Annotated in this window: 41 protein-coding genes and 1 tRNA gene (2 of these 42 only partly in view); 29 read left to right on the top strand and 13 right to left on the bottom strand. The window is 65.5% G+C overall.

Annotated elements, in window-relative coordinates; translation table 11 throughout:
- From rpoB to BRX37_RS02300, 8 genes are all read left to right on the top strand, one after another.
- Nucleotides 1-1,249, top strand: the final stretch of a protein-coding gene (gene rpoB / locus BRX37_RS02335) for a DNA-directed RNA polymerase subunit beta (protein ID WP_037508426.1). Its footprint begins 2,909 nt before the window's first position; 1,249 of the gene's 4,158 nt are visible here — the last part of the coding sequence; the start codon falls outside the window, past its left edge; the stop codon is at nt 1,247-1,249.
- 79 nt (nt 1,250-1,328) lie between these two features.
- Nucleotides 1,329-5,585 carry a DNA-directed RNA polymerase subunit beta' gene (gene rpoC / locus BRX37_RS02330; RefSeq protein ID WP_004208472.1) on the top strand — a complete coding sequence of 1,419 codons (4,257 nt, stop codon included), beginning with the start codon at nt 1,329-1,331 and terminating at the stop codon, nt 5,583-5,585.
- A gap of 243 nt (nt 5,586-5,828) precedes the next feature.
- Nucleotides 5,829-5,902, top strand: a tRNA-Gln gene (locus tag BRX37_RS02325).
- An 88-nt stretch (nt 5,903-5,990) separates the two neighbouring features.
- Entirely contained in the window at nt 5,991-6,602 is a 612-nt protein-coding gene (locus BRX37_RS02320; protein ID WP_125985421.1) for a TetR/AcrR family transcriptional regulator, read from the top strand.
- Nucleotides 6,603-6,990: 388 nt separating this feature from the next.
- Nucleotides 6,991-7,404 (top strand): hypothetical protein, encoded by a 414-nt coding sequence (locus tag BRX37_RS02315; RefSeq protein WP_125985360.1) that lies wholly within the window; start codon nt 6,991-6,993, stop codon nt 7,402-7,404.
- Nucleotides 7,405-7,407: 3 nt separating this feature from the next.
- On the top strand, nt 7,408-8,670 hold the full coding sequence (locus BRX37_RS02310) for an efflux RND transporter periplasmic adaptor subunit (protein WP_125985359.1): 1,263 nt from the start codon (nt 7,408-7,410) through the stop codon (nt 8,668-8,670).
- A 114-nt stretch (nt 8,671-8,784) separates the two neighbouring features.
- Nucleotides 8,785-11,973, top strand: coding sequence for an efflux RND transporter permease subunit (locus BRX37_RS02305; RefSeq protein ID WP_125985358.1), 3,189 nt, complete (start codon nt 8,785-8,787; stop codon nt 11,971-11,973).
- Nucleotides 11,974-11,984: 11 nt separating this feature from the next.
- The gene (locus BRX37_RS02300; protein WP_125985357.1) at nt 11,985-13,391 is read left to right on the top strand and encodes an efflux transporter outer membrane subunit; all 1,407 of its coding nucleotides are present in this window, start codon (nt 11,985-11,987) and stop codon (nt 13,389-13,391) included.
- Between the two features lie 40 nt (nt 13,392-13,431).
- Here the strand turns inward: BRX37_RS02300 and BRX37_RS02295 are convergent, their stop codons facing one another.
- Together BRX37_RS02295 and BRX37_RS26575 are read right to left on the bottom strand one after the other, a co-directional pair.
- On the bottom strand, nt 13,432-14,025 hold the full coding sequence (locus BRX37_RS02295; RefSeq protein ID WP_125985356.1) for a nitroreductase family protein: 594 nt from the start codon (nt 14,023-14,025) through the stop codon (nt 13,432-13,434).
- 123 nt (nt 14,026-14,148) lie between these two features.
- The gene (locus BRX37_RS26575) at nt 14,149-14,316 is read right to left on the bottom strand and encodes a hypothetical protein (protein WP_164522384.1); all 168 of its coding nucleotides are present in this window, start codon (nt 14,314-14,316) and stop codon (nt 14,149-14,151) included.
- A gap of 340 nt (nt 14,317-14,656) precedes the next feature.
- Between BRX37_RS26575 and kdpF the strand changes: the two genes are divergently transcribed.
- The 6 genes from kdpF to BRX37_RS02265 are packed head-to-tail and all read left to right on the top strand — an operon-like array spanning nt 14,657 to nt 22,477.
- Complete coding sequence (gene kdpF, locus BRX37_RS02290) at nt 14,657-14,746, top strand: K(+)-transporting ATPase subunit F (protein WP_004208480.1); 90 nt, start codon at nt 14,657-14,659, stop codon at nt 14,744-14,746.
- Nucleotides 14,747-14,758: 12 nt separating this feature from the next.
- The gene (gene kdpA, locus BRX37_RS02285; RefSeq protein WP_125985355.1) at nt 14,759-16,462 is read left to right on the top strand and encodes a potassium-transporting ATPase subunit KdpA; all 1,704 of its coding nucleotides are present in this window, start codon (nt 14,759-14,761) and stop codon (nt 16,460-16,462) included.
- A 12-nt stretch (nt 16,463-16,474) separates the two neighbouring features.
- On the top strand, nt 16,475-18,523 hold the full coding sequence (gene kdpB, locus BRX37_RS02280; protein WP_125985354.1) for a potassium-transporting ATPase subunit KdpB: 2,049 nt from the start codon (nt 16,475-16,477) through the stop codon (nt 18,521-18,523).
- Between the two features lie 14 nt (nt 18,524-18,537).
- The gene (gene kdpC, locus BRX37_RS02275; protein ID WP_125985353.1) at nt 18,538-19,128 is read left to right on the top strand and encodes a potassium-transporting ATPase subunit KdpC; all 591 of its coding nucleotides are present in this window, start codon (nt 18,538-18,540) and stop codon (nt 19,126-19,128) included.
- Entirely contained in the window at nt 19,125-21,785 is a 2,661-nt protein-coding gene (locus BRX37_RS02270; protein ID WP_125985352.1) for a sensor histidine kinase, read from the top strand. Before kdpC ends, BRX37_RS02270 begins: the two co-directional genes overlap by 4 nt.
- On the top strand, nt 21,782-22,477 hold the full coding sequence (locus BRX37_RS02265) for a response regulator (protein WP_004208485.1): 696 nt from the start codon (nt 21,782-21,784) through the stop codon (nt 22,475-22,477). Before BRX37_RS02270 ends, BRX37_RS02265 begins: the two co-directional genes overlap by 4 nt.
- Before the next feature lie 113 nt (nt 22,478-22,590).
- On the opposite strand, the gene BRX37_RS02260 is transcribed toward BRX37_RS02265, so the two are convergent.
- A complete protein-coding gene (locus tag BRX37_RS02260) occupies nt 22,591-24,489 on the bottom strand; it encodes a potassium transporter Kup (protein ID WP_125985351.1) in 1,899 nt (632 codons plus the stop codon).
- Nucleotides 24,490-24,716: 227 nt separating this feature from the next.
- On the opposite strand from BRX37_RS02260, the gene BRX37_RS02255 reads away from it, so the two are divergent.
- The 5 genes from BRX37_RS02255 (at nt 24,717) to BRX37_RS02235 (ending at nt 30,963) form a co-directional block, all read left to right on the top strand.
- The gene (locus tag BRX37_RS02255; RefSeq protein WP_010338096.1) at nt 24,717-24,968 is read left to right on the top strand and encodes a hypothetical protein; all 252 of its coding nucleotides are present in this window, start codon (nt 24,717-24,719) and stop codon (nt 24,966-24,968) included.
- A gap of 104 nt (nt 24,969-25,072) precedes the next feature.
- Nucleotides 25,073-28,402, top strand: coding sequence for a trifunctional glycoside hydrolase family 18/polysaccharide deacetylase/glycosyltransferase family 2 protein (locus BRX37_RS02250; RefSeq protein WP_125985350.1), 3,330 nt, complete (start codon nt 25,073-25,075; stop codon nt 28,400-28,402).
- A gap of 52 nt (nt 28,403-28,454) precedes the next feature.
- The gene (locus BRX37_RS02245; protein ID WP_318276564.1) at nt 28,455-28,871 is read left to right on the top strand and encodes a PDZ domain-containing protein; all 417 of its coding nucleotides are present in this window, start codon (nt 28,455-28,457) and stop codon (nt 28,869-28,871) included.
- Nucleotides 28,872-28,883: 12 nt separating this feature from the next.
- The gene (locus BRX37_RS02240; RefSeq protein ID WP_037508266.1) at nt 28,884-29,570 is read left to right on the top strand and encodes a winged helix-turn-helix domain-containing protein; all 687 of its coding nucleotides are present in this window, start codon (nt 28,884-28,886) and stop codon (nt 29,568-29,570) included.
- Nucleotides 29,563-30,963, top strand: coding sequence for a sensor histidine kinase (locus tag BRX37_RS02235; protein ID WP_125985349.1), 1,401 nt, complete (start codon nt 29,563-29,565; stop codon nt 30,961-30,963). The genes BRX37_RS02240 and BRX37_RS02235 overlap by 8 nt, the downstream gene beginning before the upstream one ends.
- 252 nt (nt 30,964-31,215) lie before the next feature.
- Here BRX37_RS02235 and BRX37_RS02230 read toward each other — a convergent pair whose 3' ends face one another.
- Nucleotides 31,216-32,076, bottom strand: coding sequence for an SMP-30/gluconolactonase/LRE family protein (locus tag BRX37_RS02230; protein WP_125985348.1), 861 nt, complete (start codon nt 32,074-32,076; stop codon nt 31,216-31,218).
- A gap of 1 nt (nt 32,077) precedes the next feature.
- Nucleotides 32,078-33,226 (bottom strand): aldose epimerase family protein, encoded by a 1,149-nt coding sequence (locus BRX37_RS02225; RefSeq protein WP_099232317.1) that lies wholly within the window; start codon nt 33,224-33,226, stop codon nt 32,078-32,080.
- A 125-nt stretch (nt 33,227-33,351) separates the two neighbouring features.
- Here BRX37_RS02225 and BRX37_RS02220 point away from each other — a divergent pair, with 125 nt between their 5' ends.
- A complete protein-coding gene (locus tag BRX37_RS02220) occupies nt 33,352-34,656 on the top strand; it encodes a sugar MFS transporter (protein WP_125985347.1) in 1,305 nt (434 codons plus the stop codon).
- Between the two features lie 204 nt (nt 34,657-34,860).
- Here the strand turns inward: BRX37_RS02220 and BRX37_RS02215 are convergent, their stop codons facing one another.
- Nucleotides 34,861-35,628, bottom strand: a complete 768-nt coding sequence (locus tag BRX37_RS02215; protein WP_010338088.1) for a FadR/GntR family transcriptional regulator — start codon at nt 35,626-35,628, stop codon at nt 34,861-34,863.
- Between the two features lie 231 nt (nt 35,629-35,859).
- Between BRX37_RS02215 and araD1 the strand changes: the two genes are divergently transcribed.
- The 8 genes from araD1 (at nt 35,860) to BRX37_RS02175 (ending at nt 49,346) form a co-directional block, all read left to right on the top strand.
- Nucleotides 35,860-36,852 carry an AraD1 family protein gene (gene araD1 / locus BRX37_RS02210; protein ID WP_097385737.1) on the top strand — a complete coding sequence of 331 codons (993 nt, stop codon included), beginning with the start codon at nt 35,860-35,862 and terminating at the stop codon, nt 36,850-36,852.
- A gap of 4 nt (nt 36,853-36,856) precedes the next feature.
- The gene (locus BRX37_RS02205; protein WP_004208497.1) at nt 36,857-37,783 is read left to right on the top strand and encodes a Gfo/Idh/MocA family protein; all 927 of its coding nucleotides are present in this window, start codon (nt 36,857-36,859) and stop codon (nt 37,781-37,783) included.
- Nucleotides 37,784-37,802: 19 nt separating this feature from the next.
- Nucleotides 37,803-39,368 (top strand): alpha-N-arabinofuranosidase, encoded by a 1,566-nt coding sequence (locus tag BRX37_RS02200; RefSeq protein ID WP_125985346.1) that lies wholly within the window; start codon nt 37,803-37,805, stop codon nt 39,366-39,368.
- An 82-nt stretch (nt 39,369-39,450) separates the two neighbouring features.
- Nucleotides 39,451-40,479 (top strand): arabinan endo-1,5-alpha-L-arabinosidase, encoded by a 1,029-nt coding sequence (locus BRX37_RS02195; RefSeq protein WP_125985345.1) that lies wholly within the window; start codon nt 39,451-39,453, stop codon nt 40,477-40,479.
- 52 nt (nt 40,480-40,531) lie between these two features.
- Nucleotides 40,532-41,965, top strand: a complete 1,434-nt coding sequence (locus BRX37_RS02190; protein ID WP_010338083.1) for a glycoside hydrolase family 43 protein — start codon at nt 40,532-40,534, stop codon at nt 41,963-41,965.
- Nucleotides 41,966-42,224: 259 nt separating this feature from the next.
- On the top strand, nt 42,225-45,053 hold the full coding sequence (locus BRX37_RS02185) for a TonB-dependent receptor (protein WP_125985344.1): 2,829 nt from the start codon (nt 42,225-42,227) through the stop codon (nt 45,051-45,053).
- Between the two features lie 129 nt (nt 45,054-45,182).
- On the top strand, nt 45,183-47,204 hold the full coding sequence (locus BRX37_RS02180; RefSeq protein ID WP_318276563.1) for an MGH1-like glycoside hydrolase domain-containing protein: 2,022 nt from the start codon (nt 45,183-45,185) through the stop codon (nt 47,202-47,204).
- A 117-nt stretch (nt 47,205-47,321) separates the two neighbouring features.
- Nucleotides 47,322-49,346, top strand: a complete 2,025-nt coding sequence (locus BRX37_RS02175) for a trifolitoxin synthesis, TfuA (RefSeq protein ID WP_125985342.1) — start codon at nt 47,322-47,324, stop codon at nt 49,344-49,346.
- Here BRX37_RS02175 and BRX37_RS02170 read toward each other — a convergent pair.
- The 7 genes from BRX37_RS02170 to BRX37_RS02140 all read right to left on the bottom strand — a co-directional run bounded on the left by BRX37_RS02170 (nt 49,333) and on the right by BRX37_RS02140 (nt 56,855).
- Nucleotides 49,333-50,025: a TfuA-like protein gene (locus tag BRX37_RS02170; RefSeq protein WP_125985341.1), complete on the bottom strand. Its 693-nt coding sequence runs from the start codon at nt 50,023-50,025 to the stop codon at nt 49,333-49,335. The two genes, BRX37_RS02175 and BRX37_RS02170, sit on opposite strands and share 14 nt — an antisense overlap.
- Nucleotides 50,022-51,200 carry a YcaO-like family protein gene (locus BRX37_RS02165; RefSeq protein WP_125985340.1) on the bottom strand — a complete coding sequence of 393 codons (1,179 nt, stop codon included), beginning with the start codon at nt 51,198-51,200 and terminating at the stop codon, nt 50,022-50,024. Before BRX37_RS02165 ends, BRX37_RS02170 begins: the two co-directional genes overlap by 4 nt.
- 14 nt (nt 51,201-51,214) lie before the next feature.
- The gene (locus tag BRX37_RS02160; protein ID WP_004208506.1) at nt 51,215-51,484 is read right to left on the bottom strand and encodes a hypothetical protein; all 270 of its coding nucleotides are present in this window, start codon (nt 51,482-51,484) and stop codon (nt 51,215-51,217) included.
- Between the two features lie 106 nt (nt 51,485-51,590).
- On the bottom strand, nt 51,591-51,905 hold the full coding sequence (locus tag BRX37_RS02155; protein ID WP_004208507.1) for a hypothetical protein: 315 nt from the start codon (nt 51,903-51,905) through the stop codon (nt 51,591-51,593).
- Nucleotides 51,906-51,966: 61 nt separating this feature from the next.
- Nucleotides 51,967-54,159 (bottom strand): hypothetical protein, encoded by a 2,193-nt coding sequence (locus BRX37_RS02150; RefSeq protein ID WP_318276562.1) that lies wholly within the window; start codon nt 54,157-54,159, stop codon nt 51,967-51,969.
- Between the two features lie 96 nt (nt 54,160-54,255).
- Nucleotides 54,256-55,581, bottom strand: coding sequence for a peptide MFS transporter (locus tag BRX37_RS02145; RefSeq protein WP_125985339.1), 1,326 nt, complete (start codon nt 55,579-55,581; stop codon nt 54,256-54,258).
- On the bottom strand, nt 55,578-56,855 hold the full coding sequence (locus BRX37_RS02140) for a metal-dependent hydrolase family protein (RefSeq protein ID WP_125985338.1): 1,278 nt from the start codon (nt 56,853-56,855) through the stop codon (nt 55,578-55,580). Before BRX37_RS02140 ends, BRX37_RS02145 begins: the two co-directional genes overlap by 4 nt.
- A 66-nt stretch (nt 56,856-56,921) precedes the next feature.
- Here BRX37_RS02140 and BRX37_RS02135 point away from each other — a divergent pair, with 66 nt between their 5' ends.
- Nucleotides 56,922-57,671: the beginning of a penicillin acylase family protein gene (locus tag BRX37_RS02135; protein WP_125985337.1), read on the top strand. It continues 1,413 nt past the right edge of the window; only the first 750 of its 2,163 coding nucleotides appear in the window; the start codon lies at nt 56,922-56,924; its stop codon lies beyond the right edge, outside the window.

Raw genomic sequence — 57,671 nt, 5'->3', positions numbered from 1 at the left:
CCGTGAAGACGAACGCGGCATCCTCAACCGTGCGACCTTCAACCGTCTGCAGGAAATGCTGATCGGCCAGACCGCCACTGCCGCCCCCAAGGGCGTCAAGAAGGGCGTTGTGATCGACGAGGCTCTGCTGGGCGAAGTCGAGCGTCACGAATGGTGGAAGTTCGCGGTCGAGGACGATGTCCGCCAGACCGGCATCGAAGCCGTCAAGGCGCAGTATGACGAAGCGGTGAAGCTGATCGTCGAGAAGTTCGAGGATCGCGTCGACAAGCTGCAGCGCGGCGACGAGCTGCCGCCGGGCGTGCTGAAGATGGTCAAGGTGTTCGTCGCGGTGAAGCGCAAGCTGCAGCCGGGCGACAAGATGGCCGGCCGTCACGGTAACAAGGGTATCATCAGCCGCATCCTGCCGGCCGAAGACATGCCCTTCCTGGAAGACGGCACCCCCGTCGACTTCGTGCTGAACCCGCTGGGTGTGCCGTCGCGCATGAACGTCGGTCAGATCTTCGAAACCCATCTGGGCTGGGCCGCACGCGGCCTGGGCGCCCAGATCGGCCAAGCTCTGGACGCATGGCGTGACGCCAATCCGAACCCCGAGGCGGGCCAGCCCCCCGAGGCGGTGAAGGAACTGCTCAAGACGATCTATGGCGACAATTATGTCGCCGAAATCGAGGCGCGCAGCCCCGAGCAGATCGTCGAGCTGGCGCAGAATGTCCGTGCAGGCGTGCCGATGGCGACGCCGGTGTTCGACGGTGCCGTCGAATCCGACGTGTCGGCGATGCTGAAGCTGGCGGGCCTGGACGAATCCGGCCAGGTTTCGCTGTTCGACGGCCGTACCGGTGACGTGTTCGACCGCAAGGTGACCGTTGGCTACAAGTATGTCCTGAAGCTGCACCACCTTGTCGACGACAAGATCCACGCACGTTCCATCGGCCCCTACTCGCTCGTCACCCAGCAGCCGCTGGGCGGTAAGGCGCAGTTCGGTGGCCAGCGCTTCGGTGAAATGGAAGTGTGGGCGCTCCAGGCTTATGGCGCCGCCTACACGCTGCAGGAAATGCTGACGGTGAAGTCGGACGACGTGGTCGGCCGCACCAAGGTCTATGAGGCGATCGTCAAGGGCGACGACACGTTCGAGGCCGGCATTCCCGAAAGCTTCAACGTGCTGGTCAAGGAAATGCGTTCGCTGGGCCTCAACGTCGAACTCGCCGCGATGGACGAGATTGACGACGACGGCATGGCGGCTGCGGCGGAATAAGGGATGCGCGGGCGCTGCTCCGGCAGCGCCCCCTCCCCTGCTTCGCCCGAAAATTACACCCTCTAGAGGGACTTGAGATATGAACGAACTGACGAACTTCGCCAATCCGATCCAGAAGCCGGAAACCTTCGACCAGATCCAGATTGGCCTCGCCTCCCCGGAGCGCATCCGCAGCTGGTCCTTCGGCGAAATCAAGAAGCCGGAAACCATCAACTATCGCACGTTCAAGCCCGAGCGTGACGGCCTGTTCTGCGCCCGCATCTTTGGTCCGATCAAGGACTATGAGTGCCTGTGCGGCAAGTACAAGCGCATGAAGTACAAGGGCATCGTCTGCGAAAAATGCGGCGTGGAAGTGACCGTGTCGAAGGTCCGCCGCGAGCGCATGGGCCATATCGAACTGGCCGCGCCGGTTGCCCACATCTGGTTCCTGAAGTCGCTGCCCTCGCGCATCGGCCTGCTGCTCGACATGCAGCTCAAGCAGCTTGAGCGCGTCCTCTATTTCGAAAGCTATATCGTCACCGAGCCGGGCCTGACCCCGCTGGAGAAATATCAGCTGCTGACCGAGGACGAACTGCTCGACGCGCAGGACGAATATGGCGAGGACGCCTTCTCGGCCGGCATCGGCGCCGAAGCCGTCAAGCAGATGCTGATGGATCTCGACCTGGAAGGCGAGAAGCAGGCGCTGCTGGACGAACTGGCCGTCACCAAGTCGGAACTGAAGCCCAAGAAGATCATCAAGCGGCTGAAGGTCGTCGAGAGCTTCCTGGAATCGGGCAACCGCCCCGAATGGATGATCCTCGACGTCGTGCCGGTCATCCCGCCGGAACTGCGCCCGCTGGTGCCGCTGGACGGTGGCCGCTTCGCGACCTCGGATCTCAACGATCTGTATCGCCGCGTCATCAACCGCAACAACCGCCTGAAGCGCCTGATGGAGCTGCGTGCGCCGGACATCATCGTCCGCAACGAAAAGCGCATGCTGCAGGAAGCCGTCGACGCCCTGTTCGATAACGGCCGTCGCGGTCGTGTCATCACCGGTGCCAACAAGCGTCCGCTCAAGTCGCTGTCCGACATGCTCAAGGGCAAGCAGGGCCGCTTCCGTCAGAACCTGCTCGGCAAGCGCGTCGACTATTCGGGTCGTTCGGTCATCGTGACCGGTCCGGAACTCAAGCTGCATCAGTGCGGCCTGCCCAAGAAGATGGCGCTCGAACTGTTCAAGCCCTTCATCTACGCCCGCCTCGACGCCAAGGGTCTGTCCATGACCCTGAAGCAGGCCAAGAAGTGGGTCGAGAAGGAGCGCAAGGAAGTCTGGGACATCCTCGACGAAGTCATTCGCGAGCACCCGGTCATGCTGAACCGCGCGCCGACGCTCCACCGCCTGGGCATCCAGGCGTTCGAGCCGGTCCTGATCGAAGGCAAGGCGATCCAGCTGCATCCGCTCGTCTGCTCGGCCTTCAACGCCGACTTCGACGGTGACCAGATGGCCGTCCACGTTCCGCTCTCGCTGGAAGCCCAGCTGGAAGCGCGCGTGCTGATGATGTCGACCAACAACATCCTGTCGCCCGCCAACGGCAAGCCGATCATCGTTCCCTCGCAGGACATGGTCCTGGGTATCTATTACCTGTCGATGGAACGCGAAGGCGAGCCGGGCGAAGGCATGCTGCTGTCCGACATGCAGGAGGTCCATCAGGCCCTCTATGCCAAGGCGGTCACCCTGCACTCGAAGATCATCAGCCGCGTGCCGCAGACCGACGAAAATGGTCAGCAGTATATGAAGCGCTTCGAGACCACGCCGGGTCGCATGCTGCTGGGCGAATGCCTGCCCAAGTCGCACAAGGTGCCCTTCGACGTCGTCAACCGCCTTCTGACCAAGAAGGAAATCGGTGACGTCATCGACCAGGTCTATCGTCACACCGGCCAGAAGGACACGGTGCTGTTCGCCGACGCCATCATGTCGCTGGGCTTCCGCCACGCGTTCCAGGCCGGCATCAGCTTCGGCAAGGACGACATGGTCATCCCCGACAGCAAGGTGACGATGGTCGACGAGACCAAGGCACTGGTGGCGGATTATGAGCAGCAGTATCAGGACGGTCTGATCACGCAGCAGGAAAAGTACAACAAGGTGATCGACGCCTGGAGCCGTTGCGGCGACCAGGTCGCGAACGCCATGATGGACGAGATCCGTGCCCAGCCCAAGGATCCCAAGACCGGCCGTCTGGCGCCGATCAACTCGATCTACATGATGGCGCACTCGGGTGCCCGTGGTTCGCAGGCCCAGATGAAGCAGCTGGCCGGTATGCGCGGCCTGATGGCCAAGCCGTCGGGCGAGATCATCGAAACGCCGATCATCTCGAACTTCAAGGAAGGTCTGACCGTCCTTGAATATTTCAACTCGACCCACGGTGCCCGTAAGGGTCTGGCCGACACCGCGCTCAAGACGGCGAACTCGGGTTACCTGACCCGCCGTCTGGTCGACGTGTCGCAGGACTGCACCATCGTCGAGGACGATTGCGGCACCGAAAAGGCGCTGGAGATGAAGGCCATCGTACAGGGTGGTTCGGTCATCGCCTCGCTGGGCGAACGCATTCTGGGCCGTACCACGGCGCAGGATATCGTCGACAGCAAGGATGGCACCGTCATCATCCCGATCGGCACCCTGCTGGACGAAGCCATGATCACCCAGATCGAGGCGATCGGCACGCAGGCCGTGAAGATCCGCAGCCCGCTGATCTGCGAAAGCCGGATGGGCGTTTGCGGCAAGTGCTACGGCCGTGACCTCGCCCGTGGTACGCCGGTGAACATCGGTGAAGCCGTCGGCGTCATCGCGGCGCAGTCCATCGGTGAACCGGGCACGCAGCTGACCATGCGTACCTTCCACATCGGCGGCGCGGCGAACTTCAACGAAACGTCGAACCTGGAAGCCCTGTCGGACGGCACGATCGAGCTGCGCGACATGCCGACCATCACCGACAAGAATGGTCGCCGCCTGTCGCTGGCCCGTAACGGCGAAGTCGCGATCATCGACAGCGAAGGCCGCGAACGCGAAACGCACCGCCTGCCTTATGGTGCCACCATCCTGTTCGCAGATGGCGATGCCGTGAAGAAGGGCGATCGCTTCGCCGAGTGGGATCCGTTCACCATGCCGGTGATCACGGAAAAGCCGGGTATCGTTAAGTATGTCGACCTGATCGACAACAAGACGCTGACTGAACAGACCGACGAAGCCACCGGCATCGCACAGCGCGTCGTCATCGAACATCGTGGTGCCGCCCGGACGAAGGAAGATCTGCGTCCGCGCCTGACCCTGATGGACGACAATAGCGGTGAAGCCGCCCGCTACATGCTGGCGGTCGGTGCGACCCTGTCGGTCGACGATGGTGCGGAGGTTCAGGCCGGTGACGTGCTGGCGCGTGTCAGCCGTGAAGCGGCCAAGACCCGCGACATCACCGGTGGTCTGCCGCGCGTTGCCGAGCTGTTCGAAGCCCGCAAGCCCAAGGACAATGCGATCATTGCCAAGGTCTCGGGCCGCGTGCAGTTCCTCAAGGATTACAAGGCGAAGCGCAAGATCGCCATCAATCCCGAGGATGGCGGCGAGCCGGTCGAATATCTGATCCCCAAGAGCAAGGTGATCGACGTTCAGGAAGGCGACTACGTGAAGCGTGGCGACAACCTGATCGGTGGTTCGCCCGATCCGCACGACATTCTGGAAGTGCTCGGCATCGAGCCGCTGGCCGAATATCTGGTCGCCGAAATCCAGGAAGTCTATCGCTTGCAGGGCGTGAAGATCAACGACAAGCACATCGAGACGATCGTTCGTCAGATGCTGCAGAAGGTCGAGATCATCGAGTCCGGCGACACCACCCTGCTGGTGGGCGAGCAGGTCGACCGCGAGGAAATGGACGAGATCAACAGCAAGCTGCAGCCGGGCTTCGCCCCTGCTGCCGGCAAGCCGGTGCTGCTCGGCATCACCAAGGCCTCGCTGCAGACCCGTTCGTTCATCTCGGCGGCGTCCTTCCAGGAAACCACCCGCGTCCTCACGGAAGCGGCGGTCCAGGGCAAGAAGGACACGCTGGTTGGCTTGAAGGAAAACGTCATCGTCGGCCGCCTCATCCCGGCGGGCACCGGTGCCGGCATGAACCGCCTGCGCGTTGCCGCCTCGTCGCGTGACGCGGCGATGCGGGCCGCGCTGCGCGCTTCGGCCCAGGTCGACCTGATCGCGCCGAAGAGCGCGGCCGAGGAACATGCGGCCGAACTGGCCCAGGGTCCGGAAGCCGCGATCGGCGACGATCCGCTGGGTGCCGTGCAGGGTGATGATTTCACCACGCAGGACATGGACTGACTTTGAAAAGGCGGGAGCCGCTTCCTACATCAGAAGCGGCTCCCAGCCCGGTTTTGAGAGAGACCGACATATTGCCCGCCGGATCAGCGATGATCCGGCGGGCTTTTCTTTGTCCGGTAAAGGCAGCCGGTCGGCGATCGAGAGGATCGACAAAAAACTAGGAGGAGGCTGCACAAAGCGCTTGACCGACTCTGAATCGCCGCCTATCTGCGGCCTCCCAAGCGGGGCACACCCTGCTGATGATGCCCGATCCTCTAATGGTAAGAGAGCGGACTCTGACTCCGTCAATCAAGGTTCGAATCCTTGTCGGGCATCCAATTCTTCCCCATCAGATAAAAACTGACCAGCAATGATGTCGCGCGCCCTATGGACGTAGGCGGCCATCACCCCTATATACCGGTCGGTATGGAAATCACGGCAACACAGAGTGGCAGGGGCCGCCCGCGGGAGTTCGATCCCGAGGAAGCCCTGGCGGCTGCGCTTCAGGTCTTCTGGCGGCGCGGCTATGAAGGCGCGTCGCTGGCGGAACTGACCGAAGCGATGGGCATCACCAAGCCCAGCCTCTATGCCTGTTTCGGCAACAAGGAAGCCCTCTTCCGCAAGGCGCTAGACCTCTATGAGCGCGACAAACTCTGCTATTTGAAGTCGTCGCTGGAGGCACCGACCGCCAAGGCAGTGGCCGAGCGCATGCTGCGCGGATCACTGGCGATCCAGACCGGCAACAAAGATCCCCAGGGGTGCATGGGCGTCATCAGTTCGGTCGGCGGCACCGCCCATTCCGAATGTATCCGCGATGAGGTATTGGCCCGCCGCGCCTCGTCCGACCGCGCCCTGCTCGACCGGTTCGAACGCGCCCAGGCAGAGGGCGACCTGCCCGCCGGAGTCGAGCCGCAGGCCCTCGCCTGTTACCTCTCGACGGTGATCCAGGGCATGGCCGTGCAGGCCGGTGCCGGTGTGCCGCGCGATCGGCTGGAACAGCTGATCGATACAACGCTCACCATGTGGCCGAGCAAATAGCGGAATTTATTTCGCTTTTGCAGCGATGCGGGTCTTGAAATTGCCGCACTGCAAATAAAATACCTCCCGGTACAAAAAGACGGTTGACGGGACAGCCCCCGTTAATATATACCATGCGGTACACAATGATGCTGGGTGTGTAGCCCAGGGAGGTCATCATGCAGCAATTCCACCATCGGCGCTGTCGACGATAGCGTCACCTAAAGGGGCGGTTTCCCGGTAACGGGTTCCTCCTGTTTCATCATCTTTGCGCCCTCTTCGCGACGGTTTGTGCCGTTCGCGCCGCAAGGACGCATGCCCGCATCTTCGGGCGAGTTTTTCGGGACGCGATCCGCGCTTTTCCGCGCGCGGACGTGTGCCCGCTTCAGACAGCAGGAAGGAACAGGCCATGGCTTTCCTTGATTTCGCCCAGGCACTTGCCGGTCCGCAGATGGCGGTCGGCGCCCCCCGCCCCACTCCCGCCGTACCCGCCATCAGTGTAGCGGCCCAGGCAACCAGCTTTTCCGCCCAGGAATGGCAGATCGTCGACCTTGCCCGCACCGACGGGTTGCGCTCGCTGCGCGGTCCCGGCCGCTTCGCGCGTCTGCGCAAGTGGATCTGGGGCGAGGAACATAGCCCTACCCTGGCCAGCGAACGGCTGGAAGCACTGCGCCGCCTGGCCGTCGAGGCCTGGCACAAAGGCTATGCCGTGTCGCTTTCCGCCCTCGCCGCCTTCCGCGCGGCCGGATTTTCCACCGCGCAGCTCGAATTGCTGCTCGCCACCATCAGCGCGGGTCGCACCGCCCGCGTCCCCCGGAGCTAATCCATGAACCAGTTCACCAAGATCACAGCCGACGGCACCGCGTCGGACGTTCACACACCACCGGGCAACCGCTGGTCACGCAAGCATGGCGGCATCGCCGCCGTCGCGCTCATCGCCCTGTTCGGCATCGGCTGGAAGCTGGTCGACCGCCCGTCGGCCCAAGCCGCAGCCGCGCCGCTGGCGGCGGTCGGCGTATCCGCGCCGCTCGCCCGCAGCGTGACGCAGTGGGATGATTATGTCGGCCGCTTCGCCCCCAGCCAGACGGTCGAGATCCGCCCCCGCGTATCGGGCGCGGTGACCGCCATCCACTTCCGCGACGGCGACTTCGTACGCCAGGGACAGTTGCTCTTCACCATCGATCAGCGCCCCTTCCAGGCCGCCCTGGCCGAAGCCCGCGCCAGCGTCGCCTCCGCTCGCAGCGCGCTGCTGCTGGCCCAGAATGACTATGGCCGCGTCCAGCGGCTGACCGGCGACGAAGCCGTGTCGGCCAGCGAAGTGGATTCGCTCCGCTCGCGCCTGCAGGCGGCACAGGCCGCCCTGGCCGGCGCGCAGGCCCGCGAACGCAGCCGGGCGCTGGATGTAGAATTCACCCAGGTCCGTGCCCCGATCTCCGGCCGCGTGTCGGATCGCCGTGTCGACATCGGCAATCTGGTATCGGGCGGCGAAGGCAGCACCGCGTCGCTGCTGACCACGGTCAACAAGCTCGACCCCATCTACTTCAACTTCGATGCGTCCGAAGCGCTCTACCTCAAGTCGCAGCGCGACAAGGAGAATGGCGGCGCGGTCGAGGTGCGGTTGCAGGATGAGGCGGACTATAACCACAAGGGCCGGCTCGACTTCACCGACAATGGCCTTGATCCCCGGTCGGGCACGATCCGCATCCGCGCAGTCTTCGACAATCCGGGCAATTTCCTGACCCCCGGCCTGTTCGGCAATATGCGCCTGGCCAATGGCGGCAAGGCCAATGCCCTGCTGGTCCCGGACGAGGCGATCCAGTCCGACCAGGCACGCAAGACCGTGCTGGTGGTGGACAAGGATGACAGCGTCGCGGTGAAGCCGGTCGAGCTTGGCCCGATCGTCGACGGGCTGCGCATCATCCGCAGCGGCCTCGATCCCAAGGATCGGGTGGTCGTGACCAATCTCCAGGCGGCAATGCCCGGTGCCAAGGTTGCGGTGAAGCCGGCCCGGATCACCCCGACCCCGGCGCCCGTCACCCCGGTCGACAGCGCCGCCCCGGTCGCCGCCCAGGCTACCTTCGCCCGGTAAGCACTGACCCCACCCTTCACACGGGTGGGGTCAATCAAACGAAATCCCAAGCCCGTGATCCGGCCCGGCCGGATCGCGCGGTATCCCTTTCGCTCGTTCGCAAAGGATGATCCGATGCGTTTCTCCCGTTTCTTCATCGACCGGCCGATCTTTGCCGCCGTCATCGCGGTGGTCATCACCGTGGTCGGTGCGCTCGCCTTTATCGGCCTGCCGGTGTCCCAATATCCCGACATCGTGCCCCCCACGGTCACGGTTTCCGCCCAATATCCCGGCGCATCCGCCGAAACGGTCGCGTCGACCGTGGCCGCGCCGATCGAACAGGAAATCAACGGCGTCGACGACATGCTCTATCAGAGCAGCCAGTCGACCGGCGACGGCAAGGTCGTCATCACCGTCACCTTCAAGATCGGCACCGACCTGGATGCCGCGCAGGTGCTGGTGCAGAACCGCGTCGCCGTCGCCATCCCCCGCCTGCCCGAGGAAGTGCAGCGGCTGGGCGTCGTGACCCGCAAGACCACGCCCGAATTCCTGATGGTCGTGAACCTGCAGTCGCCCGACGGCACCTATGACCGCGACTATATTTCCAACTATGCCCTGACCCAGGTGCGCGACAGACTGGCTCGTCTGGATGGCGTGGGCGACGTGCAGCTGTTCGGTTCGCGCGACTATGCCATGCGCATCTGGATCGATCCCGATCGCGCCGCCGCGCTGGACCTGACCGCCGGCGAGATCGTCTCCGCCCTGCGAGCACAGAATGTCCAGGTGTCGGCCGGTTCGATTGGCCAGCCCCCCTATGACCGGGGCGAAGCCTTCCAGCTTGGCGTCGAGATGCAGGGCCGCCTGACCACGCCCGATCAGTTTTCCGACATCGTCATCCGTTCGGACGCCGATGGCCACCAGGTGCGCGTGCGCGATGTCGCCCGCGTCGAGCTGGGCGCGCAGGATTATGGCACCAACACCTATCTCAGCAACAAGCCGACGGTCGTCATCGCGACGATGCAGCGCCCCGGCTCCAACGCGCTCGACGCGGCGGAGAAGGTCAAGGCGGAGATGGAGCAACTGTCCAAGCGCTTCCCCAAGGGCCTGGAATATAGCATCATCTACAACCCCACCGAATTCATCAGCCAGTCGATCGACGCCGTCTATCACACGCTGTTCGAAGCGGTGATCCTGGTCGTCATCGTCATCCTGATCTTCCTGCAGAACTGGCGTGCGGCGGTCATCCCGATCCTCGCGATCCCGGTCTCGCTGATCGGCACGGCGACGATGCTGGCGGCGGTCGGATACTCGCTCAACAACCTGTCGCTGTTCGGCCTGGTGCTGGCGATCGGCATCGTCGTCGATGACGCGATCGTCGTGGTCGAGAATGTCGAACGCAATATCGAAAATGGCATGAGCCCGCTGCAGGCGGCGCGCGTGTCGATGGACGAAGTGTCGACCGCGTTGATCGCGATCGTGCTGGTGCTGTGCGCCGTGTTCGTGCCGACCCTGTTCATCACCGGCATTTCCGGTGCCTTCTACCAGCAGTTCGCGGTCACTATCTCGACCGCGACGGTGATCTCGCTGATCCTTTCGCTCACCCTGTCGCCAGCTGCAGCCGCCCTGCTGCTGAAGCCCAAACATGGTGCCCATGACCTCGACAATGCGCCGCGCTGGCGCCAGGTCGCGGCCAAAGCGGCGGATCGCTTCAACCAGGGCTTTGATCGGATGAGCGCGGGCTATGCGCGCCTCACCCGCTTCCTTGTCGCCCGGCCCAAGAAGATGCTGCTGACCTATGCCGGCCTGATCGCCGCCACCATCGCCCTGTTCTGGGTAACGCCCGGCGGCTTTATCCCGGCACAGGACCAGGGCTATTTCCTGGCCGTCGTCCAGCTGCCTTCGGGCGCATCGCTGGAGCGCACCGACAAGGTGACGCGCGAGGTCGCGGCGAAAATCCTGCCGATCAAGGGCCTGCGCGGCGCGGTGATGTTCGCCGGCTTCCACGGCCCGTCGCAGACGCAGGCGCCCAACAGCGCGGCGATCTACTTCCCGTTCAAGAGCTTTGCCGAGCGCAAGGCCGAAGGCGCCACCTATGCCGGGATCATGGATCAGGCGAACAAGGCGGTTGCGGGCTATGACAAGGCGCGCATCCTGCTGGTGCCGCCGCCGCTGATCCAGGGCATCGGCTCGGCCGGTGGCTATCGCCTGATGCTGGAGGACCGGGAGGATCGCGGCTATGCGGAACTCAACAAGGTCGCCGGCGAGCTGATCGGCAAGGCCAATCAGAGCCCCAGCCTGGCGCAGGTCTATACATTGTTCGACGTCGGCACCCCGCGCATCTTCGCGGATGTCGATCGCCGCAAGGCCGACCTGCTGGGCGTGCCGCCCGAGCGCGTGTTCGAAGCGATGCAGGTCTATCTCGGCTCTGCCTTCGTCAACGACTTCAACCTGCTCGGTCGCACCTATCGCGTGACCGCCCAGGCCGATGCCGAACATCGCGGCACCGTGGCCGACATCGCCAACCTGAAGACCCGGTCGAACAGCGGCCAGATGGTGCCGATCGGTTCGGTCTCCACCTTCCGCGACAAGACCGGTCCCTATCGCGTGGTCCGCTACAACCTGCTGCCCGCGGTGGAAATCGATGGCGACACGGCACCGGGCTATTCGTCGGGCCAGTCACTGAGCACGATGGAGAAGCTCGCCGACGCCGCCCCTGCCGGCTATGCCAGCGAATGGACCGGCGTTGCCTATCAGCAGATCAGTGCCGGCAATACCGCAGGCATCGTCTTCGGCATGGCGGTCTTCTTCGTCTTCCTGGTGCTGGCGGCGCAATATGAAAGCCTGACCTTGCCGCTGTCGATCATCCTGATCGTGCCGATGTGCCTGTTCGCGGCCATGCTGGGCGTGAACCTGCGCGGGATGGACAACAACATCCTGACGCAGATCGGTCTGGTCGTGCTGATCGCGCTCGCGGCGAAGAACGCCATCTTGGTGGTCGAATTCGCCAAGCAGGCGGAAGAGGAACAGGGGCTGAGCCCGGTCGAAGCCGCGGTTCAGGCGGCGCAAACCCGTTTGCGCCCGATCCTGATGACCAGCTTCGCCTTCATCCTGGGGGCGGTGCCGCTGGTGATCGCCAGCGGGGCCGGTGCGGAACTGCGCCAGGCGCTGGGCACGGCGGTCTTCTTCGGCATGACCGGCGTGACGGCCTTCGGCCTGCTCTTCACCCCCACCTTCTATGTCGTGTGCCGCGCGCTGGGCGATCGCTTCGCCCGCCGCCGGCGCCCGGAGGCTGACGATGCTGCGGCATTGCAGCCGGCCGAATGAGGACAAAAGCCATGACAAGGAACCTGATTGCCCTGTTGCTCGGCGCCAGTGCCCTGACGGCCTGCGCCGCCGGGCCGGATTACAAGGCCCCCGCCACCCCGACCACAGCCGCCGCCCCCTTCATCGGGGCGGCGAGCCCGGCGGTCGCCCAGAGCGCCGCCGATGACCATTGGTGGCGGCTCTATAACGACCCGCTGCTCGATGGACTGGTCGGCGATGCGCTGAAGGCCAATACCGACATCCGCGTCGCCGTCGCCCGGCTGGAACGCGCCCGCGCCCAGTTGCGCGGCGCCCGCTCCGACCGGTTGCCCAGCACCAATATCAGCGGCTCTCCAACCTATGGCCGGGTGTCGCAGGCCCAGACCCTGCCCGGCATGGACCGGGAAAACTGGACCGTCGATATGGGGCTGGACGTCGCCTATGAGGTCGACCTGTTCGGCCGGGTGAAGCGCAGCATAGAGGCCGCGCGCGGCGATGTCGGCGCGGCCCAGGCCGATGCCGATGCCGTCCGCGTTGCCGTCGTCGCCGATACGGTGCGCGCCTATGTCGACGCCACCGCCTCGGCCCAGCGGCTGGCCGTCGCGAAGGAGACGGTCGACCTGCTCGACAAGTCGATCCGCATCACCAGCGCCCGCTTCGACGCCGGCCGGTCCGACCGGCTGGACGTGATCCGGGTCACCACCCTGCGCGAACAGCAGCAGGCGCTGATCCCCAATCTGGTCGCGGATCGCAATGCCGCATTATTCCGGTTGGCGACGCTGACCGGGCGGACGCCGCAGGAACTGCCCGCGTCTGTCCAGAACGCGACCGTGACACCGAATGTGACACAGCCCATCCCCGTCGGCGACGGCCAGGCGCTGCTGGCACGGCGGCCGGACGTGCGCGCGGCCGAACGACGGCTGGCGGCCGACACGGCGCGCGTCGGCGTGGCCACCGCCGATCTCTATCCGCGCATCACCCTGGGCGGATCGATTGGCACCACCGCGATTGGCGGCGGCAATCTGTTTGGCGCCGGACCGCTCAACTTCCTGCTGGGGCCACTGATCAGCTGGGCCTTCCCCAATCAGGAAGCCAACCGGGCGAAGATCGCGGCGGCCAGGGCGGATGGCGACGCGTCGCTCGCCGCCTTTGACGGCACGGTGCTGCAGGCGCTGGAGGAAACCGAGACGGCGCTGTCCAGCTACGCCAATGCGCTGGAGCGGCGGGCGACGTTGCAATCGGCGCGGGACGAGGCGGCACGGGCTGCACGGATCAGCCTGGCGCGCCAGCGCGAAGGGCAGATCGACTTCCTGACCGTGCTGGATGCGTTGCGCACCCAGGCTTCGGCCGACGCGGACCTGGCGACCGCCAACCGCTCGGTCGCCTTTGCCCAGGTGGACCTGTTCCGCGCCCTGGGCGGCGGCTGGACCACGACCTGATACGGAAAGGGCGGCGTCTTCCAAAACGCCGCCCTTTTTGTCAGACGATGAAGTTGCCCTGATGGGCGAATGTCTCGATCTCATGCCGGCCGCTCGGCGCCTCGCGTGCCTGCAGCGCTTCGGGCAGGCTGGCCTTGTCGCCCTGCCGCCCGATCGCGATCGCCGCCTCGATCCGGAAACGCTCCGGCACGGCCAGTTCGGTGCGGGCCTTGTCGAAATCGACGCCGGTCATCGCATGGGTATGATAGCCAAGCCGCGTCGCCTGCAGCGCCAGCGTCGCCCAGGCGGCGCCGGCATCGAAACTATGGCTGTGCGAAGGCTTGTAATCTTCCGATCCCGGCGCGGCCATCAGCGTGTCGGAAATGACGAAGACCAGCGCCCCGGCATGCTGGACCCAGCCCTGATTGAACGGAAAGAGCAGGTCGAGGAAGCGCGCCCAGTCGGCACTGTCGCGATGGGCATAGAGGAAGCGCCAGGGCTGGTAGTTGAAGGCCGAAGGCGCCCAGCGGGCGGCATCGAACAGCGTGTCGATATCGGCCTGGGGAATGGCGGAGCCGTCAAAGGCGCGGGGCGACCAGCGCTCCAGGATCAGCGGATCGACGGGACGGGTAACTTCGCGCGGGCTGGTGGCCATCTGGATCTCCTTCAAGGCGATGACGCGATCGGCGCGCCATGCTGTTGGAAATCTATCTAGCGGATGTTCCGCCGCTGCGAAGAGGCGTTGGACTTTCGCCCTGGAAACACAGGGTTTCCCCGATCAGGCGCAGGCATCCTGTGGCTGGCGTTCGCGGTCGACACGCGACCCCGGAGCATTACGGTCATCGGCATCGCGCTCGAACAGCACGACGGCAGGTTCCCTGAAAAGGGCCTGCGCCAGCCGTTCGCGCAGGCGCGTCAACGGTCCGTCCTGATCCTGATAGGCCATATATGCGTCCTCTCTGCCGACTCGGGCGGCTTATCTACCGATGGTATAGAGAATCGTCCCCCAAGCAATGCTGGCCGTCGCGGTAGAAAAGCTATCCGTCCCGGCCCCTTCGGAAAATCATACGCAAATACTATGCAGCCGCCCCGGCCCGCGTCTCGCATTCAAACGGAAGAGGGGCCTAATCGGGCGCTCGCTAACGACCCGGTCCGCCTCCCGCGGCGGGCGTGATGCGGGAGTTACCCCCATGCAGGATCTCTTGTGGATCGGCATCATCCTGGCGCTCACGGCGGCTAGCCTTGGCTATGTCCGGCTGTGCGGCGACGCCTGAAGGAGGGATGCCATGACCATCGACCTCTGGCTCGCGGCGATCACCGCCGCCGGGCTTCTCGTCTATCTCGTTGCCGTGCTCGCACGGCCTGAACGCTTTTAAGGGGGGCCGCACATGACCTTCCAGGGATGGCTGCTGATCGCAGCCTTTGTCGGCATCTTGCTGGCGCTCACCAAACCGATGGGCCTGTGGCTGTTCGCCCTTTATGAGGGCCGCCGCACCCCGCTTCATGCCGTATTCGGCCCGGTCGAGCGGGGCTTCTACAAATTGTCGGGGATCGATCCCGACGCCGAGCAGAGCTGGCGCCGCTACGCGGTTCACATGCTGCTCTTCAACGTCGCGCTGCTGCTCTTCACCTATGCGGTGCTGCGTCTGCAGGGGCTGCTGCCGCTCAATCCTCAGGGCTTTGCCGGCACCAGCAGCGACCTCGCCTTCAATACGGCGATCAGCTTCACCACCAACACCAACTGGCAAAGCTATTCGGGCGAGTCGACCATGTCGAACCTGGCCCAAATGCTGGGCCTCTCCATCCACAATTTCCTGTCGGCCGCCACCGGCATTGCCCTGGCCTTCGCCCTGTTCCGCGGCTTTGCGCGGCGCAGCGCAGCGACGATCGGCAATTTCTGGGCCGACGTCACCCGCGTGACCCTCTATCTGCTGCTGCCGATCTGCATCGTCTATGCCCTGTTCCTGATCGCGAGCGGCGTGCCGCAGACGCTGGCCGGGTCGGTCGACGTGACCACGCTGGAAGGCGTGAAGCAGACCCTGGCGCTTGGCCCCGTCGCCAGCCAGGAAGCGATCAAGATGCTGGGCACCAATGGTGGCGGCTTCTTCAACGCCAACAGCGCCCATCCCTTCGAGAATCCGACCGCGCTCACCAATCTTGTGCAGATGCTGTCGATCTTCGTGATCGGCTTTGGCCTGACCTGGACCTTCGGCAAGGCCGTTGGCAATCCACGCCAGGGCTGGGCCATCCTCGCCGCCATGCTGGTGATCTTCCTCGCCGGCGTCACCGTCACCTATTGGCAGGAAGCGGCCGGCAATCCGGTGCTCCACAATCTGGGCGTCGCCGGTGGCAATATGGAGGGCAAGGAAGTCCGCTTCGGCATCGCCGCCTCCGCCCTGTTCTCGGTCGTCACCACGGCGGCAAGCTGCGGCGCGGTCAACGCCATGCATGACAGCTTCACCGCACTGGGCGGCATGATCCCGCTGTTCAACATCCAGTTGGGCGAAGTCGTGATCGGCGGCGTCGGCGCAGGCATCTACGGCTTCCTGCTGTTCGCCATCCTGGCCGTGTTCGTCGCGGGCCTGATGGTCGGCCGCACGCCGGAATATGTCGGCAAGAAGATCGAGAGCCGCGAAGTCAAGCTGGCCGTGCTCGCCATTGCCGTGCTGCCGCTCATCATCCTGGGCTTCACCGCCATCGCCAGCGTCACCGACGCGGGCCTGGCCGGGCCGCTCAACAAGGGACCGCATGGCTTCAGCGAGATCCTCTACGCCTTCACCAGCGCCGTCGGCAACAATGGCTCGGCCTTTGCCGGCCTGTCGGCCAACAGCCCCTTCTATAACGGGATGCTGGGCGTCGCGATGTGGATCGGCCGCTTCTTCATCATCATTCCCATGCTGGCCATCGCAGGCAGCCTGGCCGCGAAGAAATATACGCCCGAAACCGCCGGCAGCTTCCCCACCACTGGGGCGCTGTGGACCGGTCTGCTGGTCGGCATCGTGCTGATCGTTGGCGGCCTGACCTTCCTGCCCAGCCTCGCCCTTGGCCCCATCGCCGATCATCTCGCGATGATCCGTGGCCAGCTTTTCTAAGGATCCATGCACATGGCCCGATCCTCCAACAAATCCGAACAAAAATCGCTCTTCACGGCGGACCTGATCGTCCCGGCTTGTCGAGACGCCTTCCGCAAACTCAATCCCAAGGAACTGATCCGCAACCCGGTGATGTTCACCACCGCGATCGTCGCGGTCCTGCTGACCGTCCTGCTCCTTGTCGGGCAGGACAGCCTGGCCGTCGGCTTCAAGCTGCAGCTGGTGATCTGGCTCTGGCTCACGGTCCTCTTCGGCACCTTTGCCGAGGCGCTGGCAGAAGGCCGTGGCAAGGCGCAGGCCGCCTCGCTGCGCGCCACCAAGGCGGAACTGACCGCCAAGCGGCTGAAGGGCCATGGCGAAAGCTATGAAAATGTCGCCGCCAGCGCGCTGAAGCTGGGCGACGTGGTGCTGGTCCAGACCGGCGACCTGATCCCGTCCGATGGCGAGGTCGTGTCCGGCGTCGCCTCCGTCAACGAAGCGGCCATTACCGGCGAATCCGCGCCGGTGATCCGCGAGGCGGGCGGCGACCGTTCGGCCGTGACGGCGGGCACCCGCGTCATTTCCGACGAGATCCGCGTCCGCGTCACCGTCAATCCCGGCCAAGGCTTTCTCGATCGCATGATCGCGCTGGTCGAGGGTGCGGAGCGGCAGAAGACGCCGAACGAGATCGCCCTCACCCTGTTGCTGGTCGGCCTGACCATCATCTTCCTGATCGCGGTCGGCACCATCCCCAGCTTCGCCAGCTATGCCGGCGGCGCCATTCCGGTGGCGATCCTTGCGGCGCTGCTGATCACCCTGATCCCGACCACCATCGCCGCCCTTCTGTCGGCGATCGGCATTGCCGGCATGGACCGTCTGGTGCGCTTCAATGTGCTCGCCAAGTCGGGCCGCGCGGTAGAGGCGGCGGGCGACATCGACGTGCTGCTGCTGGACAAGACCGGCACCATCACCGTGGGTGATCGTCAGGCGACCGAATTCCGTCCGGTCGGCGGTGCCACCCCGGCCCAGCTCGCACAAGCCGCGCTGCTCGCCAGCCTGGCGGACGAGACGCCCGAGGGCCGTTCGATCGTGCTGCTGGCCCGCGAAGGCTTCAACCAGTCGGTAGACGCGCTGCCCGCCAATGCGGAGATCATTCCCTTCACCGCCCAGACCCGGATTTCCGGCGTCACCATCGATGGATCGACGATCCAGAAGGGGGCGGTGGATTCGGTGCTGAAGGCCAATCCGGGCCTGGGTTCCACCCCGGTCGCCAACGAACTGCGCCGCATCACCGACGAGATCGCCCGTGCCGGCGGCACCCCGCTGGCGGTGGCCAAGGACGGCAAGCTGCTGGGCGCGATCTTCCTCAAGGACATCGTCAAGGCCGGCATCCGGGAACGGTTCGGCGAACTGCGCCAGATGGGCATCCGCACTGTGATGATCACCGGCGACAACCCGCTGACCGCCGCCAGCATCGCGGCCGAGGCCGGGGTCGACGACTTCCTGGCGCAGGCAACGCCGGAGGACAAGCTGGCCCTGATCCGCAAGGAACAGCAGGGCGGCCGCCTGGTCGCGATGTGCGGCGACGGCACCAACGACGCCCCTGCCCTGGCGCAGGCCGATGTCGGCGTCGCCATGAACACCGGCACCCAGGCTGCCCGCGAAGCCGGCAACATGGTCGACCTGGACAGCGATCCGACCAAGCTGATCGAGGTAGTGGGTCTGGGCAAGCAGTTGCTGATGACGCGCGGCGCGCTCACGACCTTCTCGGTCGCCAATGACGTGGCCAAATATTTCGCGATCATCCCGGCCATGTTCGTGGCGCTCTATCCGGGCCTTGGCATCCTCAACGTCATGGGGCTGGCCACGCCGGAAAGCGCGATCCTGTCGGCGATCATCTTCAACGCGCTGATCATTCCCTGTCTGGTGCCGCTGGCGCTCAAGGGCGTGACCTATCGCCCGATCGGCGCCGGTCCGCTGCTGGCCCGCAACCTCGCAATCTATGGCCTGGGTGGCCTGATCGCGCCGTTCGCCGGGATCAAGCTGATCGACCTTGCCGTCAACGGCCTTGGCCTCGCCTGAGGAAGGACAAATCCATGTTTACCGATTTCAAATCCGCTTTGCGTCCGGCCCTGACCATGACGCTGCTCTTCGCCCTGCTGCTGGGCATTGCCTATCCGCTGGCGCTGACCGGCATCGGCCAGGCGGTGTTCCCGTCCCAGGCCAATGGCAGCCTGGTCGAGGATCAGGGCAAGGTCGTCGGTTCGACCATCATTGGTCAGGCCTTCACCTCGGACATCTATTTCCACAGCCGTCCGTCGGCGGCGGGCAAGGGCTATGACGGCCTTGCCTCCTCCGGCTCCAACTATGGTCCGACCAGCCAGGCGCTGGCCGACCGCGTCAAGACCGACGTCGAGACTCTTCAAGCTGCTACACCTGGTCGTTTTGTTCCGTCCGATCTGGTGACCACCTCTGCCTCGGGGCTTGACCCCCATATCAGCCCCGAGGCAGCTTTTTATCAGGTCGATCGCGTCGCCGCTGCGCGCGGGATCGATGCGGCGCGCGTCCGCAGCCTGGTAGAACAGAGCATCGAGCAGCCCCTGCTGGGCTTCATCGGCGAACCCCGCGTCAATCTGTTCGATCTCAATCGACGGCTGGATGCAATTGAAGCTAAACGGACCAAGTGAACGAACAGCATCGCCCTGATCCAGAAGCCTTCCTGCGCGCAGCTGCGCAGGAAGGCCGTGGCCGCCTGAAGGTCTTTCTCGGCGCCGCGCCGGGGGTGGGCAAGACATGGGAGATGCTGACCGAAGGACGGCAGCGGCGCGAGGCAGGCGTCGATGTCGTCGTCGGCGTGGTGGAGACCCATGGCCGGCGTGAGACCGAAGCGCTGGTCCATGGTCATGAGATCATCCCCCGCCGCACCGTCGACCATCAGGGCCACAGCCTGGGCGAGATGGATATCGACGCGATCCTGGCGCGCCATCCGCAGCTGGCGCTGGTCGATGAACTCGCGCACAGCAATGCGCCGGGCAGCCGCCACCCCAAACGCTATCAGGATGTCGAGGAATTGCTGGGCGCCGGCATCGACGTCTATTCGACGATCAACATCCAGCATGTCGAAAGCCTCAACGACGTCGTCGCCTCCTTCACCCGCGTCCGCGTGCGGGAAACGGTGCCCGATTCGATCCTGGAACATGCCGAGATCGAAGTGGTGGACATTCCGCCCGACGAGCTGATCGAGCGGCTGAAGGACGGCAAGGTCTATATCCCGCAGGAAGCCAGCCGCGCCCTCAACCATTTCTTTTCCAAGTCGAACCTGACCGCCCTGCGCGAACTGGCGCTGCGCCGCGCCGCCCAGGCGGTCGATGCCCAGATGCTCGATTATGTCCGCGCCCATGCGCTGGCGGGCAGCTTCGCCGCCGGCGAGCGGGTGATCGTGGCGGTGAGCGAACAGCCGAGCGCCGCCGGTCTGGTCCGTTCCGCCAAGCGGCTGGCCGATGCGCTGCGCGCGCCCTGGACCGCCATCCATATCGAAACCCCGCGTGGGCCGCAGCTGTCGGACGAGGACCGGCAGCGTCTGGCCGATACGCTTGCCCTCGCCTCCCGCCTGGGCGCCGAAACCGCCTCCATCCCCGCCCCCAGCGTCGCCGACGGTCTGCGCGGTTTCGCCGCCGACGCGCGCGCTACCCAGATCGTGATCGGCAAGTCGGCGCGCAGTTGGTGGTTCGAATTGCGCCATGGGTCGGTGGTCGACCGGCTGGTGCGCGACATCGGCCCGGTCGCCGTCCATGTCATGCCCGGCGAGGAAAGCGCGCCGCGCCCGCGCGCCGCCAGCAGCGGCCATTGGGGCGACCCGATCGGCTATGTCTGGTCGATGCTGGCGGTGATCGGCATGACCCTGCTCGGCCGGCTGATGCTGGAGGTGATCGACCTCGGCAACATCGCCCTTCTCTATCTGGTGCCGGTGATGTTCGCGGCGGCCAGCCATGGCCTGCGCACGGGTCTTGCCACCGGCCTGGCCTCCAGCCTTGCCTATAATTTCTTCTTCCTGCCGCCGACCGGCACGCTGACCGTCAGCAATCCGGAAAATGTCATCTCCATCCTCGTCTTCCTGGGCGTGGCGGTGGTGACCAGCCAGTTTGCCGCGCGGATGCATGCCCAGTCGGTGCTGGCCCAATTCAGTGCGCGGCAGAATGCAACGCTGGCCGGCTTCTCGCGCCAGCTGACCGCCTCCCCCAGCCTGGAGGAAATCCGCCACGCCATCTGCGCCGAGATCGCCCGGCTGTTCGACGTGCGAGCCGTGCTGATGATCCCGTCGGATGAAGGGCCGCAATTGCGCGCCGCCTATCCGCCCGAGGACCGGCTGGACGAGATCGAGCGCGCCGCCGCCCGCTGGGCAATGGAGCATGGCGAGCCGGCCGGGCGCGGCTCCTCCACCCTCACCGCGTCGGACTGGCTGTTCCTGCCGGTGACGGCCAAGGACGCGGTGCTGGCCGTGATCGGCCTGGCCCGCGAGGATGCCGGCGAACCGGTCCGATCCGATCAGTTCCCGCTGCTGATGAGCCTGATCGACCAGGCCGCGATCGCGCTCGACCGCATGGCGCTGGAGGAGGCGATGCTGGAAGCCGGACAGATTCGCGAGCGGGACCGGCTGCGCTCCGCCCTGCTTTCCTCGGTCAGCCATGATCTGCGCACGCCGCTCACCACCATTATCTCGGCGACGCGCGAGATGCGCACCCACCCCTCGCCCGAACTGATCGATACGCTGGATGGCGAGGCCCAGCGCCTGTCCCGCTTCGTCGCCAATCTACTCGACATGGCGCGGGTGGAGGCCGGCGCACTGCCGATGCGGGCGGAGGCGACCGACCTGTTCGATGCGGTCGCCAGCGCCGCCCATGACAGCCGCAGCGCGCTGGCCGATCGCCAGCTCGACGTGCAGATCCCACCCGACATCCCGCTGGTCCGGGTCGACCCGGTGCTGCTGCACCATATCCTCATCAACCTGCTCGACAATGCCGGCCGCTATGGCGATCCCGGCACACCCGTGACCGTGCGCAGCCTGCGCGAGCCCGACGCCATCAGCCTGTCGGTGATCGACCAGGGGCCGGGCATCCCGGCCGGCATGGAGGCGCGGGTGTTCGACACCTTCACCCGGTTGGAAGGATCGGATCGGTCGAAGACCGGCACCGGCCTTGGCCTCGCCATCGTCAAGGCCTTTGCCGAGGCGATGGGGCTCAGCGTATCGGCGCGCACCGTTGCCGCCCCGCCCGGCGCCTGCTTCACCCTGCACATTCCCCAATCCCTCATCCTCACCGATATCATGGAAAAGGACATCGCATGAAGCCGCGCCACAGCCTGCTGATCGTCGACGACGAACCGCAGATCCGCCGGCTGATCCAGGCCGCCCTCGCCCGCGCCGATTATGCCACGATCGAGGCGCAGACCGCGCGCGAGGCGCTGGACAAGCTGCGCAGCGAGCGGCCCGACATCACCCTGCTGGACCTGGGCCTGCCCGATCGCGACGGGCTGGAGCTGGTGCCGATCATCAAGAAGGAAAGCGACACGACGCTGATCATCGTGTCGGCGCGCGACGCCACCGACGAGAAGGTCGCCGCGCTGGACCTGGGCGCCGACGATTATCTGACCAAGCCGTTCGACACCGACGAACTGCTTGCCCGCGTGCGGGTGGCGCTGCGCAATAGGATGACGCGCGATGGCGGATCGACCAAGGTGACGGCCGGCGACCTGACGATCGACCTGGTCGCCCATATCGTCACGAAGGGCGGAGTCGAAGTGCATCTTACGCCCAAGGAATATGGCGTGCTGGAGCAGCTGGCGCGCTTTCCCGGCCGGGTCATCACCCACAAGCAGATCATGGACCATGTCTGGCCCAACGAACATGCCCATCATGTCGAATATCTGCGCGTGCTGGTGCGCGGCCTGCGCCAGAAGCTGGAGGCCGACCCGCAGCGGCCCCAGATCATCAGCAATGAACTGGGGATCGGCTACCGCCTGAAACAGGGTGCAGACTGACTTCTCTCCGATCGTCATCCCGGACTTGATCCGGGATCCATTCAGAGCTTCCTCACAGCCGTAGCGCCGAATGGATCCTGACTTTCGTCAGGATGACGGCAACGAGGAAAGCCTTAGATCTCGATCTGCGACCCAAGCTCGACCACGCGGTTGGTCGGCAGGTTGAAGAAGGCCATCGGGCTTTCGGCATTGCGGATCATCCAGGCGAACAGCTTTTCGCGCCACATCGCCATGCCCGGCCGTTCCGACGGGATCAGCGTCTGGCGGCTGAGGAAATAGCTGGTGTCCTTGACGCTGATCGGTCCACCACAGTCGTGGACCGACTTCATCGCCGCTGGAATATCCACATCCTCCATGAAGCCGTGACGCAGGATAAGCCGGTAAAAGCCCGATCCATGATCCTCCACCGTCGTGCGCCCCTGCAGCGGCAAATACGGCACGCCCTGGGTGCGCACGGTCAGGATGATGACCCGTTCGTGCAGCACCTTGTTATGCTTCACATTGTGCAGCAGCGCTGGCGGCACGCCGTCGGTGGTGGAGGAGAGGAAGATCGCCGTCCCCGGCACGCGCTTGAGCGAGGCCAGCGTCGATCGCACGAACAGGTCCAGCTCCATCGCCCCTTCGCGCAGATAATGGCGCATGATCCGCCGCCCGGTCGCCCAGGTGGTCAGCACGGTGAAGACCACCGCCGCGACCAGCAGCGGGAACCATCCGCCATCGGGGATCTTGGTCACGTTCGACGCGAAATAGGCGCCGTCGATGATCAGGAACAAGCCGGTGACGCCCGCCGCCGCCGGCAGTGGCCAGCGCCATACGCTGAAGGTCAGCACGCCCAGCATGCAGGCGGTGATGACCATCGTGCCGGTCACTGCGATGCCATAGGCGGCCGCCAGGTTGCTGCTGTTGCCAAAGCCCAGCACCAGCAGGATGACGAAGATCAGCAGCAGCCAGTTGATCAGCGGCACATAGATTTGGCCGGCGGCCGAGGCGCTGGTGTGCAGGATGCGCAGGCGTGGCAGGAAGCCCAGCTGCACCGCCTGCTGCGTGACGGAGAAGGCCCCGGAGATCACCGCCTGGCTGGCGATGATCGTCGCCATGGTGGCCAGGATCACCAGCGGCAGACGCGCCCAGTCCGGCGCCATCAGGAAGAATGGATTCTGTGCCGCCGCCGGATTGTCGAGCAGCAACGCCCCCTGCCCCAGATAGTTGAGCATCAGGCAGGGGAAGGCGGCATAGAGCCAGGCGATGCTGATCGCCTTGCGCCCGAAATGGCCCATATCGGCATAGAGCGCCTCCGCCCCCGTCACCGCCAGCACGACCGAGCCGAGCGCCAGGAAGGCGAGCTTGGGGTCGATCGCGAAGAAGCGGATCGCCCAGAGCGGATTGACGATGCCGATGATTTCGGGGTGCTGCATGACATTGACGATACCGAGCGCGGCGAGCGTGATGAAATAGATCGCCATGATCGGGCCAAAGGCCATGCCGACCATCGCCGTGCCGAAGCGCTGGATCAGGAATAGTGCGATCAGGATCAGGATCGCGATCGGCAGCACCATATCCGCCAGGCTCGCCTGCACGATGGTCAGGCCCTCGACCGCCGACAGCACCGAAATGGCCGGTGTGATGATCGCGTCGCCATAGAAGAGCGCGGTCGCCAGCACCCCCAGCATCGCGATCGCCGGGGTCCAGCGGGTCTCGCCCAGCCGCCGGCCGATCAGCGCCAGCAGCGCCATGCTGCCGCCTTCGCCATCATTGTCGGCGCGCATGACGATGAACACATATTTGACGGTGACGATCAGCGTCATCGTCCAGAAGATCAGCGAGAGGACGCCATAGATATGCAGCGGATCGACCGCCAGCGGGTGATGGCCGACGAAGCTTTCCTTGAGCGCATAGAGCGGCGAGGTGCCGATGTCGCCGAACACCACGCCCAGCGCACCGAGCGCAAGCGCAGCCGGTCGGCCGTGCGGCGTGCGATCCTGGCCTGCGGCCGGATCCCCCTGTTCAGTCATCTATGCGTGCCCTTCGTCTTTCTATCGGGCCGCCATGCCATGAAAGGCCATTTGAAAACCATAGGGGTCTGCCCTCCTCGGCATAGGATTCGCATATGATTCCAGCCCGGACGGCCTGCATCAGCTTCAAATGCTATGAAATCCCTACGCAATCTGCCGGTTCCCTGTCTCGCATCCCTATGCCCGTCCGCTTAATTGCGATGCCGCCGCAACGGAGGCGGCACGTGATGCATAATTGGCGTCCCCGCTGGACCTTGAAGATCGGCCTGCGCCTGCTCGGCCTCGCCTTGCTGGCCACGCTCTGGCCCGAAGGGCGCGCCTTGGCTGCGCTCGCCCATGGCCATCCAGCGGTCACCATCGGCCAATTGTCGCTCGCCGCGCTGGCCTTTCTTTGTGCCAGCGGCGGGATGGCGCTGCTGTTGATGGGCCCCGACCTGTGGAAGCCGGTGCGCCTCGCTGATCGCTGGACCGCGCGATAAGGTTCATGACCAAGATTTCATGATGGGATCATCCGGCGGGAAGCCGGGCCGGCCTATTGCCGCGTCATCGTCGCAGAGGAGTAGCGACGCGCGGACCACAGGCCATGACCAGACCAATTTTCTTCGATCCCACCGGCCGGCGCGGCATCTGGGCGCGGCGTGCCCTCGCCGCCCTGCTGTGCGCCATCATCGCCGCCACCATCGCCTTTGCGACGACGCTGATCGCCGTCCCGTCGGAAGGCGATCTGGCGCTGCCTTTACCCCAGCCACGCGCCGCGCATCTGACCGGCATGTCGCGGCTGCGCCATGACCTGTCCAAATGGCTGCCGCGCTGGCCCGGCCATGTCGCACAGGCCCGCCCGCTCAATGTCGGCTTCTATGTCCCCGATGAAGAAAGCAGCATCGCCTCGCTGCGCCGTCATGTCGGCCAGCTCGACTGGGTCGTGCCCGCGTTGGTGACCGTGCCCGGCAGCGATCCCGCGCCCCGTTTCCATGCCGACCCGCGCCTCGACCAGATGATCGCGAGCATGGGCCGACCGCCCAAGCTGCTGCCGATGGTCCAGAATCTGGATGCCCATGGCTGGAACGGCGCCGGCACCGCCCGTCTGCTCGCCAATCCGGCCGCCAGCCGCCAGCTCGCCCAGCGGCTCGCCGCCTCGGTCGCGGCACATCATGATGCCGGACTGGTGATGGACTTTGAATCGCTGCCGTCCGGCGCGCTGCCCGCCTATCTCCATTTCCTGCGTCAGCTGCGCAGCGACCTGCCCGCCCGCGCCAAGCTGGCCGTCACCGCCCCGGCTGGCGAGGAATGGCCGCTCGCCCGCCTCGGCCAGGTCGCCGACCATGTCATCTTCATGGCCTATGACCAGCATTGGCAGGGCGGCACGCCCGGCCCGATCGCGGCGCAGGACTGGTTCGCCCGCGCGGTCGAGGATGCCAGCCGCCGCGTCGGCCGCGATCGCATCATCGTCGCGCTCGGCAGCTATGCCTATGACTGGCATGATGGCGGCGCCGACGCCCTGTCGCTCGACGAGGCCTGGCTCGCCGCCCATGACAGCGACGCCCCGGTCAGCTTCGATCCCGCCAGCGGCAATGCCGGCTTCGCCTATGATGATGACGGCCATCGCCATCAGGTCTGGATGCTCGATGCCGCCGCCAGCTGGAACGAGTTGCAGGCGCTCCGTCGCCTCGGCATCCAGGGCGTGGCGCTGTGGCGGCTGGGCAGCGAGGATCCGGGCATCTGGTCCGATCTCACCGCCTTCCGCAACGGCAGCCGGCCCGACCTGCGTCAGGTCGCGAGCAAGCTCGACACCGATGTCGAGGGATCGGGCGAGATATTGCGCATCACCGCAACGCCGACCGATGGCAGCCGCTCGATCGCCTTCGGCCCGCAGGGGACGATCTTGCGCGAAACCTATCATGTCCTGCCCACCCCCTATCAGGTGCGGCGGACCGGCGGCGCCCAGCCCAAGATGCTGGCGCTGACCTTCGACGATGGCCCGGACGCGACCTGGACGCCGAAAATCCCGTCGGTGCTGGAACAGCATCATGTGCCCGGCACCTTCTTCGTCATCGGCGAAAATGCACTTGAGCATCCCGGCCTGTTGCAGCGGATCGTCGCCGACGGCGACGAGATCGGCAACCATAGCTACAGCCATCCCAACCTTGCCACCTGGTCGGACGAGAGCACCCGCCTCGAACTCAACGCCACCCAGCGGCTGGTCCAGGCCTATACCGGGCGCAGCATGAAGCTGTTCCGCGCGCCCTATTTCGGCGACGCCGAACCGACCACGGCGGACGAACTGGGTCCGGCACTGGCAGCGCAGAAGGCGGGCTATACGGTCGTCGGCCTGCACGTCGATCCCAATGACTGGCAGCGGCCGGGCACCGATACGATCGTTCACCAGGTGATCGATCAGGTCCATGCCGCCGATACCGAGCGGTCCGGGAATATCATCCTGCTGCACGACGGTGGCGGCGAACGGTCGCAGACGGTCGCGGCCCTGCCGCAGATCATCACGACCCTGCAGAAGGAAGGCTATCGCTTCGTGCCGGTGTCGCGTCTTGCCGGCCTGTCGCGCGAAGCGGCGATGCCGCCGGTCCGTGCCGGCGACCTGACCGCCGTGCGCGTCGATGTCGGCATGTTCATCACGCTCGCCCTCATCTCGGCCCTGCTCGGCTGGATATTCTATGTCGCCATCTCGCTCGGCATTGCCCGCGCGCTGCTGATGACCTTCCTCGCCTGGTTCCAGACCCGCCGCGACCGCCCGGCTCCGCCCGTCTATCAGCCAACCGTCTCGGTCATCATTCCCGCCTATAATGAGGCGCGGGTGATCGAGGCGTCGGTGCGCCGCGTGCTGGCCAGCGACTATCCCGCATTGCAGTTGATCGTCGCCGACGACGGGTCGAAGGACGAAACCAGCGCCATCGTCGCCCGCGCCTTTGCCGACGATCCGCGCGTCACCCTGCTGACCTTGCAGAATGGCGGCAAGGCGGCGGCGCTCAACCGCGCCCTGACCGAAGCCACCGGCGAGATATTGATCGCGCTCGACGCCGACACCCAGTTCGAGCCGCTGACGATCGCGCGGCTGGCGCGCTGGTTCGCCGATCCCGCCATCGGCGCGGTGGCGGGTGACGCCCGTGTCGGCAACCGGGTCAATCTCGTCACCCGCTGGCAGGCGCTGGAATATATTACTGCGCAGAATCTGGAGCGGCGCGCGCTCGCCGGCTTCGACGCCATGACGGTGGTGCCCGGCGCCGTCGGTGCCTGGCGCCGGGCGGCGCTGGATGCCGTGGGCGGCTATCCCGAAGACACGCTTGCCGAGGATCAGGATCTGACCATCGCGATCCAGCGCGCCGGCTGGCGCGTCACCTTCGATCCCGAGGCGATTGCCTGGACCGAGGCACCCGAAAGCTTCAAGGCGCTGTCGAAGCAGCGCTATCGCTGGGCCTTCGGCACGCTGCAATGTCTGTGGAAGCACGCCGCCATCCTGCGCAGCCGCAAGCCCACTGGCCTCGCGCTGGTCGGCATGCCGCAGGCCTGGCTGTTCCAGATCGTCTTTGCCGCCATCTCGCCGCTGATCGATCTGGCGCTGCTGCTGTCGATCGCCGGGACGATCCTGCGCGTGCAGCAGCATGGCTGGGCCCAGACCAGCGGCGACGTTGCGACCATGGCGCTCTATTGGCTGGTGTTCACCGGCATCGACATCGCCTGCGGCTGGATGGCTTATCGGCTGGACGGCAACAAGGTGCGCTACCCCGCCCATCTGCTGGTCGCCCAGCGCTTCGTCTATCGCCAGATCATGTATTGGGTCGTCGTCCGCGCCATCGCATCGGCCATTGGCGGCTGGGTCGTGGGATGGGGCAAGCTGGAACGGTCGGGCCGCGTCTCGGTCACACCCGCTGCAGCGGTCCCCGGCATGAACAAAGTGTAACATGACACGCAACCCCGCCTCGCCCATTCTACCCGCAAAGACAGCTCAGGACATGGCCAGGAACATGGAGGCCCCGCGCATAGACAAGACCGCAACCAGCCGCCTGCTGATCGGCCTGGCGCTGTGTGCGGCGTTGATGAGCGGCGCCTTCTTCCTGCATGTCCGCCGCGATGCGGAGGATCATGGCAGCGTGTCGGGCGCGAGTGCCCAATTGCTGCCCGGATTGACGCTGGAAAATGCCGAGCCGGCCGGCACCGGCCTTGTCGTCACCAGCATGGAATCGAGCGGCCCGGCGGCCCGCGCCGGCATCGCCGTGGGCGACGACCTCATCCGTATCGACAGCACGCCAATCGCCTCGCTGGACCAGGCCAATGCCTATCTCAGCCAGCATGGCAACGCCCATCTCATATTGGGCTTGCGGCATCAGGATGCCGTCCGCATGGTGGCGCTCGACCGTTCGCCAGATTAGGGGGCCGCGCGCATGAGCCACAAGATTCTGGTGGTGGAGGATGATGCCGCCACCGCCGCCTATATCGTCAAGGGCATGACCGAGGCGGGCTTTACCGTCGATCAGGCCGACAATGGCCGCGACGGCCTGTTCCTCGCCAGCGACGGCAGCTATGGCGCGATCATCCTCGACCGGATGATGCCGGCGATGGACGGCATGGCGATGCTGAAGGCGCTGCGTGCCGCCAGCATCGAAACCCCGGTCATCTTCCTCTCCGCGCTCGGGACGCCCGAGGACCGGGTCGAGGGGCTCACCAGCGGCTCCGACGATTATCTGACCAAGCCCTTCGCCTTTGCCGAACTACTCGCGCGCGTGCAGTTGCTGTTGCGCAAGGCCGGCGGCAATGCCGCGGTCGTCACCAGCCTGCGCTATGACGATCTCGACATGGACCTGCTTGCCCGCCGGGTGAAGCGCGCCGGCAAGGCGATCGACCTGCAACCGCGCGAATTTCGCCTGCTCGAATTCTTCCTGCGCCACCCCGACCAGGTCGTCACCCGCACCATGTTGCTGGAGGGCGTGTGGGACTATCATTTCGACCCCGGCACCAATGTGATCGACGTGCATATCAGCCGCCTGCGCCGCAAGCTGGACGATGGATCGGACCGGCCGCTGCTGCATACGGTGCGCGGCATGGGCTATCGCCTGGGCCTCGATGGCTGAGGCGAAGGTGCCGGCTGGAGCAGCGACCGGCTGGCGCGGCTTTGCCCGGTCGACCATCGGCCGCTTCGTCGGGCTCGCCTTCCTCTGCCAGTTCCTGGTGACCGGCGGCGTGCTGCTGTTCGTGCAGCAGGCGAGCCAGCGCACCGTCGTCGCCGCCGACCGCGATGCCGTCCATGACCTGCGCGACGAATTGTTGCGGATCGCGCGGGAGCGCGGGGCGGCCGGGCTGCGCCAGGATATCGAACGGCGCCTGCCCACGGTGCGCAGCGAGCGCATCGTTCTGTTGCTGACCGATGCGCAGGGGCGGATTGTCGCGGGCAATCTGGGCGCCTGGCCGACGACAATTCCCGACAATACCCCCTGGCGCACGATCGAGCTGTACCGCATCGGCGGCGAACAGCCCGAGCCGATCGGCGTCAGCACATCCCGCCTGCCCGATGGCGGCCGCCTGCTCGCCGGCATCGTCACGTCCCACAGCCTGCAACTGACCCGCATCTATGAGGAGGCGCTGACCATCGCCTTCCTGATGAGCTTGCTGCTCACCCTCATCATCGCGATCCTGCTCGGCCGGGTACTGACGCGCCAGATTTCCGCGATCGCCGACACTGCCAATGCGGTCGCCGTCGGCGCCTTCCATCGCCGGGTCGCGACCGACGGCAGCGGCGACGCCTTCGATCGGCTGGGCCAGTCGATCAACGCCATGCTGGAGCGGATCGACGCGCTGGTCAGCCAGTTGCGGATGATGACCGACGGCCTCGCCCATGACCTCAAGTCCCCCGTCACCCGCCTGCTCTCGGTGGTCGAGCAGGCCAGCACCCAGACCCGCGACGACCAGGCCCTCGACGCGCTGGAAAAGGTCCATCGCGAGGCGCAGACGCTGCAGGGGATGCTCTCGACCGCCCTGCTCATCAGCCGCACCGAGGCCGGTTTCGGCAGCGACCGAATGCGCGACACGACGATCGCCGAACTGCTGGAGGATCTGGCCGAAGTCTATGGCCCGCTGATCGAGGATAGCGGCTTCACCCTCCATGTCGCGGCCCCCGCTGGCCTCGCCTTCCCGCTTCACCGCGAACTGGTGAGCCAGGCCATCGCCAATCTGATCGAGAATGCGCTGAAATATGCCGAGGGCGGCGATCGTATCGCGCTTGAAGCCGCGATGGATGGCGACGCGCTCACCATCAGCGTCAGCGACAATGGGCCGGGCATTCCCGCCGACCAGCATGAGGCGGCGATGAAACGCTTCGGCCGACTCGACCCGTCGCGCACCAAGCCCGGATCGGGGCTGGGCCTGTCGCTGGTCGAGGCCGTGGCACGACTGCATCATGGCGCACTGCTGCTGGGTGATGCCGCCCCTGGCCTGCGCGCGACATTGCGCCTGCGCCGCCCCGCCTGAGCGGTGCCCGATTTTCCAGCGATTTCAGGGAAAAGGCACATCCCGGCCGACAGCGTAGCGCGTGCAGTCGCCGGCCATCGACCGGGATGAAGCATTGCCACCCTTTTGGAGAGGGGAGTGACAACGTTGTCCTGCACATTAGCGCGTAGCCGCAGGGGTTGCAACAGCGATTTGCCACGGCTCGTCGCAGGACATGAAAAAAGCCGCCAAGCCCTTGCAGGCCGGCGGCTTATTTCTGTCGGTTGGCTTGTATCAGCCGGCGTAGAGATTGGTCGGCAGGCCCTTCACACCGCATTCCACCTCGAAAAAGGCGCCGTCATAGTCGGATTCGGGCAGGCCGATCGCGGCCGAACTGACGAACATGCGGTCGAGGTCGGGACCGGCGAAGGTGATGTTGGTCACCTGCTTGGCCGGCAGTTCGATCGCCCGATCGAGCTTACCCTCGGGCGAGAAGCGGCTGATCCGCGAACCGCCCCAATGGGCCACCCACAAATAGCCTTCGGCATCCACCGTCATGCCATCGGGATGGCCATCGGCTTCGGTGAAGGTGATGAAGGGCTGGCGATCGTGAATCGCGCCATCCGCGCCGCGGCGGAAGCGATACATGATCCGGCGGCCGGTATCGCTATGATAGAGATATTCGCCACAGGCCGAGAAGGCCGGGCCATTGGGCACGCGATAGCCATCGTCCATCACCGTGACCGAACCATCGGGATCGAGGCGATAGAGCGCGCCGACATCCTGCCCTTCGGCCATGTCCATCGTGCCGCACCAGATGCGGCCATCCTTGTCCGCCTTGCCATCGTTCATGCGATTGCCGGGCAGATGCGGTTCGGGATCATGGATCGGCGTGATCGCCAGCGGATCCAGCGTGAAGCTGGCAAAGCCGCTCTGGAAGCCGCCGATGAAGCCGCCCTGCGCCCGCTCGGCCACCCAGCCAAGCGGTTCGGGCATGGCCCAGCGCGACACCTGGCCATCGTCGAGCGACAGCCGGTTGAGCGCCGGGGCCAGGATATCGACCCAATAGACCGCATTTTCACGGGCGGACCAGAGCGTCCCCTCCCCCAGCGTGTCGCGGATGTCGCCGCGTTCAATCTTGCGCCAGGCGGTCATGTCAGCGCTTCACCGACAGGCGATAGACCATCTGGTGGTGATAGGGCTTGCCCGGATCGACCCGCGCAGAAACGAAGCTCGGCTGGTTGGGCGAGTCGGGGAATTTCTGCGGTTCCAGCGCGATGCCGTCGCCCATGCGATACACATGCTGGTTCTTGCCGATGAAGGTGCCGTCCAGGAAATTGCCGGTATAAAATTGCACGCCCGGCTCGGTGGTCAGCACTTCGAGCACGCGGCCCGATGCCGGATCTTCCAGACGCGCGGCAAGGCCCGGCGTCTTGGTCAGCCCCTTATCGAGCGCGAAATTATGGTCATAGCCGCGGCCCGCGATGATCTGCGCATCATGGCCATCGCGGATGCCGTCGGCAACGCGGCGACCATTGCGGAAGTCGAACACCCCGCCTTCCACCGGCTTCAGTTCGCCGGTCGGGATCAAATTGGCATCGACCGGGGTATAGGCCTTGGCCGGAATCGTCAGCACATGGCCCAGCGCGCCGTCGGTCGAGCCTTCGCCGCCCAGGTCGAAGATCGCATGGTTGGTCATGTTGACGATGGTCGGCTTGTCGGTCTTCGCGTCGAACGCGATGCCCAGATTGCCGCTTTCATCCAGCGTGTAGGTGACGGTGACGTCCAGCTTGCCGGGATAGCCCGAATCGCCATCGGGGCTGACCAGCGACAGTATCAGCGTCGCGACCGGGCCACTCTTGACCGACACGACCTTCCACACCTGCTTGTCGAAGCCCTTGCCGCCGCCATGCAGCGAATTGACCTTGTCGTTGAGCGGCAGCTGATAGGCCTTGCCGTCGAGGCTGAACTTGCCGCCCGCGATGCGGTTGGCATAGCGGCCCACGGTCACGCCGAAGAAGTTGGGATGGTCGACATAGCCGGCCAGATCGTCATAGCCCAGCAGCACGTCGGCGCTCTTGCCGTCCTTGTCCGGGCCGGACAGCGACTGGAGCGTCGCGCCATAGCTCAGGATCTTGGCCGACACGCCATGGCTGTTGCTCAGCGTGATCGTCTCGATCGCGGTGCCGTCCGCCAGCTTGCCGGCCGGCGCGCGGCTGGCATCCGCCGCCATCGCCGTGCCGCTTGCGAGCGACAGGGCCAGTGCGTATGACAGCGCTGTTTTCAAATCGACGACCTTTCGCATGGACTTCCTCTCGTGAAACCTAGGCCCATTGACGGGCCGTTACGGGGGATATACTCCGACAAAATAAGCGGACGCAACCCTAGATCGGTCTCGTCAGCTAGTGGAACTGCACTGGAGAAGGATGAATGGCAGGACCGATTTCCTCAGGCGCTGCGCCGATCGCAACGCATAACCCCGGCACGCGTTATGGGCCCGCGCTCGCGCTGCTGGCCAGCCTCTTCTTCATGTGGGGCTTCATCACCGTCATCAACAACACGCTGCTGCCGCATCTGCGCAGCGTGTTCGAGCTGAGCTATACCCAGACGACCTTGATCGAATCGGTCTGGTTCATCGCCTATTTCGTCGCCTCGATTCCCTCGGCCAAGCTGATCGAGCGGGTCGGCTATCAGAAGTCGCTGGTGATCGGCCTGCTGATCATGGCTGCCGGCGCGCTGGGCATGACGGTCGCCGCATCCATCCCCTCCTATGGCGTGACCCTGGTCATGCTGTTCGTGATCGCCAGCGGCATCACGCTGCTGCAGGTCGCCGCCAACCCCTATGTCGCGGTCGTCGGCAAACCGGAAACCGCCTCGTCGCGCCTCAACCTGGTGCAGGCGATGAACTCGGCCGGCACGATGCTGGCCCCGATGTTCGGCGCCTATCTGATCCTCGGCCGGTCGAAGGCCGGCACGGCGCAGGGCGAAGTCGTCCTGACCCAGGCCGAACGCCTGGCCGACGCCCAGTCGGTGATCCTGCCCTATGTGCTGGTCGCGATCGTGCTGGTGGTGCTGGCCTTCGTCATCGCCCGCTTCCCCCTGCCCGCCATGGGCAGCGCAACCTCGCGCCTCGCCAAGGAAGAGCGCAAGAAGCATTCGCTCTGGTCGCACCGCAACCTGGTGTTCGGCATCCCGGCGATCTTCATCTATCTGATCGCGGAAATCGGCGTCGCCAACCTGTTCGTCAATTTCGTCAGCCAGCCCACCATCGCCAACCTGACCCATGAACAGGCCGGCAATTATCTGTCGCTGCTGTGGGGCGGCATGATGGTCGGCCGCTTCGCGGGCTCGGCGATCATGCAGAAGTTCGACGCGGGCCATGTCCTCGCCGCCTTCTCGGTCGGCGCCTTCATCGTGATGATGGTCACCGTCTTCACCACCGGCCCGGTCGCCATGTGGTCGCTGATCCTGGTCGGCCTGTTCCACTCGATCATGTTCCCGACCATCTTCACCCTGGGCATCAAGGGCCTCGGCCCGCTGACCGAAGAAGGTTCGGGCCTGCTGGTGATGGCAATCGCCGGCGGCGCACTGGTCGTGGTGCAGGGCTGGATGGCCGACCATTATGGCCTGCAGACCAGCTTCCTGCTGACCGCCGCCTGCGAACTCTATGTCCTCTTCTACGCCCTGTGGGGATCGAAGACGACGCAGGCGCTGCCGGAGCCGGAACTGCACTAATCATCGGGGCAGCAGCCCAACAGAAAAGGCCGGGGTGGACATCCACCCCGGCCTTTTTTCTTTGGGTTGTTTTGTTAGCTACCGCACCGGCCCGCACCCCCACCCGGCCGCCCAGACATGGTATCCTGATGGGAGGCCGGGTGGGGGTGCGGGCCGGTGCGGCTCTTAAAAATGCGCTCTTCCGCGCATTTTTCGTCAGACGCCTCAGCGCCCCATCGTGCTCGCCGTGTCCTCCAGCGCCAGGTCGACCAGCACGCCCATCGCCTCGGCCGCCGCGACCGGATCGCCCGCCGCGATCGCATCATAGACGCGGACATGGTCGGGAATCGGGTTGCGCGGCAGGGCGCGGGCGCGCTGCTTGAACTGGGTGGTCCAGTTGACCGCCGCGCCGATGCTGGCAGTCAGCGTCAGCAAGGCATCATTGCGCGTCGCGTTCAGGATCGCATTGTGGAAATCGCGGTCGGCCGCGCGCCCTGCCTCGGTCGCCAGCGTATGGCGGCGCATCGCGGTCAGCGCATCCTTCATGATGCGCAGATCCTCCTTGTCGCGCCGCATCGCCGCGAGCCGCGCCGCTGCAGGCTCGACGATAGCGCGCAGCTCAAACAGGTCGCGCACGAACTGGATGTCGGGTTCGCCGGCAAAAGCCCAGGCCAGCACTTCGGGGTCCAGCAGGTTCCATCGATTGCGCGGCAGCACGCGGGTGCCCGCCTTGGGCCGGCTTTCCACCAGCCCCTTGGCGGTCAGCACCTGGATCGCCTCGCGATAGGCGCTGCGCGATACTTCCAGTTCCTCGGCAAAGGCGACTTCGCCCGACAGCGTGTCGCCGGGCTGATATTGGCCGGACAAGATCGCCATGCCCAGCTTGTGCGCGATCGCGCCATGCAGCCGGCGGCCGGGGCCGCGCGTCGGCTTGGCCGCCCCTCCGCCATTGTCCGCCCCTGCCCCATTTCCGGGCGGCTTCCCCTGTTCCATTCACGCTCCTCTCGGCCTGCCCCTCATCAGGCATGGCTCTTCTTAAAAGACAATCATTGCCATTACCATCTTCCTGTAATATGTCGGAGTAATTAAGGGATGGAAAGGGAAAAGGCGGCCGCCATTCGGCTGATTGCCCGACCTTTCCAGGCAGCGCGCCAGCATGGCGCAAAGCGGGATTGTCTAGCCAATACCAGCGCCACGGATCGGCGCGCGGGAGGAGAGTTTTTCATGACATTGCGTCTGTTGCAGCACCGCGCCGAAAACGGCGTCCGGTCCGTGATCGCGGCCGAAGGTGACACCGCCCATTTCGTTCCCGGTTTCGACAGCATCCGCGCGCTCGCGCTGCATGCCATCGACCGCAAGATCAGCCTGGCCGAAGCGGTCGCCGCCGCAGGCAAGGGTGATGCTGTCAACATCGGTGTCGCTTTCGAGGCCGGCGAACTGCTCGCCCCGATCGACCATGAGGATGGCGCCCATATCCAGCTGACCGGCACCGGCCTCACCCATCTCGGCTCGGCCGAGGGTCGCGACAAGATGCACCGCGAGGCGGCCGCCGTCGAAAAGCAGACCGATTCGATGCGCATGTTCCTGGAAGGGCTGGAGGGCGGCAAGCCCGCCGCCGGCCAGACCGGCCAGCAGCCCGAATGGTTCTACAAGGGTGACGGCTCGCAGCTCGTCGGCCCGACCGATCCGCTCACCATGCCCGCCTTTGCCAAGGATGGCGGCGAGGAACCGGAAATCGCCGGCATCTACATCATCGGCCCCGACGGCATGCCCTATCGCCTCGGCCTCGCGCTCGCGAACGAGTTCAGCGACCATGTGACCGAGCGCCACAATTATCTGTGGCTCGCCCACTCCAAGCTCCGCCAGGCCTCGCTCGGCCCGGAACTGCTGGTCGGCACCCCGCCCGAGCATATCGAGGGCACCAGCCGCATCCTGCGCGACGGCCAGACTATCTGGGAAAAGCCGTTCCTGTCGGGCGAAGGCAATATGTCGCACAGCTTCGCTAACCTGGAACATCATCATTTCAAATATGACCTGTTCCGCCGCCCCGGCGACGTCCATGTCCATTTCTTCGGCACTGCCACCCTGTCCTTCAGCGACGGCGTGCAGACGCAGGAAGGCGACGTGTTCGAAATCATCGCCGCGCCCTTCACCCTGCCGGTGCGCAATGCGCTCAAGCGCGCCGAACCTGTCGAAGTGACCGTACAGGCGCTCTGAAGCGATGGACCCGATCCGCATCGCGATCATCGGCATCGGCAAGATTGCACGCGACCAGCATGTCCCCGCCATCCGTGGGAACAGCGCGTTCAGTCTTGCCGCGACGGTCAGCCCGCATGATGCCGGGCTGGACGGCGTGCCGCACCATGCCAGCCTGGACGAATTGCTGGAACAGGGGCCGGCCGTCGATGCGGTCGCGCTCTGCACCCCGCCCCAGGTCCGTTACGACCTGGCGGCGCAGGCCCTGGCCAAGGGCATCCATGTCTTCCTGGAAAAGCCGCCCGGCGCGACCCTGGCCGAAGTGGCCGCGCTCAGCGCCCGCGCCGACAAGGTCGGGGCCAGCCTGTTCGCGGCCTGGCATTCGCGCTTTGCCGCCGGCGTCGCTCCGGCCCGCGCCTGGCTCGCCGAGCGGCGGATCGACAAGGTGTCGATCATCTGGCGTGAGGATGTCCGCGTCTGGCATCCGGGCCAGGCCTGGATCTGGCAGCCCGGCGGTCTGGGCGTGTTCGATCCCGGCATCAACGCCCTGTCGATCGCGACCCATATCCTGCCCCGCCCCTTCTTCCTGAAGGACGCAACCCTGGTGCTGCCGGAAAACCGCGCAGCGCCGATTGCCGCCGACATGCTGTTCCGCGACACCGCCGGCGCCGAAATCCACATGGATCTCGACTGGCGCCAGACCGGCCCACAAAGCTGGGACATCATCGTCGAGACCGATGCCGGCCCCTTGAAGCTCAGCCATGGCGGCGCCGTGCTGTCGCTGCCCAGCGGCACCGAGCATGGCGAGGATATCGAATATGCCGGCCTTTACAGCCGCTTCGCCACATTGATCCGCGGCGGCCGCAGCGATGTCGATACCGACCCGCTGCGCCTGGTTGCCGACGCCTTCCTGCGCGGCAAGCGGGAAACCACCGACGCATTTCACGACTGACATTCGAGAGGAGAGAGGAATGTTGAAAGCCCTGCGCCGTACCACGGCCGCGCTGCTGCTGTGCGCCACCGCGCTCGCCCCAGCCGCGCACGCCCAGACCGGCGGCAAGCCGACCACGGCGACGATCCATGCCGACCAGCCCGGCGCCGTCTATGACAAGCGCGTCTTCACCCAGTTTGCCGAGCATCTGGGCAATGGCATCTATGGCGGCCTGTGGGTCGGCAACGACAAGTCCATCCCCAACACCAACGGTTTCCGCAACGACGTGGTCGCCGCGCTGCGCAACCTGTCGGTACCGGTGATCCGCTGGCCCGGCGGCTGCTTCGCCGACGAATATCACTGGCGTGAGGGCATCGGCCCCAAGAAGGACCGCCCGGTCAAGGTCAACACCCATTGGGGCGGCGTGACCGAACCCAACACCGTCGGCACGCACGAATTTTTCGAGCTGCTGCGCCAGGTCGGCGCCGAAGCCTATATTGCCGGCAATGTCGGCAACGGCACGCCCCAGGAAATGGCCGAATGGGTGGAATATATGACCGCGCCCGCCGGCAGCCTTGCCGAACTGCGCGCCAAGAACGGCCATAAGGAGCCCTGGGCCGTTCCCTATTTTGGCATCGGCAACGAGCTGTGGGGTTGCGGTGGCAACATGCGCCCCGAATTCGCCGCCGACGAAACCCGTCGCTACGCCACCTTCGTCAAGGCGCCGGCCGGCACCAAGATCATGAAGGTCGCCGCCGGCGCCAATGTCGACGACTATAACTGGACCGAAACCATGATGCGCGTCGCGGGCGACAAGCTCGATGGCGTCTCGCTCCATTATTATGTCCATCCCGCCGGTGGCTGGCCGCCGCGCGCACCCGCCGTCGACTTCGACGAAAATGGCTGGGCCGACGCACTCAACGGCGCGATGCACATGGACGAACTGATCACCAAGCACAGCGCGATCATGGACAAGTACGACCCCAAGAAGCGCGTCTTCCTGGCGGTCGACGAATGGGGCGCCTGGTATGCCCAGGATCCGGGCACGCATCCTGGCTTCCTGCGCCAGCAGAACACGCTGCGCGACGCGCTGATCGCCTCGATCCATCTCGACATCTTCGCCAAGCATGCCGACCGCGTCCGCATGACCGCGATCGCGCAGATGGTGAACGTGCTGCAGGCGATGATCCTGACCGACGGCAAGAAGATGGTGCTGACGCCCACCTATCATGTCTTCGAGATGTACAAGCCCTGGCAGGACGCCACCGTGCTGCCGATCGACATCCAGACCCCCTGGTATGCGAAGGATCAGTACACCATGCCGGCGGTCAGCGGCTCGGCGGTCAAGGGCAAGGACGGCAAGGTCCATGTCGGCCTGTCGAACCTCGACCCGAACCAGACCAACACCGTCACCGTGAAGCTCGATGGCCTGAGCGCCAGCAGCGTCACCGGCCGCATCCTGACGGCGTCGGCGATCAATTCGCACAACAGTTTCGACGCGCCCGAAACCGTCAAGCCCGTCGCCTTCACCGGCGCACAGGTCAGCGGCGGCACGCTGACCGTCGCGCTGCCGCCCAAGTCGGTGGTCGTGCTCGAACTGCAATAAGGCTTTTCGCCAACTGGGTGGGCGGCTCCTCGGGGCTGCCCGCCCATTTTTCGTTTCCGATAATTTGGGGAGAGGCCGGCAGATGCGGCAGACCATCATCACCTTGGCAAGCCTTGCCCTGCTGGCCGGCAGCGCAGTTGCGCAAGCGCCAACCGAGCAGCCCGCGACCACGCTCAACGATCGCCTGACCGGCGACCTCGTCCCCACCCATGACCCGGTCATCATTCGCGAAGGCAGCACCTATCATGTCTTCAGCACCGGCCATGGCGACCGGCTGATCGAGACGCGAACCTCGCCCGACCTTGTCCACTGGACCGCCGGCAAGCCCGTCTTCACCGCCCTGCCCGACTGGGCCAAGCAGGCGATCCCCGGCAGCAACGGCATGTGGGCGCCCGACATCAGCTTCGTGAACGGCCGCTACCGCCTCTATTATTCGGTTTCGACCTTCGGCTCGAACCGCTCGGCCATCGGCCTTGCCACCAGCCCGACGCTGGACCCCAAGGCGAAGAATTTCGGCTGGCGCGACGAGGGGCTGGTCGTCATGTCGACCAGGGAGGATGATTATAACGCGATCGACCCCAATTTCATCATCGACCGCGATGGCCGCCACTGGCTGAGCCTCGGCAGCTTCTGGACCGGGATCAAGCTGTTCGAGTTGGATCCCAGGACCGGCAAGCCTAAGGATCCCAAGGCCAAGCCCTATTCGATCGCGCGCCGCCCTGCCCCCGCCGGCGGCCCGGCGCCGGTGGAAGCGCCCTTCATCGTCGACCATGGCGGCTATTATTGGCTGATGGTCAGCTATGACTATTGCTGCAAGGGCGTGAACAGCACCTATTACACCGTGATGGGCCGCTCCAAGGACATCACCGGTCCCTATCTAGGCAAGGACGGCAGCCCGCTGATGGAAGGCGGCGGCAGCATCTTCCTGCGCGCCGACCTGCAGGAACAGCAGCGCTTCCGCGGCCCCGGCCATGCCGGCTGGCTGCATGATCGCGATGGCAAGGACTATGTCGTCTACCATGCCTATGACAAACAGGCGAACGGCGCCCCCACCCTGCGCATCGCCCCGGTGCGCTGGGGGGCTGACGGCTGGCCCGTTGCCGATTATTGATCCAATTGTCTGACTATCGCCGCGTCCCGCCGCGGCATCAGGAGAGAGAAGAATGAATTTCGCCCTGTCCCGCCGTGGCTTCCTTGCCAGCACTGCCGCCTTGTCGGCCGCGCCGATCGCCGCCCGCGCCGGTGCCGCCGCTCCGGCCGTTGCGGCCCCGGTGCCGGTCAATCCGCTGGTCAAGCAGCGCGCCGACGCGCAGGTCTTCCTGCACGATGACGGCTATTATTACATGACCGGATCGGTGCCCGAATATGACCGTCTGGTGCTGCGCCGCTCCAAGACCCTGGCCGGCCTTGCCACCGCCGAGGAGGCGGTGCTGTGGCGCCATGAGGCAAGCGGCCCGCGCTCCGGCTTCATCTGGGCGCCCGAACTCCACCAGATCGACGGCAAATGGTATATGTATTTCGCTGCCGGCCCGAGCGGCGGCGGCGACGACGTGTTCCGCATCCGCACCTATGCCGTGGTATGCGACGGCGCCGATCCGATGACCGGCAAATGGAGCGTACTGGGCGAATTCCAGGCCCCCTGGGACAGTTTCAACCTCGATTCGACCAGCTTCGTCCACAAGGGCGTGCGCTATTTCGCCTGGGCCCAGAAGGAACCGGGCATCAACACCAACAGCAATCTCTACATCGCCAAGCTCGAATCGCCACTGAAGCTGGCCGGGAAGGCGACCCGCCTGACCGTGCCGACGCTCGACTGGGAAGTGCGCGGCTACAAGGTGGCCGAAGCCCCCGCCGTCCTGCATCGCAACGGCCGCCTGTTCATGACCTATTCGGCCAGCGCCACCGACGCGCGCTATTGCCTGGGCATGCTGACCGCGGACGAGAATGCCGACCTGCTCGATCCCAAGAGCTGGACCAAGTCGCCCCAGCCGGTGTTCAAGACCTGCACCGAAACCAGCGTCTATGGCCCCGGCCACAACAGCTTCACCGTGGACGAGAAGGGCCGCGACATCCTCGTCTATCATGGCCGCGACTATGAGGCGATCCAGGGCGACCCGCTGTTCAACCCGGACCGCCACACCCGCGTCCAGCGCCTCTATTTCCAGGCTGACGGCACGCCGGACTTCGGCGTGCCCGTGGGCAATGGCGCGATGCCGGAACGGTTCGTCTCGGCTGCCGATCCCAAGGCGCTGCTGGCCCATCAGGGCACCGACCTGATCGCGGGGAATCCCGCGCTCGCCCAGACCCAGTTCCGCCAGTCGCCCGGCCGCGCCGGCGCGAAGAGCGTGATGCTCTCCCCCATCCTGCTGCCCGATCATTATCTGGTCGCGGCCAAGGACGGCACGGTCAGCCTGATGAAGGATGATCGCAGCGCCGATTTCGCGCTGCGCAGCCAGTTCGTCCGGTTCGAGGATGCAGCCCAGGGAACGGTCCGCTTCGCGACCATCGCCGTCGCCGGCAAGCATCTCGCCGCGATCGACGGCCGCATCGGCCTGGCGCGCAGCAAGGATCCGCGCACGCAATGGTACGCCGACTGACCGCGACTCGCCGAGTCTGACAAATAGGGCCATGGGCTCGCGCCGCCAAAAGCCGCGCAAGCCCATGGCCTTTCGGCTTTTTATGGCCTGAAACGCCCGAAAAACCGGGCCAGAATCGCTGCGGCAAATTTGCAACATGGGTGCCACGTAGCGCAACCCCGGCCCAATATTTCACTTGCGCTTCTCAGCATGTGGAAATAATTAGTCAGAGTAATTCGTGGGCATGGCAACGGGCCAGCCCCTTGGGGAGGACTTGAAAATGGCTATCCGGCCGATCGCACTCTGTTCTGCGTCGCTTGTCGCGCTGACCCTGTCGGGCGCCGCCTTCGCGCAGACCGACGCCGCTCCGCAGACCATCGCGCAGGACGCGCCGACCGAAGATATCGTCGTCACCGGCGTGCGCGCTTCGATCGTCGGCGCCCTGAACGTCCGCAAGGAATCGACCCAGATCGTCGATTCGATCGTGTCCGAAGACGTCGGCAAATTGCCTGACAATAATGTCGTCGAAGCGCTTCAGCGCGTAACCGGCATCCAGGTTACCGACCGCGCCGGCGGCGAAGCGGCGACCATCACCATTCGCGGCCTGACCGACCCGTTGACCACCCTTAACGGCCGCAACATCTTCACTGCCGCCGGCACGTCCTTCGCCCTGCAAGACATCTCGGCCAACCTCGTGAAGCAGGTCGATGTCTACAAGACGCGTTCCGCTGACCAGCTCGAAACCGGCCTTGCCGGCCAGATCGACGTCCAGACCCGCCGCCCGCTCGACTTCGATGGCTTCACCATTTCCGGCCTGGCGCGCGGCGTCTATTCGGAGCTGGCGGACAAGTTCAATCCGAACGTCGCGCTGCTGGTCAGCGATCGCTGGGAAACCGGCATCGGCGACATCGGCTTCCTGATCAACGGCAGCTACACCCGTGCCCATTATCGCAACCAGAATCTCCAGGCCGGCGCCATGGTGCCCTTCGCCACCGAGAATCCGCCCGAAGGTTCGGGCCTGACCCCGCTGCAGCGTATCTTCCCTGGCGCGACCAACGAGAACTGGACGCCGGGCCTCGACGCCGGCCTGCCGACCGCACCGGGTTCGACACTCAACATCAACGGCGTCGAAACGCCCTATTATCTCTCGCGTGACGCCGTCATCGCCTCCGACCTCTACGGCAAGCGCGAGCGTCCGTCGGTCAACGCTGCGCTCCAGTGGGCGCCCAATGACAGTTCGGTTTACACCGCCGAGGTGTTCTACACCGGCTTCCGTGGGGAAACCTTCAACAGCCTGCACTTCAGCTTTGCCGACTGGTGGGGCAACCTGCCCGCCGACGTGGCCAACAGCTTTGAACTCTATGATGGCACCAACATCATCAAGTCGCGCCAGATGGGCGCGGTCGCCGGCTTCAACAGCGGCGACATGGCGACCAACAAGACAGACAGCTATGTCTATGCGCTGAACGCCAAGTGGGACGTGGGTGAGCGCGGCAAGATCGTCGCCGACATCGCCTATCAGGACAGCAAGAACGAAACCTCCTTCTTCGCTATCCGTACCGATCGCGGCCCGCTCGACATCGACGTCGATTTCAACGCGGGTGGCGGCCTGCCTGCCTACAGCTTCGCCAATCAGGGCGTGCTGACCGACGCAAGCCAGTGGACCGTGGGCAACCTGTTCGACAGCGGAACCAAGAACACCGGCAGCGCCCTGACCATGATGCTGGACGGCGAATATAAGTGGGATGAAGGCTTCCTGCGTCGCATCAAGGCCGGCTTCCGCTTCGATGATCGCAATGCCGATTCCTACGTCCGCGATCAGGGCGCCGGCGGCCTGCCGGGCATGACGCTGGCGGCCTTCAGCCAGGGCACTCCCTTCACCAACAGCGGCTTCTTCGACGGACGCGCAGACATCCCGACCAGCTGGGTGCTGGCTGACCCGCGCAGCATGGACAAGGATGCTGTCCGCAGCCTCTATCGTTCCGTAGCCCCCGGCCTGTTGCTGTCGGACGAAATGACTTTCGGCCATGTGTTCGGCATCAACGAAACCAATCTGGCCGCCTATGTCATGGCCGATGGCGAAGTCGAAATCTTCGGTCGCCCGCTGCAGCTTCAGGCTGGCGTGCGCTTCGTTGCGATCGACACGCTGTACGACTATTTCGACCGCGGCAATAATTTCGCGCGCACCACCGTGTCGACCGGTTCGGAAAAGTTCCTGCCGTCCTTCACCGCGCGCTATAATCTGACCGACAATCTGCGCATCCGCTTCAACTATGGCGAAACGCTGCGCCGTCCGGCCTTTGGCGATCTCAACCCCAATCTGGCGCTGACGGGCGATCTCTCCCGCATCGGCTTCGGCTCGGGTTCGTCGGGCAACGCCAATCTGCGTGCGACCCATTCGAAGAATATGGACCTTGCGATCGAATGGTATTTCGAACGCAACAGCGCCATCTATGCGACCGCTTTCCGTCGCAAGATCGACGGCTTGGTCGTACCGCTGACCGTGCGTGAGTTCATCCCGAACAACTATCTGCCGCGCAACGAAACCTATACCGAATATTTCAATATCACCCGGCCTGAAAACGCCTCGAACGGCACGCTCAAGGGTGTGGAACTGGGCCTCACATACTTCCCGTCCTATCTGCCGTCGATCCTCGATGGTCTGGGCTTCACCGGCAGCGCGACGATCCTGGATTCCGAACAGACGATCCCGGTCGTCAACAATGAAGGTGAGATCACTGGCACCGCCAAGTCGGCCTTCTTCGGCGTGTCGAAGCTGTCCTACAACGCCACGCTGGCCTATGACAGCGGCCCGGTCGGTGCCCGCCTGTCCTACATCTGGCGCAAGGGTTTCCTGAACAACAATGAAGGCCGCTCCTTCGCCAACCCGATCGGCATGTGGCGCGCGCCCGAAAAGAGCCTGGACTTCCAGCTGACCTGGAACGTCAATGACGATATCGGCGTCACTTTCGACGCGGTGAACATCACCAAGGCGAAGCAGCAAAACTATTACAAGTTCGGCGATGTCGGCAATCCGACGGAGTTCAACTCCAGCACGCTGCTGATTGATCGGACCTTCGCTCTGGGTGTTCGCTTCAAGTTTGACTGAGTGCCCGATGGAGCGCGGCGTCTCCTCGCTGCGCCCCATTTTCATGGCGGTCGTTCCGGGAACCTCTCCAACTCCCCGGAACGGCCGCCATATTTGTTTCAGGATATAGGGAGACGGACGATGCACGCGATGAGGATGCTTCTGCTGGCAGGAGCTGCCATGATCGGCATGGGCGCCGCCTCTCCCCCTCCCGGCTCCGTCGGCCTCGATACCCATGCCATCGCGGTGCAGCGCTTCGGCAATGACGCACCCTGGTATCAGGATCGCATCCCCTTCTTCGAATCCGCCGACCCGAAGATCGACGCCGTCTATTATTATCGCTGGCAGATCTTTCGCGGCCATCAGCGCGACCTGGGCGAAGAAGGCTATATCACCACCGAATTTTTCGACGATGTCGACTGGCAGCGCCATCCCTATGCCAGCCTCAACGACGCGACCGGCTTTCACCTGGCCGAAGGTCGCTGGCTGAACGACCGGCGCTTTGCCGACGATTATATCCGCTTCATGTATCGCGGCGGCAATGACCGCCACTTCACCGACTATATGGCGGACTCGGTCTGGGGCCGTTACCTGATCGATGGCGACAAGGCGGGCGTGCTCGAACATCTGCCGGTGATGCGCCACATCTACCGCCTGTGGGACGAGAAGTTCGACTTCGACAAGGGGCTCTATTTCGTCGAGCCGCTGCTCGACGCAACCGAATATACCGTCTCCTCGATCGACGCATCGGGCGGCAAGGACGGGTTCCGCGGCGGCGACGCCTTCCGCCCCTCGGTCAACAGCTACATGTATGCCAATGCCCGCGCGCTGGCGAAGATGGCGACCATGGCCGGCGACACCGAAATGACGCAGGAATATGAAGCCCGCGCGCAGGCGCTGAAGGACCATGTCCTTGCCGACCTGTGGAGCGAGAAACTCGGCCATTTCATCGACCGGCACCAGAGCCGCAAGAATCCGCACGTCAAATATTGGGATCCGATCCGCAACCGCGAATTGGTCGGCTATCTCCCCTGGATGTTCGACCTGGTCCCGGACGAGGCGAAATATGCCGGCGCGTGGACGCATCTGCTCGACCCCGCCTCGCTCGCCGGCAAGGCGGGCATGCGCACGGTCGAAGCCAATTACGAATATTATATGCGGCAATATCGCTATCTGGGCGACGCGCCGGAATGCCAGTGGAACGGCCCGATCTGGCCCTATCAGACGACCCAGGTGCTGATCGCCATGGCCAACCTGCTCGATCATCACAGCCAGCAGGGCCCGGTGACCCGCAGCGACTATATGCGCCTGCTGCGCCAATATACCGCGCTCCATTATCAGGGCGACCGGCTCGACCTGGAGGAGGATTATCATCCCGAAACCGGCAAGCCGATCGTCGGCCTCGATCGCAGCCATCATTATTTCCATTCGGGCTATAATGACCTGATCCTGGGCGGTCTGGTCGGCATCCGTCCGCGCGCCGACGATGTGCTGGAGGTGAACCCGCTGCTGCCCGACGCCGGCGATCCGCAGGCGCTGGCCTGGTTCCGGGCGCAGGACGTGCCCTATCATGGCCATCGTATCGCCGTGACATGGGACGCGGACGGCAGCCATTATGGCCGGGGCAAGGGCCTGTCGGTCGAGGTCGACGGCAAGGAAGTCGCCCGGCGCGAGACATTGGGCCGGATCGAGCTGCCGGTGGCGCGCGTCGCCAATGCGCCCGTCGCCCGGCCGATCAACCGCGCCGTGCAACTGGTGCGCAGCCAGTTCCCGATGGGCAGCGCGTCGAGCAACGCCGACCCCGAAAATGTCCATGACGCGATCGACGGCCGCACCTGGTTCTTCCCCGAACTGCCCAATGGCTGGTCCTCCGCGCCGGGAGAGGCCAACCAATGGTATGCCATCGACCTGGGCAAACCAGTGTCCATCGGTCGCGCCGAACTCGCCTTCTTCGCCGACGGCAAGCAGTTTGCCGTGCCGCAATCCTATCGCCTGCAGGCCATGGTCGATGGCCAATGGCGCGATGTCGCGACGCCCAAGGGCGCGCCGCTCGCCAATGGCGTGACCGATCTGCGCTTTGCGGGCCGCGCCGCGCGCCAGTGGCGGGTGCTGATGCGCCAGCCCCATGGCAAGGCGATCCGGCTGGCGGAAATCAAGCTGTTCGACCGCTGAATTGGCTATGGCCCTCGATCGTGACGCAGCCTAAACGGACCGTCGCCCTGTTCAGCAAGCTGTGTTAGGGCGGATCGATCGGCGGCCCGGCACTGCAGGCCGCCAGCAATAAAGGGCATGATGGTGACAGCGGCTGGCGAGCTTCGGTTTCGCTTTCGATTGCTCGGCGATTTCCGCCTGATCGACGAGGCGGACGGACGCGACCATAGCCCGCGCAGCCGCAAGGCCTGTGCCCTGCTCGCCCATCTCGCGCTGGAACCCGACCGTCGCGCCAGTCGCGACCGGCTGGTCGGCCTGTTGTGGAGCGACCGGGGCGAGGTGCAGGCCCGCGCCAGCCTGCGCCAGGCGCTGACCGACCTGCGTGCGCATCCTGCCGCCCCGCTCATCCATATCGAACGGCGCGACCTGCATCTGGCGGAGGGCGGCTTTTCCAGCGATCTGGGCGAGATACTGGCCTGCGCCGCCGCCAACGACCTGGCCGGACTGGCCTGTATCCTGGATGGCGCGGGCAGCGCGATACTGGACGGGCTGGAGGGGCTGGATCGCAGCTTCGACGACTGGCTGATGATCGAGCGGCAACGCTGGCGCGAGCGCATCGTCCAGGATGTGCTGCACGCTGTCGAGCGCAATGGCCAGGACGATCTGCTCGACCTGCGCCGTGCGATCCTGACCCAGTTGCAGCGGCTCGACACCGGCGATGAACGGATCGCCCGGCTCGGCATGGCGCTCGACCAGAAGGCCGGCGACCATGTCGCGCTCCACCGCCGCTACCGCCAGTTGGAGACCGGGCTGCAACGCGATCTGGATGCCCGCGTGTCGCCCGACACCGAAAGGCTGCTGCGCGAACTGACGACGGTCGGATCGGTCATCGCTCCCGCCCCGCGCGCGACCGCCGCGCCCGCCATCGCCACAATCCCGCAGGCCAATGTCGAGCCGCCGATCCTGGTGATCGCCCCATTCAGCCTGATCGGCGATGGCGGCCCGGACGGCGCCCTGCTCACCAGCATCTGCCATGACGATCTGCAGACCGCCCTGGGCGGCATGCGCGACCTGCGCATCCTGTCGGTCGACGCGCCATCGGCCGAGCGGATGAAGGCCGCCGCCCCCGCCTCGATCGCCAGCTATGCGCTGGACGGGTCGGTCCGCGCCGACGGCGATGGCTGGCGCATCAACCTGCGCATGACGCGGATCGACAGCGGCTTCCTGGTCTGGACGCGCCAGTTGACCGTGCGCCAGGGCGAATTGCTCGCCGCGATCGACGATCTGGTCGCCCGGATCGCCGGCGCCATCCTGCCGGTGGTCGAACGCGATGTCGGCAAGCTGATGGAAGGACGCGTGCCCAGCGGGTCGGACGCCTATCCGCTCTATTTCACCGCCCGTGCCAAGATATTGGCCGCCGCCAGCCTGGCCGAGGTGCAGGAAGGTGCCGACCTGCTGGAGCGCGCGATCCTGCTGGAACCGCGCCTGACCAACGCCTATCTGCAACTGGCGCGCCTCTACAACACCGATTTCATGCAGTTGATGGCGGGCCATGACGCCGCGCCGCTGCGCGCCCGCGCCTTCGATCTCTGCACCCGTGCGGTCGCGCTGGAACCCACCCATGGCGGCGTGCAGTCGCGCCTCGCCTGGTGCTATTTGCGGCGCGGCGACATGAAGCAGGCGATGCAGGGCTTCATGACCGCGCTCGACCTGACGCCCTTTCACGCCGACGGCATCAACGAGATCGGCTTCGGCCTCGTCCATCTGGGCGAGATGAAGGAAGCGCAGCGCCTGATCGCCCGCGCCTTCGAACTGAACCCCTTTCCGTCGGACGAATATTTTTCCGATCTCGCGGTGCTCTACGCCCTGTCGGGCGAGCATGAGGCGGCGGAAACCCAGTTCGAGATCGGCCGCAATCGATCGATCCATTATCTGGCGGTGCGGGGCGCCAATCTGGGCATGCTGGGTGGCGCGAAGCGGGCCGTCTCGGTGATCGACGAACTGCGCCAGCGTTTCGCCAGCCTGTGGCAGGGCGATACTCCGGCCCGCGACGCCGATCTGGTCGACACCATGATCCAGTTCCTGCCGCTGCAGGGGCCGGCCGAACGCAGCCTGTTCCTGACCGGGCTGGAACAGGCCGGATTGCGCATCACGCCGCGCTGATCTCCGCGCGCAGGCTGCGCAGGAAGAAGCTTTGCGGCGGCGGCGCGACACGCGGCGCGGCCACCGGCCCCGCTATCGTCCGCAGCAACAGCTCCGCATCCTTGCGCTTGAGGCTAAGCCCCTGATCGATCGGTGGCAGGTCGCGCCCGGTCGCCTGGCGGAAGACGTCGCCGATCAGCGCCCAGCTGCGATCCCGGAAATTCATCCGCCGCGCCAGCCGCAGCAGCAGCGCACGGTCGCCCGCTGCCATCTCCACCTGCGCAATCGCATGTTCGGCATCGACCAGCGCCAGCGTCATCGCGCGATGGCCCAATTCTGCCGGCGCATGACTGACCATCACCGCATCGTCCCGCTCGATCTGCCCCGTCCCGTAAGCCTGCGCGATCGCGCCGATGCCCACCATGCCGAACGGCGCCAGTTCCGCCGCACGCAATGCGCCCAGGCTCGCCGCACCATAGACGGCAATGCCTTCGGCCATCACCTGGATGATTTCCTTGTGCCAGACCGATGGCGTGGTTTCGAATAGTCCGTCGATCAGGCCGATCGCGGCCGGTCGTTCGATCGCGGCACGCAGCATGTCGCCGCGCCGCGCCGGTCCGCGCAACGCGACGCCATCGGGCAAGGCCATCGCGGAACCGCCCAGGCTCGGCCCGGCAAAGACGATCGCATGCAGGCTCATGCAGGCTCCATCGCCGCTTGCATCGTGCCTGTGCGCGATGGCCGGTCATGATCGCCAAAGGCCGGCACCAGCAGCTTCACCACATCGATGCCGAGGTCGGGCCGGGTCAGGTCATGACAGGCGACCGGCCCTGCTCCCACCATCGCACAGCGATCGAGCAGCCAGGCCAGATCATCCTCCGCCCCGTCATGCGCCACGGAGGGCACCGCCGACCAGGGTCGGGTTGCCGGCGCGAAATCGAGCATCGCCAGCAGGAAGCCCTGCCGCTGCTGCCCGGCATCGCGATAGCGCGCCGGATCGATATCGTCGCGCGCACCGGCGATCAGCGCGGCACGGGTCTGCGCCGCCTCGCAAATGGCGCGAGCGAGTGCGACGCCGGCATCGGGATGGCATCCCGCCCCCATTGCCGGCGGCAATTGCACGCTGCGGGCCACACCGCGTTCCGTGATGGCGCAGCCGATCACCGCTGCGCCGATCGGACCGGTCATGTCCCACAAGGACAGCGACAGCCCCGCGCGCCGCACCCGTGCGATCAGGCTGCGCCCCAGCCGGTCGGTCACGCTGTCCAGATCGATCGCGCTTGCCCGGCGCGCACGCAGCCCCTGTTCCAGCCAGCGGGCATGATCCTCGCGCTCGATCAGCTCGCACAGCGCCGAACAGCGCGCCTCGGCCGGGGTGTTGCCGGATGCCAGCCCATTGCTGTTGGGCCACAGATCGGGTTCGGCCGGCACGGTGAAATCCATCGTCACCAGCCCATGGGGTATCCGCATGGGCCGGCCGCTCAGCAGGTCGATCGCCTCGACCCAGCCGCGCGGTCGGGCCGGATCGAAGGATGCGCCCTGCTTGTCAGCCCGCGCCATCTGGCTCCAGAGCCGGGCTTCGCCGGCATCGGCACAACTGTGGCTGCTGGCGGGACAGGTTTCGGCGTGATGCAGTTCGATCGCTTCCATCAGCGCGGAGACACGCGCGGCATCAGGCGTGGCGCCCTTGCCCTGCGACACCGACAGCGACAGTGACAGGGGACGGACCGCCTGGAATACAGGGATGCCGATGCGGTCGAGGCCGGTCACATCGGCCAGCCGCGTGACACCCAGCGCACGGGCCACAGGCGCGATCCGTGCGAGGGTGTCGGCAGGACGGCGGGAGCGATGCGCCCCGCGCCGGAACATCTTCATGGGCGCGATCGGCCTCAGGCGAAGTCGGCCTTGCCCGACCCGATCTCGGCAAAATAGGCGCGAGTGGCGCGCTGCTGTCCCGGCAGGGCGACCGCATCCAGAACCGGCCCATCGGTGAACAGGCCGGCCACGCCGGCGATCGCCGCCTTGGCATCATCGCTGTCATCGTCGGCGGCCAGATAATGGACCTGCTCGACAAAGGCATAGCCAACGACCTTGGCCGGATCGGCCGGGTCGGTCAGCTTGATGACATAATTGGCGTCGGTGTCGTAGGATTCAGCCATATATACCCCCATAGTTCGTGACGGATCAAAAGTAGGTTGCGGAACCGTAATGACAAGCAGGGCGAGGACAATGAGGGAAAACCCTATCAACGCCGCACGGAGCATATCAGACATAAGCGAAGGGTTCGACTGAGCGCTTCACATACATGGCCTTGCCATTCGGGCTGACCGACACGCCCCAATAGCATGCCTCGCCCATCCCCGGTTCGATCGAGATGCGCACATCCTTGCTCGGCAATTCCACCTGCACCGGATCATTGCCGGCCGGCAGGCTGAGTTCCAGCGTGTGGGCGACGCCGATCTTGGCGCGGGTCTTCACATGGTCGAGCCAATGCACCAGCCGGTCGCCGATCGAGATACGGACGCTGTCATCCTTGAATCCCTGTTCGAGTGCGATGGTGATTTTGCGAAATTCCGACATTGTTGGTCCCCTTTCGGAATGATGGGGCGCACCGCCATGACAGGCGATGCGCCTGCATGGATCAGATACTGAGGCCGTTCGCCTTGAGGGCCAGCATGCGCTGCATGTCCTGGCCGAGGTTAAAGCCACCGATGACATCGCCCGCCCGCACCGCGTCGAAGCCCAGCCCCGCCTGGCGCAGCGCCGGGGCAACCCCGCCATCCAGTGCGCGGGCAAGCTTGCCTGCCTCGCGCAGGAAGCGGGTATGGCCAACGGCATTGACGGCGGCATCGGCACTGCCCTCGGTCGCGATGGCCAGCAGGTGGCGAGCTTCCTTGAGATCGGCGTCATAGACCTCGATGCGGCGGGCGGCCGCAGCAGGGGTCTCACCGGGCCGTGCCCGCTCATCCACCTGCAGCAGCTTATACTCGTCGGCCAGCGGGCCGGCGAGCGCGATCGCCGCCTGGCGCGCGAGCGGATGCTGACGCATCCGCGTGGCCGCCCGCAGCGCATCGACTGCCGATTGAACGCCACGCGTGCCGTTGACGGCCAGCACCTGGCCGACTTCCGGGGTGAAGATATCCTGCGCCAGCCGCTCTTCCTCGCGGCTTTCGGGCGGCTCCACCTTCACCTCCAGCGGGTTGGAGATGACGGCCCGGCCATCGACGACCAGCATCGCCTGGATGGTGTAGCGGCCCGGTTCGGCCATGTCCCAGCCATTGCGGCCGGCGCCGACCAGCACGCTGTCATAGAGCGCCTCACCCTGACCCAGAATGATTTCCAGGCTCTCGCCGCAATGGCGCGAATAGGGCGACCATTGGCGCGCGGGCCGGCCATCCTTGCTGATGATCAGGGTCAGGCCGGCCCGTTCCGACAGGCGCGCCGCCGATGCCAGCTTGGGCCGGCCACTGCGGTTGACCAGTGCCATCTCGACCACCGGCGGCAACAGATAGGGCAAGCGATTGTCGCGGGCATTGACCGACAGGGTCAGGCCGAACTCCTCATTGGGGTCCAACGCCACCTGCGAGAAGCCATGCTGGTCGAACCAGTCGGCATTGCCCATCTGCACGAAGCGTTCGGGGCCATGGCGCATGAACAGCAGTTCGGGATCGGAAAAGCGGAAGTCGAAATCGGCAAAGAAGGCCGCCTGGCCGCCCGCCACCGCATAGGGATAGTTCATGAAGCTGCGCGCTTCGGGATCGTCGGCCAGCGGAATCCAGGGCGTGCCCAGCGACTTCTGCCAGCTATGCGCCAGGTTGAAGGCGTGGCCGACCTCATGCGCGGCCGTCCAGAAACGCATCCGCCGCACCCAGGCGTCGGGATCGGCATCGCCCGCCGGCGGATGGGCGATGAAGGCGTCGGTGAAGATCGCCGTCCCCTGGCGATGGTTCGACCCGATATCGTCGAACATGATGCCACCCAGGCTGCTGCCCTGCACATGGAGCGAGGCGAACAGCACCCACAGCGACCATTGCGGCTTGTCGGCAAAGCGCGACCAGTAGATCTGCATCGCATCATGCATTTCCTGGTCGGTCCAGCGCTGGTCGGCGCCGGCCGCACCGAGCGGGATGGCGCCATTGCCGGGCGCATCGCTGACGTTGAAGCCCGCCCGCCGATAGACGGTATCCAGGCTCAGCGTCTCGCTGGCCATGGTCGCGGGATGATTGGGATGATCGTGCGTGCCGATCTCCGTCACGCGGGTCGCACCGGCCACCGTGTCATATTCGAACTCGGCCGGACGGAAGCTTGCAGAGCTGAACTGATAGGTGCGCACGAAGCTCGCTACGCCGCCGCCGCTGAAGGTCGCCTCCACCTTGCGCTGGGCGGCCAGCAGGCTCTTCGTCACCTTGAGGCTGATCTGGGTATGGGGGATGGCGCCGACCTGGCCATCCTTGAACCAGATCTGGCCGCTATAATGATTGGCCCCGGTCCGGGTCAGCGCCGCGACCCAGCTGACCACCGGCCCCAGCGGGCCGGCGCGCGTGCCGCTGACCGTCATCTGCGGATAGCGGCCATCGACGTCCAGCCGCAATTCCTCGCGCGTGTAGAGCGTCAGCGCATTGATATCGTCGTCGAAGCGATCGACCGCACCGGGCAGCGCGCGCGGCATCGGGAAGCGCGGCGAGCGCACGAAATTGTAGCGGCCGCTGGCCTGCACCAGCAGCGGCAGGTGCCGCACCGGCCGCAGCTTGGGGTCGATGTCGAAACCGGCCATGTCGGTATCGAGCGCGCTGTCGCCGTCAAAATCGGCGGGATCGAAATCGGCAGTCATCATTCCCTCCTGTCGGCGCGCGTCGGGTGCCCGCGCTCGCAGGATGGGGAATGGCATGGCCAGTGTGAGGCCAGGCGTCGGTCGAACGTGAAAAAAGTGTCAATCCGACCGAAAAATCGCTTTCCGTAGCGTCAATATCAGGAAAATCGCACCACATCCCGCAGCGATCCCGGCATGCAGCAGCCAGAAGGCAGTGGCCGGCATGCGGGCGTAGAAGCCCCCCACCCAGCCAACCAGAATATTGCCCAGGAAGAAGACGAGATAATAGAGGCCTATCGCCAGCCCGGCCTGGCGCGGCGGCGCGGCGCGGGTGAACAGCGCCAGGCTGACCGGCAATATATGGGCAAAACCGATGCCGTTGAGCAGATGAAAGGCAATCGCCCAGCCAAGCCCCGTTCTGCCGTCCGCACCCGCCAGCGCCGATCCCAGTGCCAGGCAAAGCATGCCCCCGGTCGCAAAGAGCGCCCCGATCGTCAGCTTGGCCAGATCGCCGGGCTCGGGCCGATGGCGCGCATAGCGGCGATAAACGAAAGGCAGGCCGGCAAGGATGGCCAGGCCCAGCCCCGCGTCGAGGGTGATGAGCCAACTGGTCGGCACGCGCAGCCCGCCCAACGTCAGTTCCAGATGCGCGTCGCCCCAGATCAGATAGGCGTTGAATATCTGATTGTTGGGCAACAACGCCACCGCCAGCAGCGGGATCAGCAGGACGATACCCAGCAGGCCACGCAGATCCTGCCCGGTCATGCGCATGCGCCCCTCCGATCGTGGTCCGCGCTCATCAGCCGGCAGATGCCTGCGTCCGGCGAGATAGATGATCGTGGCGATCGCCATGCCGACGCCGGCGACGGCAAAGCCGACATGCCAGCCGCGCGTTTCCGCCAGCGTGCCGATCACCAGCGGTGCGGCGATCAGGCCGATATTGATCCCCAGATAATAAAGCTGGAACGCGCCGTCGCGACGCGGGTCATCATGGCGATAGAGCGCGCCGATCTGGCTGGCGAGATTGCCCTTGAACAGGCCGCTGCCCAGCACCAGCAAGCCGAGCGCGGGCAGGAAGGCGGCCTGGACCGCCATCAGAAAATGCCCCGCCATCATCGTCAATGCGCCCAGCAGCACCGTGCGATGCCGGCCCAGCAGCCGGTCCGCGACCAGCCCACCCAGGATCGGTGTCACATAGACGCTGGCAAAATAGGTGCCGACAATGGCGGAGGCGAGCGGCTGGCCGTCGAGCCCGCCATAGAGCTGGCGAAAGGCATCGAAGAAAAGCAGGCCGTCGGCCTGTCCCGGCTGCAGCAGATGCTTGATCAGATAGAGGGCCAGCAGCGACTGCATGCCATAATAGGAAAAACGCTCCCACGCTTCGGTGAACAGCAGATAGGCGAGGCCCCGCGGATGGCCCAGAAAAGCGCGATCGCCCTGGTTCATGGCTGCGCGCCCGGCCCCTTGTAGATGACGCCGTCCTTCATCACGAAGCCGACCTGGCGCAGCGCGCCGATGCTGCGGGTCGGATCGCCCTCGACCGCGACCAGATCGGCGAGCAGGCCCGGCTTCACCGCGCCCAGCCGGTCGGCGATGCCGAACAGTGCCGCATTGCCGCTGGTCGCCGCGACCAGCACGTCGCGGGGCGCCATGCCGGCGGCGGCCATCAGCTCCGCCTCGCGGGCATTGTCGCCATGGGCGAACACGCCGACATCGCCGCCCAGGCAGATGGCGACACCCGCCGCCCGCGCGCGATCCAGCGCCTGGCGCGCCTGCGTCACCGCCGCCGGCGCCGGTTCCGCCCCGGTCCAGCCACGATAGCGGGCGGTGGCATCGGACGCCGCCAGGGTCGGGCAATAGCCGACACCATGCGCCTTCATCAGCGCGAAGGTCGCGGCGCTGCCCTCATAGCCATGCTCGATCGTGTCGACCCCGGCCAGGATCGCCCGGCGCATCCCTTCGTCGGTGGCGGCATGGGCCGCGACCTTGCGCCCGGCGCTGTGCGCAGCCTCCACTGCCGCTGCCATTTCCGCTTGGGTGAAGGTCGGGCGGCTCGGCTCGCCCTTGCCCCAGCGATAATCGGCATAGAGCTTCACGACATCGGCGCCGGCCGCGATCTGTCGCCGCACCGCCGTCACCAGATCGGGGCCGCCGGCTTCCTCCGCGCCCAGCGGCACGGCGACGCCCGGCTCGAAACCACGCGGGCCATAAGCGCCCGGTGCCACCAGCGCTCGCGTCGCGACCAGCATGCGCGGCCCGGCGATGATCCCCTGCTCGATCGCCTGCTTGAGGCCGACATCGGCATAGCCAGCCCCTTCGGTGCCCAGATCGCGCACGGTGGTGAAACCCGCCATCAGCGTCGCCCGCGCCGACACCGTGGCTCGCACCGTGCGCAGCGCCAGCGGCTCGTGCAGCACCTGATCGTCCCAGCTCGTCTCGTTATAGGGGTGCAGGAACAGGTGCGAATGGCCCTCGATCAAGCCGGGGAGCAGGGTCTTGCCGGGCAGGTCGATGACGGTCGCTCCGGCTGGCGCATCGATCCCCGGTCCGGCCGCCTCGATCCGGTTGCCGCGCACCAGCACCGCCCATCCGCGATGCAACGTCGCGCCGTCGAACACGGCATCGGGGCGCAGCAGATAGAGCGCCGGCGCGGCCTGCTCCGCCCCCGCCGGCATCGGCGCGACGAACAGAAAGGCCAGCAGGATCAAAAGCCTGTGCATCGATATCATCCCCCTTGACGGGAGGCTGCTTGCGCCGCCCCGCCCCCTTCATTACTCCCCCTCTCTATGACGAAATTCCTGCCGCGCGCCACCTCCCTTGCGGGGGCATTGGTCGCTCTTGCCGCCTGCCCTGCCCTTGCCCAATCGCCGACCGCGCTCTCGCCGGCCAAGGTCACCATCACCCGCGACCAGTGGGGCATCGCCCATGTCCATGGCGCGACCGATGCCGACGCCGTCTTCGGCATGGTCTATGCCCAGGCCGAAGACGACTTCAACCGGATCGAGACCAATTATCTGGTCAACTTGGGCCGCCTCGCCGAAGCCGAGGGCGAGAAGGCGATCTGGCAGGATCTGCGCCAGCGCCTGTTCATCGATCCTGCCCGGTTGCAGGCCGACTACGCCCGCAGCCCGGCCTGGCTCAAGAAGCTGATGCAGGCCTGGGCCGATGGCCTGAATTATTATCTTTCGACCCATCCGATGGTGAAGCCGCGGGTCATCACCCGGTTCGAACCCTGGATGGCGCTGAGCTTCACCGAAGGCAGCATCGGCGGCGATATCGAGCGGGTGCCGCTGACCCAGCTACAGGCCTTTTACGAGAAGAAGCCGGTGGCGCTGACCATGCTGGAACAGGGCCTTGCCTATCGCGAGCCGCAGGGGTCGAACGGCTTCGCCATCGCGCCGTCGCGGACGGAAGGCGGCCATGCCCTGTTGATGATCAACCCGCACACCAGCTTCTTCTTCCGATCCGAACTGCAGATGAGCAGCGACGAGGGGCTGGACGCCTATGGCGCGGTCACCTGGGGCCAGTTCTTCATC

The sequence above is a fragment of the Sphingomonas sp. S-NIH.Pt3_0716 genome (assembly GCF_003950715.1).
GTDB lineage: Bacteria > Pseudomonadota > Alphaproteobacteria > Sphingomonadales > Sphingomonadaceae > Sphingobium > Sphingobium yanoikuyae_A.
Note: the sequence above shows the minus strand (reverse complement) of the source record. Positions and strands in the feature narration are given on the sequence as shown.

Coding starts and splice junctions, on each gene's coding strand:
- rpoC (WP_004208472.1), top strand. CDS start 1,329: ATGAACGAACTGACGAACTTCGCCAATCCGATCCAGAAGCCGGAAACC.
- BRX37_RS02320 (WP_125985421.1), top strand. CDS start 5,991: ATGGAAATCACGGCAACACAGAGTGGCAGGGGCCGCCCGCGGGAGTTC.
- BRX37_RS02315 (WP_125985360.1), top strand. CDS start 6,991: ATGGCTTTCCTTGATTTCGCCCAGGCACTTGCCGGTCCGCAGATGGCG.
- BRX37_RS02310 (WP_125985359.1), top strand. CDS start 7,408: ATGAACCAGTTCACCAAGATCACAGCCGACGGCACCGCGTCGGACGTT.
- BRX37_RS02305 (WP_125985358.1), top strand. CDS start 8,785: ATGCGTTTCTCCCGTTTCTTCATCGACCGGCCGATCTTTGCCGCCGTC.
- BRX37_RS02300 (WP_125985357.1), top strand. CDS start 11,985: ATGACAAGGAACCTGATTGCCCTGTTGCTCGGCGCCAGTGCCCTGACG.
- BRX37_RS02295 (WP_125985356.1), bottom strand. CDS start 14,025: ATGGCCACCAGCCCGCGCGAAGTTACCCGTCCCGTCGATCCGCTGATC.
- BRX37_RS26575 (WP_164522384.1), bottom strand. CDS start 14,316: ATGGCCTATCAGGATCAGGACGGACCGTTGACGCGCCTGCGCGAACGG.
- kdpF (WP_004208480.1), top strand. CDS start 14,657: ATGACCATCGACCTCTGGCTCGCGGCGATCACCGCCGCCGGGCTTCTC.
- kdpA (WP_125985355.1), top strand. CDS start 14,759: ATGACCTTCCAGGGATGGCTGCTGATCGCAGCCTTTGTCGGCATCTTG.
- kdpB (WP_125985354.1), top strand. CDS start 16,475: ATGGCCCGATCCTCCAACAAATCCGAACAAAAATCGCTCTTCACGGCG.
- kdpC (WP_125985353.1), top strand. CDS start 18,538: ATGTTTACCGATTTCAAATCCGCTTTGCGTCCGGCCCTGACCATGACG.
- BRX37_RS02265 (WP_004208485.1), top strand. CDS start 21,782: ATGAAGCCGCGCCACAGCCTGCTGATCGTCGACGACGAACCGCAGATC.
- BRX37_RS02260 (WP_125985351.1), bottom strand. CDS start 24,489: ATGACTGAACAGGGGGATCCGGCCGCAGGCCAGGATCGCACGCCGCAC.
- BRX37_RS02255 (WP_010338096.1), top strand. CDS start 24,717: ATGCATAATTGGCGTCCCCGCTGGACCTTGAAGATCGGCCTGCGCCTG.
- BRX37_RS02250 (WP_125985350.1), top strand. CDS start 25,073: ATGACCAGACCAATTTTCTTCGATCCCACCGGCCGGCGCGGCATCTGG.
- BRX37_RS02245 (WP_318276564.1), top strand. CDS start 28,455: ATGGCCAGGAACATGGAGGCCCCGCGCATAGACAAGACCGCAACCAGC.
- BRX37_RS02240 (WP_037508266.1), top strand. CDS start 28,884: ATGAGCCACAAGATTCTGGTGGTGGAGGATGATGCCGCCACCGCCGCC.
- BRX37_RS02235 (WP_125985349.1), top strand. CDS start 29,563: ATGGCTGAGGCGAAGGTGCCGGCTGGAGCAGCGACCGGCTGGCGCGGC.
- BRX37_RS02230 (WP_125985348.1), bottom strand. CDS start 32,076: ATGACCGCCTGGCGCAAGATTGAACGCGGCGACATCCGCGACACGCTG.
- BRX37_RS02225 (WP_099232317.1), bottom strand. CDS start 33,226: ATGCGAAAGGTCGTCGATTTGAAAACAGCGCTGTCATACGCACTGGCC.
- BRX37_RS02220 (WP_125985347.1), top strand. CDS start 33,352: ATGGCAGGACCGATTTCCTCAGGCGCTGCGCCGATCGCAACGCATAAC.
- BRX37_RS02215 (WP_010338088.1), bottom strand. CDS start 35,628: ATGGAACAGGGGAAGCCGCCCGGAAATGGGGCAGGGGCGGACAATGGC.
- araD1 (WP_097385737.1), top strand. CDS start 35,860: ATGACATTGCGTCTGTTGCAGCACCGCGCCGAAAACGGCGTCCGGTCC.
- BRX37_RS02205 (WP_004208497.1), top strand. CDS start 36,857: ATGGACCCGATCCGCATCGCGATCATCGGCATCGGCAAGATTGCACGC.
- BRX37_RS02200 (WP_125985346.1), top strand. CDS start 37,803: ATGTTGAAAGCCCTGCGCCGTACCACGGCCGCGCTGCTGCTGTGCGCC.
- BRX37_RS02195 (WP_125985345.1), top strand. CDS start 39,451: ATGCGGCAGACCATCATCACCTTGGCAAGCCTTGCCCTGCTGGCCGGC.
- BRX37_RS02190 (WP_010338083.1), top strand. CDS start 40,532: ATGAATTTCGCCCTGTCCCGCCGTGGCTTCCTTGCCAGCACTGCCGCC.
- BRX37_RS02185 (WP_125985344.1), top strand. CDS start 42,225: ATGGCTATCCGGCCGATCGCACTCTGTTCTGCGTCGCTTGTCGCGCTG.
- BRX37_RS02180 (WP_318276563.1), top strand. CDS start 45,183: ATGAGGATGCTTCTGCTGGCAGGAGCTGCCATGATCGGCATGGGCGCC.
- BRX37_RS02175 (WP_125985342.1), top strand. CDS start 47,322: ATGATGGTGACAGCGGCTGGCGAGCTTCGGTTTCGCTTTCGATTGCTC.
- BRX37_RS02170 (WP_125985341.1), bottom strand. CDS start 50,025: ATGAGCCTGCATGCGATCGTCTTTGCCGGGCCGAGCCTGGGCGGTTCC.
- BRX37_RS02165 (WP_125985340.1), bottom strand. CDS start 51,200: ATGAAGATGTTCCGGCGCGGGGCGCATCGCTCCCGCCGTCCTGCCGAC.
- BRX37_RS02160 (WP_004208506.1), bottom strand. CDS start 51,484: ATGGCTGAATCCTACGACACCGACGCCAATTATGTCATCAAGCTGACC.
- BRX37_RS02155 (WP_004208507.1), bottom strand. CDS start 51,905: ATGTCGGAATTTCGCAAAATCACCATCGCACTCGAACAGGGATTCAAG.
- BRX37_RS02150 (WP_318276562.1), bottom strand. CDS start 54,159: ATGATGACTGCCGATTTCGATCCCGCCGATTTTGACGGCGACAGCGCG.
- BRX37_RS02145 (WP_125985339.1), bottom strand. CDS start 55,581: ATGAACCAGGGCGATCGCGCTTTTCTGGGCCATCCGCGGGGCCTCGCC.
- BRX37_RS02140 (WP_125985338.1), bottom strand. CDS start 56,855: ATGCACAGGCTTTTGATCCTGCTGGCCTTTCTGTTCGTCGCGCCGATG.